The organism is Ureibacillus sp. GCM10028918, assembly GCF_042666115.1.
Lineage (GTDB): Bacteria > Bacillota > Bacilli > Bacillales_A > Planococcaceae > Ureibacillus.
In genome coordinates this window covers 403,700-461,370 of the sequence record NZ_JBHTFK010000005.1, presented here as the reverse complement: position 1 = coordinate 461,370, position 57,671 = coordinate 403,700, and the positions used below count along the sequence as shown (strand labels likewise).

The following is a 57,671-nucleotide window of genomic DNA, read 5'->3' as shown; positions in this document are numbered from 1 at the left end:
TTCAATTTTGCCTAAATTACTGGAACGAACAGGTACGAACCAACATGGCTCTATAACTGCTTTCTATACAGTATTGGTTGATGGGGATGATATGAATGAACCAATTGCCGATACAGTTCGAGGTATTCTAGATGGTCATATCGTGTTAGACCGAACTCTTGCAAACAAAGGGCAGTATCCAGCCATCAATGTACTAAAAAGTGTAAGTCGTTTAATGAATCATATCTCTTTACCTGAACATGTTAAGGCGTCAGAAAGACTTCGAGAGCTTTACTATACGTATGCAAAATCAGAAGACCTGATTAACATTGGTGCATATAAACGCGGCACATCCAAAGAAATTGATGAGGCTATTCAATATGAGCCGCTAATTACGAACTTTTTGAAACAAGGTTATAAAGATAAAGTGTCACTAGATAATACCGTAGACGAAATAATAGCATTATCAAATGGTGGAGGTAGGTAATGGTCCAATATACATATCGCTTTGAGAAAATATTGACGATTCGTGAGCAAGAAAAACAACAAACAGAACAAGCTTATAAAGAGTCAGTACGTTTTTTTGAAGAAGTAGCGACAAAACTATATGATCTTCTAAAGAAAAAAGAGGATTTAATTACCTATCAGAATGATCGATTAACAGTTGGTTCGTCAATAGATGAAATCCACCACTTTGCGACTTTTATTGGTAGTTTAGAACGTTCAATTACAGAAGTGCAGCAAAAAGTGGTTCAAGCCCGTGCAAAAATGAACTGGCACGAACAAAAACTGTTAGAAAAAAACTTGGAAATACGTAAGTTTGAAAAAATGCGTGAAAAAGATTTTGCAACATTCAAGAATGAGCAAGATAGAGCGGAAACACTTTATTTAGATGAACTTTCAGCTCTTATGTATACAAAGAAAGAATTTAGGTGATTTCATGGCAAAAGGTAAAGCGAAACAAGAAAATACAGTGTCCCATGAAGGTAATTCACCAGGGATTTTTCAAAAGCTTATTTTTTGGTTTATCATTCCGTTGCTATTTATAGTAGCTATTCTTCTAGTTGTTGCAACATTTACTAACTTTAATGTTTTTGAGAAGGCAGCAGAGCTAACCAATTTAAAGGGTTCAGAAGAAGAGGTATCTATCGAAGACACAACAAACCAATACAATGAAAAGATTGTCGGTTTGGAAGCAGAAGTGAAAGAAAAAGAAGCAGAAATTGAAAAATTGCAATCAGAATTAGAGAGTGCAAAAGCAGAGAATCAAGAAAGCCTTACTGTACAAGAGCAACTCCAATACGAGATTGAAAAATTGCAGCGAGATCAAACAGAAGCGAAGAAAGAATTCGAGGATTTATTAGATTCCTTTGAACAAATGTCGGCAAAATCAGCTGCACCTATATTGGTTGAAATGAGTGATGAAGAAGCAGTGAAAATTCTTGCAAGCATGCAGCCTGATATTTTATCAGCCGTATTGGCTAAAATGAGTCCTGCTGATGCCGCTCGTTACACAGAACTACTATCGCAATAATCATTGCTTTATAAAAGGAGGTGAAATAGTGAATATAGGCATAATGCAGTTTTCAAATTTGGGGATTAACACGAAACCTATTGCCAAAAACCAATCAACGGTAGCTTCAACTCAATCATCAGTAGCATCAAGGCAAACAACAGCCAAGTCGGAGAGCTTTGGAGATGTCCTAAATCAAGCTGTAGTGGCTTCATCCCAAAATGAACCTTCTATAACGAATGAAGGAACGAAAGAATCTATTGATCTCGAAGAATTAGGGGATCTATTATCCGCTAATTCTATGGAAGAAGTTATTGATTTATTAGGAATTCAACATGATGAAGGTTTATTAACAATACAAGTTGGTGAACATGGCCAAGCGTTATCTTTTGATGAAATGATGAACTTGAATAACTTGCTTTCAGTGCTAGGTATTGAGCCTACTCAATTGGCAGAGACAATAGAGCAACTGACTGGTGCTAAAGTAGAAGCGGCAAACGATGTATGGCAACTGATCAATTCTGTATTAGGTCAAGATACGGAAATCGTCCAGCAATTAATTACAGCCCTGCAAGGCGAACAAAAAGTAACACCTAGACAAGCAGAACAGCTAGTTCAATTCCTGAAGTTAGCTCAAGTATCGGGTAAAAATACGGATCTGTATATGAATCAATTATCAACTTTAGAACAAGTTGATCAGATGCTACAAAGTGTTGCAAAGCAGATGAGTCCACAGAGTAGCATTCTATCGACGCAACTACCTGAAAGCCTAACTGGGAAAGCTTCATTACAAGGCTTTGAACAGGTTGTACAGAAATTAGTGAAAAGTACCGAATCTGCTGAAAACACTGTGACAGAGACAACCGAGTCAACTAGATCAGCACAAAACACAGTTGCTCTAACATCTAATATCACAAACACGACAAAAACGATAACAATAACTCTTCCTACTGAAAAGGGAGGACAGTCTGAGGCTCTTGCAAAAGAAATTCAAAATCTACTAAATCGCACTCAAATATCAAGCACATCAGGAACAACAAAGCTTTTATTAAAGCTTTATCCTGAAAATCTAGGCTCGATTCGAATTGAAATTATGCAACAAGATGGTGTGCTATCCGCTAGGTTATTAACAACAACCACAATTGGAAAAGAACTTTTAGATAACCAATTACACCAATTAAAACAGGCATTTGCAAATGCAAATATCCAAATGGATCGAATTGATATCGCTCAGAGTCTCCAAGAAACAGACCGTAACTCAAAAGAACAAGGTCAGTTTGGTCAACAATTCAAACAACAGTTACAACAAAATGAACAGGAACAAGATGAACTGGAAGATGAATCTGAAAAATTGAGCTTTAGCGATTATTTAATAAATGAGGAGGTGTAGAGAATGGCAACGACAGGTATTTCAAATGATTATTATTTAGCTGCAACAAAAGGACCGAAAATCAGTAAAACCGGCGATAACTCCAGCCTTGGAAAAGATGCATTTCTAAACATCCTAATTACCCAATTACAAAACCAGGATCCGACGAAGCCGATGGACGATAAAGAATTTATTTCCCAAATGGCTCAATTCTCTTCGTTAGAACAAATGCAAAATATGACAACTGCAATGCAAAACTTACTTGCTTCTCAAAATGAAACGCAGTTGATGTCCTATACATCATTTATAGGAAAAGAAGTGAAATGGCTTGAGGTAACTGAAGAAGTTGGGGAAGACGGGAAAAATATTGTTAATGAGGGTACGGGTGTCATTAATGAATTGAAATTTGTAGAGGGTGAACCTGTTTTCGTTTTAGCAGACGGAAAAGAGATCTCGCCGGGACATATCTCATCGATTTTAAATAATGGAACAGCATCCGGTTCTTCCGAAGCTGCAGAAAATCCATTAGTAACAGCTAGTAGTTTAATTGGACAAATGGTTCGCTACCAATTAGATGGGGAAGAGCTATCAGCAAAAATTGAATCAGTAACTACGAATGGCAGTTTAATAGAATATATTCTAAATAATGGAACACGTTTGCAAAAGGATCAATTTGAATTAATAAGTGAATAGGGTTGGTGATCAGCATGAATCGAATTTCCATCCAGCACTTGCCATTACAACCTACCATACAGACTCAAAAGAAAACGACAACACCTGTTCAGGGCAAACAATCTTTTATTAATCATTTACAAGAAGTTACCAGTAACCAACAGCTAAAGATTAGTAAACATGCAAACGATAGAATAATAGAAAGAAATATCTCTATTACTGAACAAGAGTGGCAACGTGTGTCAGAAAAAGTAGTGGAAGCACGTGCTAAGGGTGTGAACCAACCACTAGTCTTGATGGATCAAGCAGCATTAATCGTAAGTGCTAAAAATGAAACGGTTATAACAGCGATGGAACGCTCCGAAACAAAAAATCAATTGTTTACAAATATCGATGGAACAATCGTCTTATAAAAGGCAGGACCAACACGAAGTCTAATAAAAGACTTTAAATGGATGCCTAAGTGCTGCTGACTGACAGACGCAGTGCAACACAAAGAACATAAAAAATAAACGGGATAAACGAGAGGAGAACGATTAACAATGTTACGTTCAATGTATTCAGGTATTTCTGGTTTAAAAAACTTCCAAACGAAGCTTGATGTAATCGGGAACAACATTTCAAATGTAAATACATACGGATTCAAAAAAGGGCGAGTGGTATTTAAGGATTTAATTTCACAAACAACTGCAGGGGCTACTGCTCCTTCAGATACTCGTGGTGGAGTTAACGCGAAACAAGTTGGTTTAGGGGCTCAAGTTGCTGCAATTGATACAATTTCGACAACAGGTTCACTACAAACTACAGGTCGTGTATTAGACTTAGCAGTTTCTGGTGATGGTTATTTCCGTGTTGCACCAGGAGACAACTTAGGTAATGTATCTTATACAAGAGCTGGTAATTTTTATATGGATGCTGAAGGAGATATTGTAACAGCAGATGGTATGTATCTATTAGATACTGCAGGAGCAAAAATTAATGTCCCGACTACTTCTCAAAGTATGTCAATTGGTCAAGATGGTACAGTAAATATAGTTGCTGCGGATGGAACATTAACTTCTAATCAGAAGATAAGTTTAGCAAAGTTTCCAAATAGCGAAGGATTAGAAAAAGTAGGATCTAACTATTACGTAGAATCACCAGCTTCAGGGGAACCTAATGCTGATGTAACAGCACAAGCAGCAGGTAAAGGCTCTGTCCAATCAGGTTTCCTAGAAATGTCCAACGTTGACCTTTCTGAAGAGTTCACAGACATGATTGTCGCGCAACGTGGTTTCCAAGCGAACTCTCGTATTATTACAACATCGGATGAAATCTTGCAAGAGCTAGTAAACTTAAAACGATAATCTATTAGTTTCATACTAATTTCATTGTAAAGGAGGGTCGGGCCGGCTTTCTATAATAGACCCGGCCCCATTTCAATGATCGAATTAACACGATTAAATGGTAAATCTTTTTCATTAAATGCGCTATACATAGAATTAGTAGAGTCATTTCCGGACACAACAATTACATTAACAAATGGTAAGAAATTTATTGTTAAGGAAAGCGAAGAAGAAGTTCAAAAAAAGGTAGTTCAATTTTATAAAAGTATCCAAGTATTATCCAACCCGCATTTACGAGGTGATGACGATGAAAAACAATAAATTATTAACAGTAATGCTTATCATATTAGTGTCCATTACATTAATTGGGGTTGTAATTTTTGTTCTATTAACACAATTTAATAAACAAACAACCGAAACACATGAGCCGTCAATAGATGAGATTATAGAAGCTTCTGTTGATGTAACCGAAATCACGACGAATTTAGCTGATAATAGCATTATCATGCTTTCGTTAAAAATACAAACAGGTAGTAAAGAAGCTGCAGAAGAGTTAACAAAACGTGATTTCCAAACAAAAAATCTTGTGATTACTCAGCTTTCTGAAATGACTGAAGAAGATTTAAAAGGGAAAGAAGGTAAAACAGCTTTTGAATCTACACTGAAATCACAATTAAATGAACTGATGCAAGAGGGAGAAATACAACAAGTGTACATTACCTCCTACATCATACAGTAAAAATGCGAAACATCTTGAAATGGAGGTGGGCAAATGGCAGGAGATGTATTATCCCAATCTGAAATTGATGCGCTACTTTCTGCAATTTCAACCGGTGAAATGTCAGCGGATGATATGAAAAAAGAAGAAGAAACCAAAAAAGTTAAGATATATGACTTCAAACGTGCCCTTCGTTTTTCAAAAGATCAAATCCGAAGTTTGACCCGAATACATGAAAACTTTGCAAGATTATTAACAACATTTTTCTCGGCACAATTAAGAACCTATGTTCAAATTACAGTAGCTTCGGTCGATCAAATACCCTTTGAAGAGTTTGTTCGTTCGATTCCTAATATGACATTAATAAATGTGTTTGAAGTGCCGCCTTTAGATGGTAATATCTTAATGGAGATCAATCCGAACATCGCGTACTCCATGCTAGATCGTTTGATGGGTGGCAGTGGTTCAAGCTATAGTAATGTGGCGAATTTAACCGAGATTGAACAGAAAATAATGACGAATCTATTCGAACGATCCTTCGACAATTTACGGGAAGCCTGGGATACAATCGCCGAAATTGACCCAATCTTAGTAGAATTGGAAGTGAATCCGCAATTTTTGCAAATGATTTCACCGAATGAAACAGTCATCGTTATTTCATTAAATACAATAATTGGCGAAACAACAGGAATGATCAATATTTGTATTCCGCATGTTGTATTAGAGCCAATAATTCAAAATTTATCTGTTCAATATTGGATGCAATCAAACACAAAAGAAGCTTCACCAGAACAAGCACAAATGCTAGAAAAACGAGTGAAGCAAGCAGAATTACCATTAATTGCAGAACTCGGTACAACCAATATTTCAATTGAAGATTTTCTTTATATGAATATTGGTGATGTGATTGAGTTGGACCAAAATATTGAGGAACCGCTACTTTTAAAAGTAGGTACGATACCGAAATTCATTGCACAGCCAGGAAAACGAAATAAAAAAATGGCAATCCAAATTATTGCACCATTAGAAGGAGGAGACGATGATGAGTGATGGTATGCTCTCCCAAGAAGAAATTGAAGCGTTATTAAGGGGCGAAACGTTAGACGATAAGCTTAACGACTTAGCATCTGAATCTTCTGCAAATAACGAACCACTACGTGTTGAAGATTATTTAGACGCGATGGAACAAGATGCCCTAGGTGAAGTAGGAAATATCTCATTTGGAAGCTCTGCAACAGCACTATCTACACTCCTGGGTCAGAAAGTAGATATTACGACACCAGTAGTTTCGATTCTTAACCGCAATCTTTTAGAAGAAGAATTTCCGCATCCTTATGTAGCCGTCCAAGTGGAATATACGACTGGCTTATCCGGAGCGAATTTATTGGTAATTAAACAAGAAGATGCTGCAATTATTGCTGACTTAATGCTTGGAGGAGATGGGTTAAATCCAAGTGCAGATTTAAGTGAAATTCAACTTAGTGCTGTTCAAGAAGCGATGAACCAAATGATGGGTTCAGCTGCTACGTCTATGTCTACAGTATTTAATAAAAAAGTAGATATTTCACCACCTTCCATTGACTTAATGAACATCTCGCAAAATGAAGGAACAGATAGAATTCCTGAAGATGATTTATTGGTGAAGGTTTCATTCCGCCTTAAAATTGGAACATTAATTGATTCAAATTTAATGCAATTATTCCCACTTCAATTCGGAAAGAAACTAGTAAGATCATTACTTGGTGAAGAAGAAGTTTCAAACCAAGTTGAAGTACAGCAGCCTGTAGTCAATCAACAACCCGCTGCACCAGCACAGCCGGTACAACAAACGGTTCAGCAGCAAATGCAGCAACCGGTACAACAGCAACCAATGCAGCAACAACCTGTTTACCAGCAGCCACCTGTCTACCAACAGCAAGCTGCTACCACTTATCAAGAAATGCCAACAAGCTATGCGATGCCTACATATCAACAACCGCAGCAGCCTGTAAATGTTCAGCAAGCTCAGTTTGCGTCATTTGAAAGTGCGCCGATTACTCAAGATGAAGCTCGTAATTTGAATATGCTGCTCGATATTCCTTTACAGGTAACGGTTGAACTGGGACGTACCAAACATTCAGTGAAAGAAATTTTACAACTAGCATCAGGATCCATTATCGAATTGGACAAGTTAGCTGGTGAACCGGTTGATATTTTAGTGAATAGCCGTTTAATCGCAAAAGGCGAAGTAGTCGTAATCGATGAAAACTTTGGTGTACGTATTACGGATATTATGAGTCGAGCAGAACGATTAAACAATTTGAAATAGGATTAATTGGAGGGAATTTACATGTCTAAAAAGATTTTGATAGTAGACGATGCAGCATTCATGCGCATGATGATTAAAGATATTTTAACTAAAAACGGTTATGAAGTAGTTGGAGAAGCTGCTGATGGACTTCAAGCTGTTGAAAAGTATAACGAATTAAACCCTGATTTAGTCACAATGGATATTACGATGCCTGAAATGGACGGAATAGCTGCTTTAAAAGCGATTAAATCAACACACCCAAATGCTACAGTCATCATGTGTTCTGCTATGGGACAACAAGCGATGGTAATCGATGCTATCCAAGCTGGAGCAAAAGATTTTATCGTAAAACCATTCCAGGCTGATCGTGTAATTGAAGCAATTCAAAAAGCATTAGGTTGATAAAATGAACGGAAAACGTTTTGCAATTGTTCGGCTATGTATTGCAATCGTAATCGCACTAACTTTTCTGGCACCAACGAATTTTGCCCATGCAGCACAGGGGAATCAATCAGTTAAAGATTGTTGGCAAAATCCTGAAGCAGAAGGCTGTGAAGATACAGACACGTCTGTCGAAGAAGAGAATTCAACTTCGACAGACGTGGGTTTAGGTATTTGGGATTACATGAAAATGTTATTTTCCCTAGTATTCGTACTAGCACTTTTACTATTTGTTCTTAAATTTTTAAATAAAAAAAGTGCAAACTATCAACAAAATAGTGTTGTACGGAATATTGGCGGCATATCCGTTGGTGCTCAAAAATCCGTTCAATTGCTTCATATCGGCGATAAATTGTATATTGTCGGTGTTGGAGATGATGTTCAACTTATTAGAGAAATCAATGATCCAGAAGAAGTAGAACGGTTACTAGAAATGTATAATGATAAACAAACGATTGCAGGCAGCACAACACCCTATATATTGGAGTTAGTTAAAAAATTCAGAGGCAATACTTCACAGGATGAAACAGAAGTTAAACAAACTAATCAAAACTTTGGCGAAATGTTCAATAAACGACTTACAGAACTGACAAAAACACGTAAAAGTGAATTGGATAAATGGAAGGAAAAGGAGAAGGATAAATAATGGAAGATTTTATCTCACTCTTTTCTGAAAATGATCCGACCAATGTTTCAACTTCTGTGCAATTACTTCTATTATTAACGGTTTTATCTTTAGCGCCTAGTATTTTAATTTTGATGACATCCTTTGCACGTATTATGATTGTGCTTTCCTTTACAAGAACAGCTTTAGCCACAAATACATCTCCGCCAAACCAAGTACTTATTGGATTAGCTTTATTTTTGACATTCTTCATCATGGCTCCAACATTCCAAGAAGTGAATGAACAAGCGCTTCAGCCATTATTTAATGAAGAAATCGGCTTGGAGGAGGCGTATGATCGTGCTGCTTTACCTTTTAAGGAATTTATGGCACAGCATACAAGACAAAAGGATTTAGAGCTTTTCTTAGAGTACAATCAAGCAGAAAGACCAGCTTCGGTGGAAGAAATTCCATTAACTATGCTTGTTCCAGCTTTTGCCTTAAGTGAAATAAAAACAGCATTTCAAATTGGATTTATGATTTTTATTCCATTCTTGGTAATTGATATGGTTGTAGCCAGTGTCCTTATGTCCATGGGGATGATGATGCTTCCGCCAGTTATGATTTCACTGCCATTTAAAATCTTATTATTTATCTTAGTAGACGGATGGTACTTAGTAATAAAATCTTTACTTCAAAGTTTTTAGGGGATGATATAAATGACGCAGGAAATGGTCATTGCAATTGCAGAAAGAGCGATATGGATTGTCCTCATTGTTTCAGGACCTCTGCTGCTAATCGCTCTTATAGTGGGTTTACTTGTAAGTATCTTTCAAGCAACCACGTCAATTCAAGAGCAAACTTTAGCATTTGTACCGAAAATAGTTGCCGTTTTAGTGGGAATTATCTTTTTTGGTCCATGGATGATTTCGCAGATGACTACCTATGTTACTGACATTTTAGATAATCTGACAAGGTATATAGGGTGATGAAATGACAGACATCATTCCTGAAATTTCCGTTTTATTATTAATAATAGTCAGAGTTTCTGCTTTTTTTGTATCAGTCCCTTTTTTTTCATACAGTAGAATTCCCCCTCAATTACGAATTGCTTTGTCTGTTATTTTTGCATGGATGATGTATTACACATTTGATATAGAAGCGATTCCGATTGACGGGAATTACATATTACTTGTCTTAAAAGAAGCAATCGTCGGCGTTTCAATAGGTCTTGTTGCCTATATGATTATGACCGCTGTTCAAATAGCAGGTGGATTTATTGACTTTGAAATGGGTTTTGCAATGGCAAATGTGATTGACCCGCAAACAGGTACGCAGACCCCTTTAATGGGTCAGTTTTTTAACTTTTTAATCCTATTTGTATTGTTGGCAATCAATGGCCATCATCTCATTCTAGATGGAATCTATTATAGTTATCAATTTTTGCCCATCGATCAGGTTTTTCCTAATTTCGGAGACGACAATACGATAGAGTTTGTTATTAAAACCTTTAGCTCAGTCTTTGTCATTGCTTTTCAAATGTCGGCACCGGTTGTTGCTACATTATTTTTAGTTACCATGGCTTTGGGTATTACAGCGAAAACTGTACCTCAGCTCAATATATTTGTTGTTGGTTTCCCTATAAAGATAGCTGTCGGGTTCCTTGTTTTGATTATTTCGATGGGTGTAATGATTGAAGTAATGGAAAAAGTAATAGAAATGATGATACTTTCAATGCGAGATTTCATGCAATTGTTAGGTGGTGCATAAAGCTTGAAGCTACTACTCCCATTAGATTTACAGTTTTTTGCCGGGGATAAAACAGAAAAAGCAACACCGAAAAAGAGACAGGATGCCAGAAAAAAAGGACAAGTATTAAAAAGTCAGGATGTAACGGCTGCAATTGTTCTATTGTTATTGTTTTTATTTTTGTATTTTACTGGACCAATGATGATTGAAGGTATATTTGGCTTTTTACATCAGGCCTTTGAAAAAAATATCCTGATTGAAACAGTTACAGCCGATACAGTAATGCAAATGTATACGGATTCTTTAAAAGAAATGGCACTTATTATTTTGCCGTTTATGGCAATTGCTGTTGTTGCCGGTATAGCAGCAAACTTTATGCAGTTCGGGTTTCTTTTTACGATGGAACCTATGAAATTAGATTTAAAAAAGATGGATCCCATTAAAGGGATTAAAAAAATTATCTCTGTTCGAGCAATTGTAAACTTAATTAAATCTTTATTGAAAATATCATTTATTGGAACTGTAACAGTCGTCATTGTGTGGATGAACCTGGAGGAAGTTTTGTCTTTATCATTTCAAAGTCCTTGGGATACATTAACTACAGTAGCAAAACTAACAGGGTTAATGGGAATAGCAGCTTCATTAACCCTTGTTGTTATTGCGCTGATCGATTACATATATGAAAAATATGAGTATGAAAAACAATTGAAAATGTCCAAACAAGACATTAAAGATGAATACAAAAATGCTGAAGGTGACCCGAAAATCAAATCGAAAATTAAGCAACGTCAAAGGGAAATGGCCATGCGTAGAATGATGCAGGAAATACCGAATGCGGATGTGGTCATTACCAATCCAACACACTATGCCATTGCCCTGAAATATGATGATCAAAATATGGAAGCCCCCAAGGTTGTTGCAAAAGGAACAGACTATGTGGCGCAAAAGATTAAATTGATTGCCAAAGAGAATGACGTTGTGATGGTGGAAAATCGCCCGTTGGCCCGTGCGATGTACGATCAAGTGGAAATCGGTCAACAGGTACCGGAAGAGTTTTTTAAAGCGATAGCAGAAATTTTAGCGTATGTATATCGTATAAAGCGTAAAATTTAGACCATAGTAGGAGGGAAAAACATGAAAATTCGTGACCTAGGTGTTTTAGCTGCAGTAATTATGATTGTAGCGATGCTCATAATCCCTCTGCCGACATGGTTATTAAGCTTTTTAATCATTATTAATATCACATTGTCATTATTGGTGTTGTTAGTGGCGATGAATATGAAGGAAGCATTAGATTTCGCCATTTTCCCTTCAGTCATTTTGTTATTGACATTATTCCGGCTGGGGTTAAGTATATCTACCACTCGTGCAATCTTGGCGCAGGGTGATGCTGGTGATGTTGTTCATACATTTGGTGAATTTGTAACTGGCGGGAATATTTTAGTCGGTTTAGTAATTTTCATGTTATTAGTTATTATTAACTTCATAGTTATTACAAAAGGTTCGGAACGTGTAGCTGAAGTGGCTGCTCGTTTCACATTAGATGCAATGCCCGGGAAACAAATGAGTATAGATGCTGATTTGAATGCTGGGATGATCTCGGAAAAAGAAGCAAGAGAACGACGCGAAAAAGTATCAAGTGAATCAGATTTTTATGGAGCTATGGACGGGGCGACTAAATTCGTAAAGGGTGATGCCATTGCTTCGATTATCATAGTTTTTATCAACTTGCTTTTTGGTATTGTTATTGGAATGCTTCAGCTTGGTTATACAATGGCCGATGCTGCAACCCACTTCTCAACACTTACAGTTGGGGATGGATTAGTATCACAAATTCCTGCATTGCTTGTATCAACAGCAACAGGTATCGTTGTAACACGTGCAGCATCTGAGGGGAACCTAGGCGAAGATATTGCCAATCAATTGTTTGCACAATCAAAATTACTTTACATTGCAGGTGGAACAATTCTCTTATTAGGGTTATTTACCCCGCTTCCTGAATGGATTACAATGCCGATTGCTGCTGTATTAATTGGTGGAGCATACATGATTAATAGCAGACAAAAGATAGCAGAAAATCCCGAGGAATTACTTGAGATTGAAGAAGAAGTGGCAGCTGATACGATGAAAAGTCCTGAGAATGTTGTCAATCTTTTGAATGTAGACCCTATCGAATTTGAGTTTGGTTATGGGTTAATTCCATTAGTTGATGCCAGTCAAGGTGGAGATTTATTAGATCGCGTTGTAATGATTCGAAGACAATTGGCTCTGGAACTTGGGGTTGTTATTCCAGTGGTCCGAATTCGCGATAATATTCAATTACAACCTAATGAGTACCGTATCAAAGTAAAGGGTAATGAAATGGCAAGAGGAGAGCTTCTTCTCGATCACTACCTATCGATGAGTCCAGGAGATGACGATTCAATAGAAGGAATTGATACAATCGAACCTTCCTTTGGGTTGCCTGCAAAATGGATTACAGAAAAAGTAAAAGAAGATGCGGAGATGCTGGGGTATACCGTGGTTGATCCACCAAGCGTCGTTTCAACTCACTTGACAGAAATTATCCGTGCCAATGCGCATGATCTACTTGGTCGTCAGGAAACAAAACAATTAATTGACCATCTACGAGAAAATTACCCAATTCTAGTGGAAGAATTAACTCCTACACCTTTATCCATTGGTGAAATTCAAAAAGTCTTGGCAAAACTTTTAAAAGAGAATGTTTCAATACGTAATTTGCCTATTATCTTCGAAACATTAGCGGATTATGCGAAATTGACAAGTGATACAGATGTTCTAGCAGAATACGTGCGTCAAGGCTTAGCAAGACAAATTACTTCCCAATATGTTTCAGGTGGAACTAGTCTAAAAGTAATTACGATTCCAGCCAAATTAGAGAAGCTTATTGCCGATAGTATCCAGCAAACAGATCACGGGAACTATTTAGCAATGAATCCTCAAGATTCACAAAACGTATTAGAGGCAATTGCAAAGGAAGTAGAGAAAGTATCCTTTATGGAACAATCTCCAATTATTCTATGTTCACCGGGAATACGAATGTATTTAAGACAATTAACTGAGAGATACTTCTCACAAATCCCTATTTTGTCCTATAACGAATTGGATGCAAATGTTGAAATTCAAAGTGTTGGAGTGGTGAATGTAGAATGAAAATGAAAAAATATACAGCACCTTCGATTTCAGAAGCGATGAAACTAGTTCGAGCAGAATTAGGTGAAGATGCTGTTATTATTAATTCTAAAGTAATCGTTACAAAAAAGCTGTTCGGTCTAATAAAACAAAAGAATTTTGAAGTACTTGCCGGCGTTGACCAAGTGGAGACAAAAACGATGTCTCCACGTCTCCCAGATTTACAAACAAACACAATTCAATATAATGAACCTGAAGAACAGCTGAAATTACATATTGACGAAACATTATCAAATGAGTTGAAAAGTGAAATTGCTGACTTGAAGTTGATGATGAAATCAATGCAAAAGCATACAATTCAATCAGAATTGCCAGAGAATTTCTTGCCTTATATTGACTTCTTGAAGCGTCAAGAACTTAGTGAAGAGCTCATCACGGCAATAAGTGATGAGCTTTTTGTGCATCAAAAACAAAAGGAAGCTCCTTTAACTAAGGAAGAGCTGAAGGAAATAACGAAGACGGTGCTGCGGAAATTGTTGCAGGACCTACCTATGGGTGGACTTTCCTATGAGAAGAAATATATTAATGTTTTTGGCCCTACAGGAGTGGGGAAAACGACAACAATTGCAAAAATGGCCGCAAGATCTGTATTAGAAAAAAAGAAAAAAGTTGGATTTATTACAACAGATACGTATCGAATAGCAGCAATTGAACAGTTAAAAACCTATGCGAATCTTTTACAAGCGCCTGTAGAAATAGTCTATAACGCGAATGATTATAAGAAAGCGATTGAAAATTTTGCACATTTAGATTTAGTTTTTATCGATACTGCCGGTCGTAATTACAAAGAAGCTAAATATGTAGATGACCTTATGCAAATGATTAACTTCGATGAAGAAGTAGAATCGTATTTAGTATTGGCATTAACTGCAAAAGAACAGGATATGGAATCGATAATTCAACAATTTAGTGAAATTCCAATAGGTAAATATATCTTTACAAAAATTGATGAAACAAATTCTATTGGCACTATGTATAATTTAATGATTAAATATAATAAAGGACTTGCTTACTATACGAATGGACAAGAAGTACCAGAAGATATTGAAGAAGCAAATTTGGATGCAGTACTTGAACTGTTCTTTCAAGGAGAATTTTAATGAGAGACCAAGCTGAAAACTTAAGAATGAAGATGCTGGAAAGTCAAGGTGCTTTAGGGAGATCAATAGCAATTGTGAGTGGAAAAGGTGGAGTCGGCAAAAGCAATTTTTCTACGAATTTTGCCATTAACCTTACGCAATTAGGGAAGAAAGTCGTTGTTTTAGATATGGATATTGGGATGGGAAATGTTAATATCCTAATAGGAAAAACGGCTCAGTTCAATTTGAAGCATTATTTACTTGGTGAAGCCTCATTAGATGAAGTGATTTATGAGGGTCCACATAACCTAAAATACATTTCGGGTGGTTCAGGCATGTCGTCTGTGATGGAATGGTCTGAAGATATGATCGATGCACTATTTTATGCATTTGAACAATTACAAAAGACTTTTGACTATATCCTTTTTGATATGGGGGCTGGTGCTACGAACTGGTCATTGGACTTAATAAGCGCTATTGATGAAATTATTGTCATTACAACAGAAGAGCCAACAGCCATAACAGATGCCTATTCCATGATGAAGTATATTCATGTAAGAGACCAAAATAAAACAATCTACTTATTATGTAATCGAGCTTATTCAAAAGAAGAAGGACAAGATACATTAAATCGATTGGAAAGTACGATGAATCACTTTCTAAAAAAAGATGTAATCATTCTAGGATCATTACCGGAAGATCCTGTGGTAAGAAAAGCTGTTCGTGAGCAAGTACCATTTTCAATCGCCTATCCAGACAGTAATATATCGAAAACCTTGAAAGTAATGGTTCAGCAATTTGTGGAGCGCAACCAAGTTGAAGTTCATGGTCGTTATAAGCAAAGTACGTTTTTATCCAAACTAAGAAGCATTTTTTCGAAAGGGCGTGATTAATTGGAATTCTCAAGTAAAAGCAAACTTTTAGTGGTAGATGACTCTGCTTTTATGAGAAAGCTGATTAGTGACTTTTTTGTAGACAACCCGAGAGTGGAAGTTGTTGGCACTGCCCGAAATGGAAAAGATGCGATTAAGAAAGTACAAAGTCTGCAACCAGATGTTGTAACAATGGATGTCGAGATGCCGGAGCTAAATGGTTTGGATGCATTAAAGGAAATTATGAACCTATATCCAGTTCCTGTGATCATGCTGTCCAGTACGACACTTCAAGGAGCAGAAAATGCACTGATCGCGATGGAAAACGGTGCAGTTGACTTTGTTGCAAAGCCAAGTGGGACAATTTCGCTGGATTTACACAAAATCAAAGAAGAATTAGTACATAAAGTGGAGCATGCTGCACATGTCTCTATAACTAAGTTAAAAAAACCTAATATAGTACCAATGCAAGTCTCGAAAAACAGTACCTTAACTGAAGAAAGACCTTTTAACAAAAATCAGTATACTCAAGTCTCTCATACTGAGAAAAATAATTTGTTTAATAAGACTCGCTGGAATCAAGCAACAAAAAAGATTGTATTAATCGGTACATCCACTGGGGGACCTCGAGCTTTACAAGAGGTCATAAGTAAACTGCCAGGTACGATAAAAGCACCTATCCTAATAGTTCAACATATGCCCGCTGGTTTTACTAAATCTCTTGCGGATCGGTTAAATCAATTGAGCCAATTACAGGTGAAAGAAGCTGAACAAGGAGATAGATTACAAAACGGGGTAGCCTATATAGCCCCAGGCGGTTATCACTTGAAGCTAGAGAAGCGTGGAGCTTCCTATGAAATCGTTTTAGATCAAACAGAGCCTCCAAGATCAGGGCATCGTCCAAGTGTAGATGTCATGTTTGAAAGTGTAAGTAAAATTAAAGAATTTGATAAAGTAGCAGTCATTATGACTGGAATGGGATCTGATGGGACAAAAGGTCTTATTGATTTAAAACAAAATGGAAATATAATGGCGATTGCCGAAGCAGAAAAAACGTGCATTGTCTACGGAATGCCAAAAGCAGCTGTAGAAACACAGCTTGTCAATGAAGTTGTAGACGTTGACAATATTGCCGAAGCAATTATGAAATATTTGCCCTAAAAGGAGTGCTTTCTAGTGGAACTTAATCAATATTTAGAAATGTTCATTGAAGAAAGTAAAGAACATTTACAAGCATGCAGCGACAATTTGCTAGAACTTGAAAAAAATCCAACTGACTTGGCGATTGTAAATGAAATATTCCGTTCAGCACATACATTAAAAGGTATGTCTGCAACAATGGGATATGAGGATCTAGCAGATTTAACTCATAAAATGGAAAATGTACTGGATGCCATTCGTAACGAAAAAATTCAGGTGAATGCAGAAATTTTGGATGTAGTTTTTGAATCCGTGGATCATTTAGAAGAAATGGTTATGGATATAGCGGATGGTGGCGATGGAAAAAAAGATGTTTCTCTAACAGTGGAGAAATTAAAACGCATTGAGTCTGCTGAACCAATTCAACAAGAAACAGCAGGCATCGACTTGCGCGAAACTGCAGCTGCAGAGGTTGCAGCCACGACAGCAATTTTAGAGAACGCCCCTCAACTAGAATATGACGATTTTGAAAAAACAGTCTTGCTTCAATCTACAGAGCAAGGGTTTAATGCTTTTGAAATTGCCGTGACGCTTAATGATAGTTGTCTTTTAAAGGCTGCACGTGTCTATATGGTTTTTGATATCTTAGAAAAAAATGGAGATGTTGTGAAATCTTCACCAACAGTAGACAAACTTGAAGATGAACAATTTGACCAAGACTTCAAAGTGGCTTTAATTTCTCAAACGGATGCTGAAGAATTGCGCAGTAAAATTCTAAAAGTTTCTGAGGTTGAAAGAGTTACGATTACACAATTATCGAAAGAGTTATTTATTCAATCAGCAGGTGTCGAATCAGAACCAGTTGTTGAACCAGTAACTGAAGAAGTGACGGTTGTTTCAGCAGTAGAAGTGAAAAAAGAAGAAACAACTCAAAAAACTTCTGGAGCAAAACATGCGGCTAGTAAAACAATCCGTGTAAGTATCGAGCGATTAGATATTTTAATGAATTTATTTGAAGAATTAGTAATCGATAGAGGGCGACTTCAATCGATTGCAACAGAAGTGAATCATTCAGAGCTGAATGAAACAGTGGAACGTATGAGTCGAACGATGGGAGACTTGCAAAATATTGTATTAACAATGCGTATGATTCCAATTGAAACAGTATTTAACCGTTTCCCTAAAATGGTCCGTACTTTATCCCGTGATTTAAAGAAGAAGATTAATCTAGAAATCATTGGTGCTGAAACCGAGTTGGATCGTACAGTAATTGATGAAATTGGAGACCCTCTTGTTCATTTAATTCGTAATTCAGTTGACCATGGTATTGAAAGTCCAGAAATACGTCGTGCAAATGGTAAACCTGAAGAAGGAAATGTCACATTGCGTGCATATCACAGTGGTAACTATGTATTTATTGAAATTGAAGACGATGGTGCAGGTATTAATCGTGAAAGAGTACTGAAAAAAGCGATCTCTAAAGGGATTGTCACAAAAGAATCTGTACTTTCAATGTCCGATAAACAAATCAATGAGCTGATTTTAGCATCTGGCTTCTCAACAGCAGAAGTTATTTCAGATATTTCAGGACGTGGAGTAGGTCTTGATGTTGTGAAAACAACAATTGAATCATTAGGTGGGAATATTTCAATAGAATCAACAGAAGGTGTAGGGTCTATCTTCTCTATCCAACTTCCATTGACACTATCCATTATCTCCGTAATGTTAGTTGAAATTGAACAAGAAACCTATGCTATCCCTTTATCATCCATTATTGAAACATCAATTATTAAAAATAGCGATATTCTCAATGCACATAATCAAAAAGTAATTGATTTCCGAGGTAAAGTAGTTCCACTTATCTTCTTGGACGAAATCTTTGATGTACCAAGAACTGAGCAAGCGGAAGATGAATATCACTCAGTTGTCATTGTACGTAAGGGTGACAAGCTTGCTGGCTTAGTAGTTGATACATTTATTGGTCAACAAGAAATTGTATTGAAATCATTGGGTAATTACTTAACAAACATCTTTGCGATTTCTGGAGCTACGATTTTAGGAAATGGAAAAGTTGCTTTAATTGTGGATTGCAATGCTTTAATGAAGTAATGAATGGAATGAAAGAGGTGTAGTTTATGACTGCTGTAGAACAAGAGTATTTGAAAGTAATTGTTTTTCAACTTGCCGATAAAGAATATGCCATTCCGGTATCAAATGTACAAGGTATCGAAAAACTAATGCATATTACGCGTGTGCCAAAAACGACAAGCTTTGTTAAGGGTGTTATTAATTTACGCGGAGTCGTAACACCACTAATTGATTTACGTGAACGCTTCGGGATACCAGTATCAAATAATGAAGAGACAACGAGAATTATTATAATCACACTGGAAGAAATGGAAGTCGGCTTTATCGTTGACTCTGCAAATGATGTGATTGATATTCCGGTAACTGCTATTGAAGCACAACCGGAAGTAGTTGGATCGAATGAAGAAGATTTTATATCTGGTGTGGCAAAATTAGAGAATCGTTTATTAATATTATTGCATCTGGACAAAGTGTTAAATCCTTAGATTCGTTTTGGTCATTCTTTCAAAAAGTAGGGATCTTTAAATTATGAGCGAAATTCAGAAGATTACATCATTGCATTTAGACGTCCTAAAAGAGATTGGAAATATAGGTGCTGCCCATGCTGCGACAGCACTTTCCAGTTTGTTAACCAGGAAAATTGATATGCATGTCCCCAAGGTTGAAATGGTTTCATTTAATGACATGATGGAACTCGCTGGGGGAGCTGAAACGGTTGTTGTAGGAATCTTTCTTCGTATTGAAGGGGATTCTGAAGGCAGCATGTTTTTTATCTTGCCAATCAAACAGGCGAACCGATTTATACAAAGTTTGATCGGCGATGACCAATTTAGCTTTAGTGATGGGAAACCTACAGAACTCGGAGTATCCGCAATGCAAGAATTAGGAAATATCCTTTCCGGTTCTTACTTATCGGCCTTGTCAGATTTTACTGGAATGAAGCTATATCCAACTGTACCTGGATTAAGCGTTGATATGTTTGGCGCCATCATTAGTACCGGACTAATCGAAATTTCAGAGGTTAGTGATCAGGTGATTGTCATTAATACATCCATTTTTGAAGAAGGTTTCGATAATCGTAATGAAGTTCATGGGCATTTCTTCTTACTACCAGATCCTGATTCTTTCGCGAATATTTTTAAGGCTTTGGGTGTTGCATAATATGATTCAGTCACGTACAACGCAAGTCATTAAAGTTGGAATTGCACAATTGGATATAGTTAAAATGCCGGATACCATTCGTACTTCAGGATTAGGTTCCTGTGTAGGTGTAGTATTATACGATGAAACAAAAAATATAGCTGGATTAGTTCACATTATGTTGCCTGACTCAAGTTTAGCGAGAACAGAAACAATAAATGAAGCGAAATTTGCTAATACTGGCATAAATGCACTCATTCAAAAACTAAGATTAGCTGGGGTTCAACCATTACGCTTAAAAGCTAAAATTGCTGGTGGTGCACAAATGTTCAAATTTTCATCTGACAATGATTCAATGCGAATCGGGCCGCGAAACGTAGAAGCGGTGAAAAAGGAGCTTAATAAAAACGGCATACCACTGATCGCTGAAGATACGGGTGGCAGTAGTGGGAGAACCATTGAATTTAACCCTGTCACTTGTCAATTGAGTATTCGTACAGTAAACCAGGGAGTGAATGAAATATAATGTTTGGATCAATATTTTACAACTTTTGGGCTGCTCTCATCGGTTTTTCAATCTATTTTTTTAGTACATTATCGGATTCTTCTATTCCGTTTAATAGTCTAGTAAGCTCTTCGATTGCCGCAGCAGTTTCATTTCTTTTCATGTATGGTATTCGCTTATTTTTGGGCTATGTACTTTATACTCCGGATGATGAGTTATTTACTAGTTTGGACATAGAAAATGAACAACTACGTGAGCAACTGGAAGGTCGTATGAGTGGTGCTTCCGATTCTGGAGTTCGTCATTCTACCGTGGAATTTACTGATCAAAGTTCAGAAGAAATTGCAAAAGTGGTTCAAACGATGATGCTTCAGGATGATTCTGCTAAAAAATAATTATTTAAGGCTAAAAACCTAGTTCCATAGAGGCTAATTAATATGAAAAGAGTCGAAAAACGGCTCTTTTTTTGTTGGGTAGAATAGCTATATCAGATAGGAAAAAAATTTAGTTTAATAGAAATGTGTGCTTTTTTATTATCATTTGATATAATATTGAATAGTAAGGAACGTACACTGAATTCCCAAATAGCAAGTAAAAAATACCTAATGTAAAATGAAGAAGTCGTTATTGATAATGCAAATGAATTTGATATAGATAGGAATAAAGTCTTATATTGTTGTTTGTTTCATGAATGAACTGCAATATACCTTATAAGTTAGAGGCAGATGACAGATGGATTGAGCAGGATCAAAGCAAAGGCAAGATGATTGCTTATCCAAATAAACGATTTTTAGTGTGAGGTGGATGTATGGTACAGCTTCAAGCAGATAATGAACAAACTCTCTGGAATTGCTGGATCAATGACCGAGATCCAGATGCAGGCAACATGCTTATAAAAAAATATCAATCCTTAGTGTCCTACCATGTACAGCGAATTGGTGCGAGTGTGCCTAAAAATGTATCACGTGATGATTTAATGAGTCTAGGAATGATGGGACTATTTGATGCACTTAATAAATTTGATATAAATAGAGATTTAAAATTTGATACATATGCTTCCTTCCGTGTCCGAGGAGCTATTATAGATGGGTTAAGGAAAGAAGATTGGCTTCCTCGCTCAGCACGAGAAAAAGCAAAGAAGATGGAAGTGCAAATAGAAAAGTTGGAGCAACAGTTAATGCGTAGTGTTACGCCAGATGAGCTAGCTCAGCATATGGAATTATCCGTTGAAGAGGTTTATCAAACGGTACAAGAACATTTTTTCTCTAGTGTGTTGTCTATTAATGAACAACAAGATCAGGAAGAAGCAGAAGGTAAGGCTTTTGTTATTAGAGATGATCGAACAAAAACTCCTGAGCAAGAAGCTATACACTTGGAATTAATCAATGACCTTTCCGAAAATATTAAAAACTTAAGCGAGAAGGAACAACTTGTTTTAAGCTTATTTTATACTGAGGAATTGACATTGACTGAAATTGGTGAAATGCTCAGTTTATCGACTTCAAGAATATCGCAAATCCATTCTAAAGCACTATTCAAATTAAGAAAGCTCCTTTCAAATGAAATGTTAAGCTAATGGATTAAAAGTTGAGGTGAGAAGTATTGAGTTTAAAAGCGCTTGAACTTCAGATTGCCATTCCGAAGACCTTTGATGCGGGTAAACTGGCAGATCAGCATCATCAAAATGTTATTGGGCAGCAAGTAGATGCACATGAAGCGTTAAAAAAAGAGATTAAGAAAAAACAACTGCAAGTTAGCGACACGGAAGAAACAGAGAAAATTACTGATCATAATCAACAGCAAAAAGAGCACGAAGAGAATTTATCAAAAGAAAGACACCAAGAAAAAGACGAAAAGGAAGCACAACATCCTTTCAAAGGTAATTTTATTGATTTTAGTGGATAGGAGAACGGTATGGTCGTAAGTCTGGTTATCATATTGGTTATTTCGCAGCTCATTTGTTTCTACTTCATCGTTATTTTAAATACAAGAATATCAAAATTTAAAAATCTAGAAATACGACAAGATCAGCTAATCAGAGAAATGGATGACGCTATCAGCTTATATCTAGTAGAAATGAAGGAAGAAAATGATCGTCTCATTAGTGAGCTTTCATCTATAAAACAAAATGAGTTCAGTAATAAAGAAATAAAAAAACAAAAAATGGCAATGATTAATTTGGATGATGCACAGGCAAGGTCTGGAGAAATCCAAGAACAATCTTCAAGAAAATTAGATCCAGTAGAAAACAATGCACCGAAAGTGATTGTTCCTAAAAAAATGGCAACAGATGCCTATAAACAACAAAGATTAGCAAGTGAAATTCCACCTTTACAACAAGTTGAAGCAAGGGGAAAAGATATTTCGACTCTACCTTCCTTTGAACAAAAGGTTTTAAACCTTCATAGTCATGGAAAAACGGTTGATGAAATTGCGAAAATAATGCAAAAAGGGAAAACAGAAATCGAACTGTTAATTAAGTTCCATGCATAAAATTGTTGCATGATAAAAGTTAGTGTGATATATTATCAATTGGTGTTAATTACACACGCATTTTGATGTAGTAAGTGGTGCTTTTTGAATAAAAAGTTGCTTGTTATAGATGAAAAATGCGGAGGGAAAAAACCAAAATATTAGGAGGAAACACACATGTCAGTAATTTCAATGAAACAATTACTTGAAGCTGGTGTACATTTCGGTCACCAAACTCGCCGTTGGAACCCAAAAATGAAAAAATACATTTTTGTTGAACGTAACGGTATCTACATTATCGATCTACAAAAAACGGTTAAAAAATTAGAAGAAGCTTACGACTTCATGCGCCAAGTTGGCCAAGATGGCGGTAAAGTACTTTTCGTAGGTACTAAAAAACAAGCTCAAGAAGCAATCAAAGACGAAGCTGAACGTTCTGGAAACTACTACATCAACCAACGTTGGTTAGGTGGTACTTTAACTAACTTCGGTACAATCCAAAAACGTGTTGCTCGTATGAAAGCAATCGAAAAAATGGAAGAAGACGGTACTTTCGAAGTTCTTCCTAAAAAAGAAGTTATCCAACTTAAAAAAGAACACGAGCGTCTTGTTAAATTCCTAGGCGGTATCCGTGATATGGCTGGCATTCCAGACGTTATGTTCGTGGTTGACCCACGTAAAGAGCGTATCGCTGTTGCTGAAGCTCGTAAATTAAATATTCCTATCGTAGGGATTGTTGATACAAACTGTGATCCAGATGAAATCGACTACGTAATCCCTGCTAACGATGACGCTATCCGCGCTGTTAAATTATTAACTGCTAAAATGGCTGATGCTCTAATCGAGTCTAAACAAGGTGAATCTGAAGCTCCAGCTGAAGAAGTAGTAGCTGCTGAGTAATTCACTATTAGAAAACTTGGCTCAAGTAGTCAGTTTTCTGATGATTAAAAGGTGATAAGTGGATGAACCCTCTTATCACCTTTTTTTAAGAGGAAAAGGTGAGGGTGCTGTTCAGCTCCGACAACAACTGGAAAAATTGACAAAAGGACGCTTTTTGCCCTTGAAGGCAATTTTGAAGTTGTCGAGGAGCTAGCACCCGAAGCTGGACAAGAAGAAAAGCTGAGGCGGTTCGCCCAGCTCTGACAGAAACTGGAGACTTTCGACGAGCATGCTTGCATGCGTGGGAGGAAGTTGAAGTTTCAGAAGAGCTAACCGCCGGAACTGGACAAGAAGAAAAGTGGAGGCGGTTCGCCCAGCTCTGACAGAAACTGGAGACTTTCGACGAGCATGCTTGCATGCGTGGGAGGAAGTTGAAGTTTCAGAAGAGCTAACCGCCGGAACTGGACATTATATCTAATGATACTTTATTCTTTCTAAAGACATACTAAAAAATTAAATAATTGAGAACTCAAGGAGGAAACTTCAAATGGCAATTACTGCACAATTAGTAAAAGAACTTCGCGAAAAAACTGGCGCAGGTATGATGGATTGTAAAAAAGCTCTAGTAGAAACAAATGGTGATATCGACGCTGCTGTTGACTTCTTACGTGAAAAAGGTCTTTCTTCAGCTGCTAAAAAAGCTGACCGTATCGCTGCAGAGGGGACAACTTATATCCTATCTGAAGGAAACGAAGCTGTAATCTTAGAAGTTAACGCTGAAACTGACTTCGTAGCAAAAAATGAAAAATTCCAAGTACTTGTTTCTGAATTAGCTCAGTTAATTTTAGCTGCAAAACCAGAATCAGTAGAAGCTGCATTAGAGCTTACAAATGCAGAAGGTGTTAAAGTTGCTGACTTAATTTCAACAGCTGTTGCTACAATCGGAGAAAAAATCACTCTTCGCCGTTTCGAAGTTAAAACTAAAACTGACGCAGATGCTTTCGGTTCTTACCTGCACATGGGTGGACGTATTGGAGTATTAGTAGTTCTTGAAGGTTCTACTGATGAGTCTGCAGCTAAAGATGTAGCTATGCACATCGCTGCTATCAATCCTCAATATGTATCACGTGACGAAGTTTCTGAAGAAGAAGTTGACCGTGAACGTAAAGTGTTAACTGAACAAGCTCTAAACGAAGGTAAACCAGAAAATATCGTTGCTAAAATGGTAGAAGGTCGCCTTGGTAAATTCTTCGAAGATGTTTGCTTACTTGATCAAACTTTCGTTAAAAACTCTGATCAAAAAGTACGTGATTTCGTAAAATCAACAGGTGGTAACGTTACTTCATTCGTACGCTTCGCTGTTGGTGAAGGTATCGAAAAACGTGAAGATAACTTCGCTGAAGAAGTTATGAACCAAGTTAAAGGTAACTAATTTAAATAATAAGTATAATTAGGGGACACAAATCAGTGTTCCCTATTTTTCAAGGAAGAAAAGCGAAGAATGCCCGTAAAGCCCCGACAATCGTTGGAGGATCCTGACAAGTGTGTTTGCACACGCAAAGAAGGAGTCGAATCGACCTCGAGGGGCTGGGCAATCGCAGCTGGACAAAAAAACTAATACAATAGTTAGTAATGTTTTAGTAGTATAAAAATGAATTACGGAGGTTTACTATGAGTGTGCCACAATATGAACGAGTTGTTATTAAAATTAGCGGTGAGGCATTAGCAGGAGAAGCTGGTTACGGTTTATCGCCAAAAATTATAAAGTCAGTTGCTGAAGATATTAAAGAAGTAGTAGAGCTTGGTGTAGAAGTTGCTGTAGTAGTAGGCGGCGGAAACATCTGGCGTGGAAAAATAGGTAGCGAAATGGGCATGGACCGTGCCTCTGCCGATTACATGGGAATGCTAGCTACAGTTATGAATTCATTGGCACTTCAAGATGCTCTTGAAAAGTTAGAAATTGAAACACGTGTTCAATCTTCTATTGTTATGACACAAGTAGCAGAGCCGTACATACGTCGAAAAGCAGTGCGTCATCTTGAAAAGAAACGTGTTGTAATTTTTGCGGCCGGTACAGGTAACCCATTCTTCTCTACAGATACGACTGCTGCTCTACGTGCTGCGGAAATTGATGCAGATGCAATTTTAATGGCAAAAAATAATGTAGATGGTGTATACTCTGCTGATCCGAAAACTGATTCAACTGCTGTTAAATATGACACACTCACATATTTAGACGTAATTCAACAAGGATTACAGGTAATGGATTCAACTGCTTCCACTTTATGTATGGACAACGATATCCCATTAATAGTATTCTCTATTATGAATAAAGGAAATATTAAACGAGCAGTACTCGGTGATAAAATCGGTACAGTTGTTAGGAGGAACTTTTAATGCCTAAACAAGTATTAGCACAAGCAAAAGAAAGAATGGACAAATCAATTTCTGCATTTTCTCGCGAATTAGCTTCAATTCGTGCAGGACGTGCAAATGCGTCACTTTTAGACAGAATTTCAGTTGATTATTACGGTGCTCCAACACCTGTGAATCAATTAGCTGGTATTTCTGTGCCTGAAGCGCGACTTTTAGTGATTCAACCTTATGACAGATCAATCTTGGGTGAAATTGAAAAAGCGATTATGAAATCAGATATCGGAATCACTCCGACAAACGATGGAAATGTAATTCGTTTAACAATTCCAGCTTTAACGGAAGAACGTCGCAAAGAGCTTGTAAAAGTTGTAAACAAAGAAGCGGAAAGCGCAAAAGTAGCAGTCCGTAACGTACGCCGTGATGCTAACGATGATTTGAAGAAATTAGAGAAAAGCGGCGACATCACAGAAGATGATTTACGCGGATTTACAGATGACATTCAAAAATTAACAGATGATTACATTGTTAAAGTTGACCAATTAGCAAAAGATAAAGAAAAAGAAATCTTGTCTGTATAAGAAACGTGCTTGAGTTGTGTTTATATTTATCATTTGCAAAACTTTTGTAAAGCTAAATGAATGATGAACTAATTCAAGAGTAGGGCGTCCTATTAATTGGGACGTCTTTTTTCAATGTATAGATAGTCACTGACATTATGAAAATGAATTTTGTAGAATGATAAATAATTGTACATGTACTAATACATAATGCTCATAAGCGAAATGAAAAATATTAGGAATTATACGATAGAACGTAAGACACAATCATTTGTTTTTGATATGATTATAAAAATACGGTTATAGCTAAATTATGGGAAAATCGATTTTTTTCATATACCTAAGAAGATTGGGATCGTATCTTGAAGAAGAAAAACGTCCAAAAAGTTGTCAGGTGGGGGAATTGCTGATGTTAAAAAAACTATTTAGTAAGTCAAGTAAAGGAAAGCACTCTTTGGAGGTTAAAGAATCTCTTGTTAATAATGAATGTTTACCTTCCCATATCGCAATCATTATGGATGGCAACGGACGTTGGGCGAAAAAAAGAGCAATGCCAAGAATTGCTGGGCATCATGAAGGGATGCAAACTGTACGTAAAGTTGCTCGCCTAGCCGATGACATAGGTATTAAAGTATTAACGCTCTATGCATTCTCGACAGAAAACTGGAAAAGACCAAAATCAGAGGTGGACTATTTAATGAGCCTTCCTCAAATGTTCTTAAACTCCTTTATGCCAGAGTTAATGGAACGAAATATTCGAGTTGAAATGATCGGTGATAAGGAAGGACTGCCTTCTAATACTAAAACGGCTTTAAATGAAGCAATGGAAAAAACCAAAGATAATACAGGGCTTATTTTAAATTTTGCTATGAATTATGGAAGTCGCGCTGAAATAGTTAGTGCAATGAAGGACATAATGAAAGAAGTGAATCAAGGAAAACTGACTTTGGATGATGTGGATGAACAAATGATTGATCAATATCTATTAACATCAAAACTTCCAGAGCCTGATTTACTTATTCGTACAAGCGGCGAAGTCCGCCTAAGCAACTTTATGCTATGGCAACTCGCATATACTGAGTTTTGGTTTACAGATATCCTATGGCCAGATTTCAACAAAGAAACCTTCATGGAAGCTATAGAAGCCTATCAACGACGCAACAGGCGTTTTGGTGGACTGAAAGGAGAATAATTACATTGAAGCAAAGAATTATAACGGGGGTTGTTGCAGGGGCATTATTTATACTATTTCTGCTGTTAGGCAAACAGCCCTTTACGTTATTGGTATATGCACTCGGGGCAGTTGCAATATACGAACTCTTAAAGATGAAGCAGATACGAATATTTTCAATACCAGGCATTCTCGGGGTTCTGATTACATTTAGCTTATTGTTGCCAGAATCAGTAACAGAGGATTTACTAGAATATACAATTTATTCGAAATTGGATTTTTTAATAATTGGCGCAATCCTCCTGTTAATCTATTCAGTTCTCGTTAAAAATCATTTTACATTCGATGATGTAGGATTTATTTTACTTAGTACGTTATATGTAGGGGCAGGCTTCCATTATCTAATCGAAACGCGTAATGGAGGTTTAGAATTCCTGATTTTTGCTTTACTCATTGTTTGGTCGACTGATTCAGGAGCATATTTTATTGGTAGAAAATTCGGGAAGAAAAAATTATGGCCTGAAATTTCACCGAATAAAACAGTTGAAGGATTTGTAGGAGGAGTACTTACCGCTGTAGTGTTTGCATGTATTATGCAAATAATCTACCCAATCTCTTCTTCATGGATTTCATTAATCGCCATTTCTGTAATCGCTTCAATTTTTGGGCAAATGGGCGATTTAGTTGAATCAGCCATTAAACGTCACTATGGCGTGAAAGATTCCGGCCGATTATTACCAGGACACGGTGGTATTTTAGATCGATTTGATAGTCTTTTATTTGTATTGCCGCTACTGCACTTCTTGCACTTTATCTAATTGTGCTCTATGATTATTTACTCTTGGTTCAAGGAGATGAGGATGCTCCTTGAACACCTATATACATATAAAGTTTTTGAAGGGAAGATAAACTGTGAAGAAAATTAGCTTATTAGGAGCAACAGGTTCAATTGGGTTGCAAACAGTGGATATTTTGCTTAACAATCCAGAAAGTTTTCACCTTGTTGCAATGTCTTCGGGAAGAAATATCGAAAAAACACGTGAGATTATTTCTAGGCTCAATCCTGAACTTGTCTCCGTACAAGAGGAAAAAGATGCCATTGAACTGTCAAAAGAATTTCCGCGCACTTCTTTTACTTTCGGAGAAAAAGGGCTAGTTGAAGTCGCTACACACCCCGATTCAACAATTCTTGTAAATGCTGTTTTAGGCAGTGTAGGGTTAGAATCCACTTTAGCTGCCATACGCATGAAAAAAACAATTGCAATTGCTAATAAAGAAACATTAGTAACAGCTGGACATTTAGTGATGGCAGAAGCAAAAAAATACAACGCTACTATTTTACCTGTTGATAGTGAACACTCCGCTATTTTCCAATCTATGAATGGTGAAAATCCAAAACAAATTGAACGATTAATCTTAACCGCATCAGGTGGATCATTCCGTGATAAAACACGTGAAGAATTAATAAATGTAACTGTCAAAGATGCGTTGAATCATCCAAATTGGTCGATGGGCGCAAAAATTACGATAGATTCTGCTACGATGATGAATAAAGGGTTGGAAGTAATTGAAGCTCATTTTTTATTCGATATGCCCTATGAAAAAATTGATGTTTTATTACATAAAGAAAGTATTATTCACTCTTTAGTTGAGTATCATGATACAAGTGTCATCGCACAGCTAGGCACGCCAGATATGCGGGTGCCCATACAATATGCATTGAGCTATCCAGATCGGTTCCCTTTAACGGGAGGCACTAGATTAGATTTAGCTAAAATTGGACAACTAGCGTTTAAAGAAGTAGATTTTGACCGATTCCGTGCTTTAAAACTAGCTTACGATGCAGGCCAAGCCGGTGGTACCATGTTAACTGCCATGAATGCAGCAAATGAGGCGGCAGTTGGTTTGTTCTTGCAAGAAAAAATTAATTTCCTACAAATTGAAGAAGTGATTGAACAAATTATGAACAATCATAATAATATTCTAGTTCCAGATTTAGAAACTATATTACATGTAGATAGTGAAACAAGAAAATCAGTAGAGAGCATGGTAAAATAGAGAGAGCAAGCATAGAATATGTAAACAGGCTCTTTTAAGGTGGGATGATATGCAAACTGTTATAGCATTTATCGTGGTTTTTGGTTCTCTGGTATTCTTCCATGAACTTGGGCATTTTATCTTTGCAAAGCGAGCAGGTATTTTAGTTCGTGAATTTGCAATTGGTATGGGACCGAAAATTTTTGGAATGATGAAAGGTGAAACGTTATATACACTTCGATTATTGCCTATCGGTGGTTATGTACGTATGGCGGGAGAAGATACGGATTCAGTAGAACTTCAGCCTGGATTCCGAGTAGGATTAGTATTGAATCGAGATAACGTAGCCGAAAAAATTTATTTGAATCAAAATGTGCAAAATCCGAATGTTCTTTTTATGGAAGTGGAACGAGCAGACCTTGAAAAAGGATTGTGGATTGAAGGATACGACGAAGACGATCAGTTTACAAGAATAAATGTATCGAGAACAGCTACTCTTGTTGAAAATGGAACTGAAACAATGATTGCGCCATATGATCGTCAGTTTAATTCTAAAACTGTTGGACAGCGGGCAATGGCTATTTTTGCTGGGCCGCTTTTTAATTTCATTTTAGCATTCTTCGTTTTTGCGTTTATCGCCATTATGCAAGGTGTTCCTACCTACGAACCAATTATTCATGGTGTCGTAGAGGATGGACCTGCAGCTGCTGCGGGTATGGAAGCGGGAGATTATGTTAAGGCAATTGATGGACAACCTGTTGAAAAATGGCAAGATTTATCGACAACTGTTCAGGAAAAACCCGGTGAAGCGTTAACACTTTTAGTAGAACGTGATGGACAGAATATTGAACTTAAGATGACGCCGGATACCCTTGTGGAAAGCGGGAAAGAATATGGACAAATTGGTGTTATGTACCAAAGTCCGGTTGAAAAAAATCCTTTAAAAGCCATTGTCTTCGGTGTCACGCAAACTTATGATTATACAGTTCTGATACTAGGTCTATTAGGTGACTTAATTACTGGCCAATTCACAATCGACGCCCTATCTGGTCCAGTAGGCATATACAAAGCAACGGAAACAGTCGCTCAATATGGTGTATATAATTTAATGAACTGGGCAGCAGTTTTAAGTATTAACCTTGGAATCATGAACCTACTGCCTTTACCTGCCCTCGACGGAGGAAGATTATTATTCTTCGGTATCGAAGCATTGCGCGGAAAACCAGTGGACCGTCAAAAAGAGGGTATGGTTCATTTTGTAGGAATCGTATTATTAATGATTTTAATGGTAATCGTAACATGGAATGATATACAAAGGTTCTTCTTTTAAGAAAAGTCGAGGACAATTGTTCAGCTTCTACAACAACTGGATTAGCCGCCTGCAAGGATGCATTTGTCCTTGTGGGCGGATGTGAAGTTGTCGAGGAGCTATCGTTCGCAACTAGACAGTAATGAAGGCTGCCAAAGAACGCCATCTCGTGTGGCAAAGGCTGACTGTCCCACATCATGTGGGCCTAAGTGGACAATATCAATTACCTTAACCTTATTCATTTGTGGTAAAATCCATAGTGAATAAGGTTAACTTTTTTTGCGGATAGTAAAAATAGTATTAATGTTGTTGGGATTTCTTATGAAAGCCCCTTCTGAAGAAAAACTCGATGAAAATGTCCTTCATATCGGGGATGAGAGCCCTTTTTGAAGAAAAACAGGATGAAACTGTCCTTCATAACAAGGATGAAAGCATCTTTTGAAGAAAAACGGTATGAAAATGTCCTTCATAGCGAGGATGAAAGCCACTTTCGCAGAACAACGTGGTGAAAATGTCCTTCATAGCAAAGATGAAAGCCCTTTTTGAAGAAAAACAGGATGAAACTGTCCTTCATAGCGGGGATGAAACCCTTTTTGAAGAAAAACAGGATGAAAATGTCTTTCATAGCAAGGATGAAAGCCACTTTCGCAGAACAACGTGGTGAAAATGTCCTTCATAGCGGGGATGAAAGCCATTTTCGCAGATAAACGGTATGAAAATGTCCTTCATAGCAAGGATGAACGCCTCTTTTAAAGAAAAACGGTATGAAAATGTCCTTCATAGCGGGGATGAAAGCCATTTTTGAAGAAAAACTGAATAAAAATGTCCTTCATAGCGAGGATGAAAGCTACTTTCGCAGAACAACGTGGTGAAAATGTCCTTCATAGCAAGGATGAACGCCTCTTTTAAAGAAAAACGGTATGAAAATGTCCTTCATAGCGGGGATGAAAGCCATTTTTGAAGAATAACTGAGTAAAAACGTCCTTCATAGCGAGGATGAAACCCACTTTCGCAGAACAACGGGGTGAAAATGTCCTTCATAGCAAGGATGAAAGCCATTTCAGAAGAAAATCTCAATGCAAATGTTCGTTTGCTTGAAGAATTTAATAAAATTACAAGTAGTTTCAGTCTTATATAAACTTTAAATCCAACTTTAAATTATAGTGGTTTAATAATGAATTTTTGATATAAATTGCAGTTGTACGTACGAGGAAACCTTGTAGTATGATATGCTAAGTACGTATTTATAAGAGAAAAGGTGGAGCAGATGAAACAAAGTTCTACGTTTATTCCAAGGCTACGCGATGTACCTGCAGAAATTGAAGTCAAATCTCACAAAATGCTGCTTCGTGCTGGGTTCATCCGTGAAACCACAAGTGGGGCTTATTCGTATTTACCATTAGCGAAACGAGTATTAATTAAATTAGAAACATTAATTCGGCAAGAAATGGAAACTTTTGGCGCAGTAGAAATTGGTTTGCCAATCTTGCAAGTGCAAGAAACTACATCAAACTTCAAAAGTGTTCAAGAAGATGATACAAATAATAACCAACAAAACGTTATTCTTGTACCCTCATATGAGGAAGTAATTGCTTCGTTAGTAGCTGAGGAAAACCATTCTTATAAAAACTTACCCCTCACTTTTTATCAAATACAATCTAAATATCGTGATGAGCTGCGCAAGACAAACGGTTTATTGCGAAGCAGAGAGTTTTTGGTGAAGGAAGCTTACTCCTTTCATGCTGATAAAGGGAGTCTAGAAAACGCCTATCATCAAATGATTCAAATATACTCTAATTTATTCAGCAAGTTGGGACTGCATTATGAAATAATTGATGCAAATCCAGGACCGGGTAAAGAAGTATTTGCAAAGGAATTTATCATTGCATCAGAGGCTGGGGATACAACCGTAGCCTATTCCAACGAATCGAGATTTGCTGCGAATATTGAAGTGGCGCAAGTTATAAATGATTCCGTCCCTTCAGACATACCAGCTAAACCATTGGAAAAGGTGGCGGCACCTAACGTAAAAACGCTCGAAGATGTATGTGCATTTTTTAATATAGAAGAATCAAGTTTCATTAATTCATTCGTATATAAGATAGACGGTGAATTTGTCGTGGTATTAACACGAGGAGATCATCAAGTAAATCCTTATAAATTGCAAAATCTATTACAGACAACATCCATTCAACCAGCCACAGAGCATGAGGTTCAACAACTGTTAGACTGCTCAATAGAATCGATTGGACCTATCAAGTTACCTATAGATGTGAAGGTTATTGCAGATAACGCAATTCAATCTATTGGAAATGGAGTCGCTGGGGCTAATGAGGATGGCTATTATTATACGAATGTATCACCAGAAAGTGATTTTGCAATCAGTTTTTATGAAGATATACGATATATTAAAGAAGGGGATCCATCCCCTGATGGACAAGGAACTATTCTCTTCAAAAAAGGAATAGAAGTAGGCAAGATTTGTAGTCTGGGTGTTAAGGTCTCTGAAAAATCGAATGCTAATTTTACTGATGAGTCTGGGCAGTCCAAGCCTCTGCTTATGAATTATTTTCACTTAGGAATTTCTAGTATCTTGGCTGTAATGGCTGAAGTGTATCAAGATGAAAATGGGTTTTATTGGCCAAAGAAATTTTCACCTTATGAGCTACACCTTTTACCGATAGATAGAGAAGATGAAGTTCAATTTAAATTGGCGGAAGAGCTATATAATATTTTAACCTTCTACCAATTTGAGGTTTTATTTGATGATCGAGAAGAGCTGGCAGAAGTTAAATTTACGGATGCTGACTTAATCGGTCTACCCGTTCGTATTAAAATCGGAAACCGTGCAAGCGAAGGCATCGTCGAAGTTAAAATCAGAAGCACTGGTGAAACCTTTGAATGGGCAAAAGAAGAACTAATCGACCATTTAAACGAAATATTCAGGTCTAATTAAAAGGCAGATTCCATGAAAAAACCATCGATTTTCGCTAACAGGCGAAAATCGTTTCTTTCTGATATAGCTACATTTTTGAAGTTCAAAAGAACAAAAATTATAAAATCCAAAACAGGTGGTGAGTAAAATGGTAGACAATCAAGAAGCGAGAGAAAGATTTTTAACGCTTTTACAACAGTTGCAGCTAACGGAAGATGTCTACATGTCATTTTTTGAAAAAGGTGAGCTTACTCGACTAACCGTTCATAAAAAAAATCGAGTCTGGTGTTTTGCCATTCAATTAGAAAACATATTGCCCTTCCAATTGTACCAATTATTCCGTACAAGAATGGCCGAGCAGTTTTCTCATATTGCGCAAGCTTCAATTACAATAGAAGCAAGAAATCCGGTAGTGACCGAACAGTTGATTACAGATTATTGGTTATCGGCTGTTGAACAATTAGATGCATCACCTCCCGTTAAAAATCGATTGATGACGCAAATTCCAAAATGGACGGGAAATAAACTAAATGTTTCTTGTATGGCCGAAATGGAACAACTGACATTAAAGTCCAAATACGCATCAAAAATTGTTGAGGCCTATGAAAGCCTGGGATTCCCACAGTTTTCTGTAGACTTCCAATTAATCGAAGCAACAGACGAGATGAAAGAAGCTCAGCAGCAATATATTGAACAGCGTCAATTAGAGGAAGCCGAGCTTGCACGTAAAGCGATGGAAGATTTCCAAAGCAGTGAAAAAGCGAAAACAGATAACCCAGAGTCTGTTGCTGGCAGTGGTCCATTCCAGCTGGGAAATCACATCAAAGATACAGAAATCATGGAAATTCGTCGTGTTGTAGAAGAAGAACGACGAGTTGTTCTCGAGGGATTTGTATTTGCTGTAGAAATCAAGGAGCTGCGAAGTGGACGATCACTTTTAGAATTAAAAATGACCGACTATACCGACTCCATCCTGGTGAAAATGTTCTCTCGCGATAAAGAAGATGCCGAACGTATGGCACAATTGAAAAAAGGTATGTGGGTAAAAGTACGGGGTGCAGTTCAAAATGACACCTTCGTTCGTGATTTAGTCGTTATGGCTCAAGATATAAATGAGGTGTTTAAGGAATCGCGTAAGGATACAGCACCAGAAGGACAAAAACGAGTAGAGCTACATTTACATACACCAATGAGTCAAATGGACGCCGTGACTCCGATTGAACAGTTGGTTGGACAAGCTGCAAAATGGGGACACCCTGCAATTGCCATTACGGACCATGCTGTAGCACAAGGGTTCCCGGATGCGTATGCAGCAGGAAAAAAACATGGCATCAAGATTATCTATGGAATAGAAGCGAACTTGGTTGATGATGGTTCGCCAATCGCCTACGCCGAACAACATATTGGACTCGATGATGCAACATTTGTAGTGTTTGACGTCGAAACAACAGGTCTGTCCACTGCATACGATACAATCATTGAGCTTGCCGCTGTCAAAATCAAGGAAGGTAAAGTAATCGAGAAATTTGAACGCTTTGCCAATCCACATAAACCGTTGACAGCCAAGATTATAGAACTTACGCATATTACCGATGATATGCTTCAAAATGCACCGGAAGTCGATCAAGTCGTAACGGAATTTAAAGACTTTATTGGAGATTCAATCGTTGTTGCCCATAACGCTTCCTTCGATATGGGATTCTTATATACTGCCTACGAAAAAGCAGGTATACAAGGTGTTACTCACCCGGTAATTGATACACTAGAATTGTCCAGGTTCTTAAATCCTACTTTAAAGAGCCATCGTTTAAATACATTATGTAAACGTTATGGGATTGAATTAACACAACATCACCGTGCCATCTACGATACAGAAGCAACAGGTGAATTAATGCTCCATTTATTAAAAGACGCAAAAGAGGAGCATGGCATAAATTATCACGATGAATTTAATGAACAAATTAATCGAGATGAAAGCTATAAGCAGTCTCGCCCATATCACTGTACTATTCTAGCAGTAGACAATGATGGGTTGAAAAACCTGTTTAAGTTAATCACTATTGGTCATACAAAAACATATTATCGTGTGCCTCGTATCCGCAGATCGGATTTAATAAAGCATCGACAAGGACTTATAGTTGGGTCTGGATGTAATAATGGCGAATTATTTGAAACGATGATGAATAAATCAAGTGACGCCGCTGAAAAGGTAGCGAGATTCTATGATTATATCGAAGTTCAACCAAAGCCTGTATATGCACATCTAATAGAAGGTGGCGTTATTCACGATGAATGGAATTTGGAGGATATCATTCGCAAATTAGTGAAGCTTGGTAAACGTATGGACAAACCGGTTGTCGCTACAGGGAATGTTCATTATTTAAATGAAAACGATGCTGTTTTCCGTCAAATTTTAGTCGGTTCACAGGGTGGGGCAAATCCTTTGAATCGTTACAAACTACCAGCTGTTCATTTCCGTACAACAAATGAGATGTTGGCAGAATTTGACTTCTTGGGGCCGGATCTTGCAAAAGAAATTGTAGTGACCAACTCACAAAAAATTGCTGATATGATAGGTGAAGTAAAACCAATCAAGGATGACCTTTATACACCAAAGATTGAAGGTTCGGATGAGGAAGTGACGAATTTAACTTATGAGATGGCCCATCAAATATATGGGGAAGAGCTTCCTGAAATCGTAAAGGCTCGAATTGAAAAAGAACTAACATCGATCTTAGGAAACGGATTCGGAGTTATTTACTTAATTTCCGCAAAGCTCGTGAAAAAGTCCCTTGCAGATGGATATTTGGTAGGTTCTCGTGGATCGGTAGGGTCTTCTCTTGTTGCGACGTTCATGGAAATTACGGAAGTAAATCCATTACCGCCACATTACATTTGTCCAAACTGTAAAAATGTTGAATTCTTTGATGATGGTTCCGTTGGTAGTGGTTTCGACTTACCAAACAAGGAATGTCCTAAATGTGGGACCGGGTACAAAAAAGATGGTCAAGATATTCCCTTTGAAACCTTCCTTGGATTCAAAGGAGATAAAGTACCCGATATCGATTTAAACTTCTCGGGAGAATATCAGCCACAAGCCCATAACTATACAAAAGAACTTTTCGGAGAAGACTATGTATATCGTGCGGGGACGATCGGTACTGTTGCGGAGAAAACGGCATATGGATATGTCAAAGGGTATTCGAATGATAATAATCTTACATTCCGCGGAGCAGAAGTGGATCGTCTTGTGCAAGGATGTACTGGGGTTAAACGTACGACCGGTCAACATCCTGGTGGGATTATCGTAGTTCCGGATTATATGGATATTTATGATTTTACGCCGGTTCAATTCCCGGCAGATGCACAGGATTCTGAATGGAAAACAACCCACTTCGACTTCCACTCAATTCACGATAACGTGCTAAAGCTCGATATACTGGGGCACGATGATCCGACTGTGATCAGGATGCTGCAGGATTTATCTGGAATTGATCCAAAAACAGTCCCGACAGATGACCCGGAAGTAATGAAGATTTTCTCTACACCAGAATCCCTTGGGGTAACGGTAGAACAAATTGGCACGAAAACGGGTACTCTTGGGATTCCCGAGTTTGGTACGCGATTTGTTCGACAAATGCTGGAAGATACGAAACCTTCAACGTTTAGTGAACTTGTGCAAATATCAGGTTTATCCCATGGGACAGACGTTTGGTTAGGTAACGCCCAGGAATTAATTCATAACGGAACTTGTGTACTTTCTGAAGTAATTGGTTGTCGTGATGACATTATGGTTTACTTAATCTACCAAGGATTGGAACCAAGCTTTGCCTTTAAGATCATGGAGTCTGTTCGTAAAGGGAAGGGCTTATCAGAAGAGATGGAAGCGGAGATGCGTGCTCAAAGTGTTCCTGAATGGTATATCGATTCCTGTAAGAAGATTAAGTACATGTTCCCGAAAGCCCATGCAGCTGCATATGTTTTAATGGCAGTGCGTATCGCTTGGTTCAAAGTACATCATCCAATTTTATATTACGCAGCTTATTTTACTGTCCGTGCAAGTGACTTCGATTTAATCGCGATGACTCAGGGCTCGGCAATCATTCGCTCTCGTATCGATGATATCAATGCAAAAGGTTTAGATGCTTCAAAAAAGGAAAAAGATTTAATGACCGTTCTAGAGCTTGCATTAGAAATGTGTGAGCGTGGGATGAGCTTCCAAAAGGTAGACTTATATCGCTCACAAGCAAGTGAGTTTATCATTGAAGGCAATACGTTAATTCCTCCATTTGATGCGATTCCTGGTCTAGGTACTAACGTAGCCAAAGCAATTGTTGCGGCAAGACAGAATGGTGAATTCTTATCAAAAGAGGATTTACAGCAACGTGGGAGAGTCTCGAAATCTCTAATTGAGTATATGGATACTTTAGGTTGTTTGGAAGGCCTGCCTGACGCAAATCAGCTATCATTGTTCTAAATTACGATTATGTAAGTTACCAATTAGATAACACATTTGAGTAAATTTGCATTAAGTTAAAAATTGTGCTATTGTTATGGTAATAATTTGTTGATAGTTTTGCAGCAAAAGAGTGGGGCTTTTCCCGCTCTTTTCTGTTGTTACGCTTATTCAAATTTTTCTTACAGACACATTCGGTCCGTATTTGAATTTCACCATGCCCTGGTGGAATTTCTGTTTTTATACTGATTAAGCTTTGAAAGCTGTACAATTATTAGTATAAAAAAGGCATAAAACCTAGCGTTTTAGTGAAATTCTAATTTATATAAACCGATTATTTGTGAAAAAAGGCAAGAGACAATTACGTTGGGAGGATACTATGAGCAAAGTAACGTCAGTAATTGAAGAACTTGTTACGCCAATTGTAGAAGAGTTGAACCTTGAACTTGTCGAAGTTGAGTTTTTAAAAGAGGGACGCAATTGGTTCCTTCGTGTATATATTGATACACCAGAAGGCGGCATCGATATCGAACAATGTGCACTCGTAAGTGAGCGAATAAGTGAGATTCTGGATGAAAAAGACCCAATCGAGCAAAACTACTATTTAGAAGTTTCTTCACCAGGTGCTGAACGACCATTGAAAAAAGAATCAGATTTTGAAAAATCAGTAGGCAAATTTATCTATGTGAAAACATATGAGCCAATAAAAGATATGAAAGAATTCCAAGGCTATCTTAAATCATATACTGAAGAAGGATTAGAACTTGAAGTTCGCATTAAAACACGTAAACTAACTGTTTTTATTGAAAAGGAAAAAATCGCAAAAGCACGACTTGCTATCGATTTTTCATCATAACTGAATATTAGGAGTGAACAAAAAAATGAGTAGTGATTTACTAGATGCTTTAACTGCTCTGGAGCAACAAAAAGGTATTTCAAGAGAAGTAATAGTTGAAGCGATCGAAGCGGCATTAGTAACTGCATATAAACGTAATTTTAATCAAGCACAAAATGTGCGTATTGATTTAAATTTAGAAAATGGAACAATGTTAGTCTATTCACGCAAAGATGTAGTAGATGAAGTGGAAGATGATCGTCTTCAAATCGCTCTTGAGGATGCGAAAGACATTAATCCAGCCTATGAAATCGGTGACGTATTAGAACAAGAGGTCACGCCTCGCAACTTTGGACGTATTGCTGCTCAAACAGCAAAACAAGTCGTAACGCAAAGAGTACGTGAAGCTGAGCGCGGTATTATATTTGAAGAATACGTAGATCGTACAGACGATATTGTGAATGGTACAATTGAACGTCAAGACGCCCGCAATATTTATGTAAGTTTAGGTAAAGTCGAAGCTGCATTACCAACAAACGAACAAATCCAAGGTGAAGTATATAAACCACAAAGCCGCATTCGTGTTTATATTACGAAAGTGGAGCGTACTACACGCGGACCTCAAGTTATTGTTTCTCGCACACATCCAGGATTGCTTCGCAGACTTTTCGAGATGGAAGTTCCAGAAATTTTCGAAGGTATCGTAGAGATTAAATCCATCGCTCGTGAAGCTGGTGACCGTTCAAAAATTTCAGTTTATGCCCACAATCCAGAAATCGATGCAGTAGGTGCTTGTGTAGGTGCAAAAGGTGCTCGTGTACAAAATATTGTCAACGAGTTAAATGGAGAAAAAATTGACATTGTAGAATGGTCAGAGGATCCAATTGTCTTTGTTGCAAATGCCTTAAGCCCATCAAAAGTGCTTGATGTAATCGTTAACGAAGAAGAAAAATCAACTACAGTCGTTGTTCCAGACTATCAATTATCACTAGCGATTGGTAAACGTGGACAAAATGCTCGTCTTGCAGCGAAATTAACTGGCTGGAAAATTGATATCAAGAGTGAAACGGATGCGCGTGATGCGGGAATTTATCCAAACGAATCAAGTCGTTTCATTCCAGCTGACGAAGCTGAAAAAGATAGTGATTTTTATGATGAAGATGTCGCATACGATCTTTATGCAGATGACGAAGAATAAGCTATAGTTGCATGAGCAGGGCACTTGCGCTTTTCTAAAAATGATCAGTAAGTATAAGGTTATTGATATTGATCAATGTCTAGCTCCAGTGCCCAGCCCCTCGAGGTCGCTTCATTTCCTCGGTCGAAAGCGGAAAAGATGCTTTCGATTCGGAACTTCCAGCGCTTGTCGGGGCTAAGCAGGGCACTTGCGCTTTTCTAAAAGGAAGGTGAATTCTTATGGCAACACAAAGAAAGGTTCCTTTACGCAAATGTGTCGTAACAGGAGAGAGCTTGCCTAAAAAATCGATGATACGAATTGTTCGCTCGAAAGAAGGCGAAGTATCTGTTGATATAACGGGAAAGAAATCTGGACGTGGAGCTTATATTTCTAAGTCGGAAGAGGCAGTTGAAACTGCTCGGAAGAAAAATATATTAGAACGCCAACTGGAAGTGAAAATCCCTGAAGAGGTTTATGAGGAATTGATTAAACTCATTCGCCGGGAGTCCATTTTATGAGTGAAAGACTACTCCAATTACTAGGTTTAGCAGCTAGAGCTAGGAAAATAGTTACTGGGGAAGAGTTAGTAGTGAATTCAATACGTACAAATAAAGCTAAGCTGGTACTACTAGCATCAGACGCCTCAAAAAATTCTAGCAAGAAGATTCAAGATAAATGTACGTATTATAACGTTGAGTATCATGTGTTTGGTGATCGCTACCAGCTAGGGTCTGCAATTGGTAAAGAAGCACGTGTCGCAATAGCTATTGTAGATAGTGGATTTGCGAAGAAGATGTCTAGTCTACTCAACGAAAATTAATCGGGGGTGAGCAGATGACCAAATTAAGAGTTCATGAATATGCGAAAAAAGTAAATAAATCAAGTAAAGAAGTAATTGAAGAGCTGAAAAAGCTGAACGTTACGGTTTCAAACCATATGTCGATGCTTGAAAGTGAATCAGTTACAAAATTAGATTCTGTGTTTACAGGGTCTGCAACAAAAAATAATCAAGTACGACAAGAGAACAAACAGGCTTCACCAAGTGGTCAAAGGTCACAAACAAATGACCAATCCAATCGTCCGAACCGCCCAGCGAATGGTTCTTCGAATAGACCGTCAAATGGCCAAACAAATCGCCCATCAAATGGTTCATCGAATAGACCGTCAAATGGCCAAGCAAATCGCCCATCAAATGGTTCAACAAATCGACCGTCAAACGGCCAAGCAAATCGACCATCAAATGGCTCACAAAACAGACCATCAAATGGTTCATCAAACAGACCGGCTAACAGTAATTCACCGAATCGACCATCAAACAATTCGTCTAACGAACAAAGAACGACGTCACAAAACAGTGGCGAAAAATTTAAGAATGCAAAAGGTAACCAAAATAGAAATATGGCCCAAAATAATAATAACAACTCAAACAACAACAAAAATAAAGGCGGCTTTAACAACCAACAACGTAAAAAGCCGGGTATTCACGGAGGCAAACGTCGCCATCCAAAAACACATCAACCAACAATTCCACAAGCTCCAAAAGAGTTGCCGGAAAAAATTACATTCTATGAATCGCTATCAGTTGCAGAATTAGCGAAAAAGCTTCACCGTGAACCATCTGAAATTATCAAAAAATTATTCATGCTTGGCGTTATGGCAACGATCAACCAAGAATTAGATAAAGATGCAATCGAGCTAATCTGTGCGGATTACGGCGTAGAAGTAGAAGAAGAAGTACGTATTGATAAAACAGACTTAGATGTTTACTTCGATCAAGCAGAGGTTGTTGAAGAAGAACAAGTAATACGTCCACCAGTTGTAACAATCATGGGGCACGTTGACCATGGTAAAACGACATTACTTGACTCAATTCGTAATTCAAAAGTAACTGCTGGAGAAGCAGGCGGGATTACACAACATATTGGTGCATACCAAGTAAATATCGATGACAAAAAAATTACATTCCTGGATACTCCTGGACATGCTGCGTTTACAACAATGCGTGCTCGTGGTGCAAGTATTACGGATTTAGCAATCATCGTTGTTGCTGCCGATGATGGTGTAATGCCACAAACAGTTGAAGCAATCAACCATGCAAAAGCGGCAGAAGTGCCAATTATAGTTGCAGTGAACAAAATGGATAAGCCATCAGCGAATCCAGATCGTGTAATGCAGGAATTAACTGAACACGGCTTAGTACCTGAAGATTGGGGCGGCGATACAATTTTCGTTCCAATATCTGCCTTGAAAGGTGAGGGTATTGATACGCTTTTAGAGATGATACTATTAGTGTCTGAAGTAGCTGAATTGAAAGCAAACCCAAGTCGTTCAGCTATCGGTACAGTTATTGAAGCTCAGCTGGATAAAGGCCGTGGTTCTGTTGCAACATTATTAGTTCAAGATGGAACATTACGTGTTGGTGACCCAATTGTAGTAGGTCATGCTTATGGGCGTGTACGTGCGATGGTAAATGATCTTGGCCGCCGGGTGAAAGAAGCAGGTCCTTCAACACCGGTTGAGATTACTGGTATTAACGAAGTACCACAAGCGGGTGACCGTTTCGTAGTCTTTGATGATGAGAAAACTGCCCGCCAAGTGGGTGAATCTCGTGCAATGACTGCAATCCAAGCAAACCGTTCTGAAAAACAACGCGTAACTTTAGATAACCTATTTGAACAAATGTCTCATGGCGAAGTTAAGGAATTAAACTTAATCGTAAAAGCTGACGTACAAGGTACAGTAGAAGCAATGGCTGCATCGTTAATGAAAATCGATGTAGAAGGCGTAAACGTGAAAATCATTCACACTGGCGCTGGTGCGATTACAGAATCAGATATTTCATTAGCTGCAGCTTCAAACGCTATCGTGATTGGATTCAACGTTCGTCCGGACGTAAATGCAAAACGTGCTGCCGATGAAGAAGGCGTTGATATTCGTTTACACCGTATTATCTACAAAGTAATCGAAGAAATCGAAGCGGCGATGAAAGGAATGCTTGATCCAGAATTTGAAGAAAAAATTATTGGTCAAGCAGAAGTTCGTCAGACGATTAAAGTTTCAAAAGTTGGTACAATCGCTGGTTCTTATGTAACTGAAGGTAAAGTAACCCGTGATTCAGGCGTACGTATCATTCGCGAAGGAATCGTTGTTTTCGAAGGGGAATTAGATACGCTGAAACGCTTCAAAGACGATGCTAAAGAAGTAGCGAGAGGCTACGAATGTGGTATCACGATTAAAAACTTCAATGACATCAAAGAAGGCGACATTATTGAAGCCTATGTTATGGAAGAAATTAAACGATAATGATCGTTTACGCGGAAGTTGAGTTTATCATTTCTGATTCACATTCGTTAAAAGAAAAGCGAGCAGTACTCCAGCGAATGATTACCCGAACAAAGCAGAAATTTAATGTTTCTGTTGCAGAAATAGATCATCAAAATGTGTGGCAACGGACAAGAATCGCTCTTGTCTGTGTGTCCTCATCTAAGATGAGTGCAGAGCGAGAAATCAATCATGCACTTCACTTCCTACAGTCTAACCCATCCTGGGAGCAACTCGAGGTTTGGACAGACTACTTATAACAAATTAGCGTTATGAAAATTTTTAAGATAATAAATTGACCTCTTACATTCACAAATCGTTTGCTTTTTCCGAGCATTGGGTAAGTGACATTGGAGGCAATTTTTTAGCGGGTAAGAAAGTATAAAACTTTCTTATCCGCATAAGTGCAACTAAGGCTAATTGCCAAAGAGTCGGCAATTAGCCTAGTTTTCTAATCTTTATAAAGAGGTGTCACTATATGTCATTACGTTCAAATCGAATAGCAGAACAGATGAAAAAAGAGCTTGGTGATATCATCACTCGTAAATTAAAAGACCCGCGCGTTGGGTTTGTTACAATTACTGATGTAGCTGTTACTGGTGACCTACAACAAGCAACAGTCTATATTTCATCTCTAGGCAATGACCGTGAACGTGAAGAAACACTAAAGGCTTTAGGAAAAGCTGCAGGTTTCATCCGTACTGAGATTGGTCATCGCATCCGCCTGCGTCGTACACCAGAAATTGCATTTGAATTCGATTCATCTGTAGAATATGGCAACAAAATCGATGCATTATTACGTTCACTAAATGATGAATAACCGATCGATTAAAGGTATAAAGCCTACATCTGCATAATCTTGTGCAATGTAGGCTTTTATTGTTGATTTTTATTTGACGAGCTATTTTCAAGTGACGGGATTATTGGAAAAAGTGGCTAGTTTACTACAGTTGATTTCAACTGGCAAACGCAAAACAAACACTAAAGGAGAACACAAAAATGAACGGCATTTTACCTCTCTGGAAAGAACGAGGCATGACAAGCCACGATTGCGTCTTTAAATTACGCAAAATTTTAAAAACGAAAAAGGTGGGCCACACGGGTACACTGGATCCAGCAGTCGAAGGTGTACTTCCAATTTGTATTGGACAAGCAACGCGAATTGCAGAATACCTGACCGATGCAGGTAAAACCTACGAAGCGGTAGTATCTATTGGTAGAACAACAACTACTGAAGATGCGGAAGGCGAAACGGTCGAAGAGAATTTATCACATAAATCAATCTCTCGTGAACAACTCTTCGAAGCTCTTAAGCAATTAACTGGGGAAATTGAACAAACTCCACCAATGTATTCAGCAGTTAAAGTCAATGGGAAAAGGCTTTATGAATATGCCCGTAAAGGTGAAATTGTGGAACGTCCAACCAGGAAAGTAACAATCTATGCTTTAGAACTACTTGATGATGAACAAAATTTTGTAGGTGAAGAAGTAACTTTCCGTATTCGCATTGCATGCAGTAAAGGAACGTATATCCGAACACTAGCTGTGCAAATTGGCGAGAAGCTGGGTTATCCAGCTCATATGGCTTCACTTGTCCGCATTGCATCAGGGACCTTTACTGAAAAAGAATGTGTTACTCTACAGCAGGTGGAGGAAATCATGAACGAAGGAAAGATTAACGAAGTATTACTACCAGTGGAATATGCACTGACAACTTATCCATTTATCGAAATCGACGAATCCAATGAAAAGCAAATTTTGAATGGACAAGTGCTTCCAGTTCATGCATTATTGAAAGAAAATGATAAAATTGTTTATAGCTTTCAACAGAAAGCGTATGCAGTCTATATAAAACATCCAACAAAAGAAGGGTTCATGAAGCCAGAGAAAATGTTCCCGAACGAATAGAGTGAATAGGAGGCTAACCCTGTAATGAAGGTCGTTCATTTAAAATATCCGCATCAATTAAATATGTCCCAGGAATTTACTGCTGCCTATTCTTTAGCAGTAGGTTTCTTTGATGGTGTACATAAGGGGCATCAAGCTGTTATTCAAAATGCAAAGGAAATGGCAAAACAACTCAATGTTGAAAGTGCAGTCATGACATTTGATCCGCATCCATCAATTGTTTTAGGCGGACGCAGAGAAAAGGTATTCTACATAACACCTCTGCAACAAAAACTTGGTGTTTTAGAAGATTTCGGTGTAGAGAATGTGTTTGTAGTTCATTTTACATCCGATTTTGCAAAGCTATCACCGGAAGATTTTATCCAATACTTTATAAAAGATCTAAATGTAAAGCATGTTTCTGCAGGCTTTGATTTCTCTTTCGGCCAATTTGGAAAAGGGAATATGGAGACGATGAAAGCGCTAAGTAACGGACAATACGGTGTAACTGTCATTGACAAACAAAGTGATCAAGAAGAAAAAATCAGTTCAACCAGAATCCGAAACTACTTGCAAGATGGCGACATGGAAAGTGCTGCAAAGCTTTTGGGCCGTGCATTTGAAGTGCCGGGGATTGTAATCCATGGAGATAAGCGGGGACGCACAATCGGTTTCCCTACTGCCAATATCCAATCGTTGGAAGGAAGCTTCATTCCAGCCACAGGTGTGTATGCAGTCAAAATTCTTGTACAAAATAAATGGTATGATGGCGTTTGTAATGTAGGTTATAAACCGACATTTAAAAACCCCGAGGACAAACAACTATCCATCGAAGTGCATATTTTGGACTTCAATAAAAATATCTACGGTGAGGAAGTAAAAGTAGGTTGGTATAAACGAATCCGCAGCGAGCAAAAATTTGATGGTATTGAATCTTTAAAAACGCAAATAGAAAAAGATAAAAACGAAGCCATCGAATACTTCGCAGTACATTCGTAATAGTTGATTGTAAAACGGAAGTATGGTACTATTCATTAAGTGCCAAAGCACAAACCTTGGCTCGGCTTTTCGATTCTCCAACGATTGCTGTGCTGAAGGTGTAAAATAATAACTATTATTAGGAGGTCCATTCAACATGGCAATTACAAAAGAACGCAAAAATGAAATTATCGCTGAGTACCAAACTCACGAAGGAGATACAGGTTCTCCAGAAGTACAAATCGCAGTATTAACTGCTGATATCAACGCTCTAAACGCTCACTTAAGCACTCACAAAAAAGACTACCACTCTCAACGTGGTCTTCTTAAAAAAATCGGTCGTCGTCGTCACTTATTAAAATATCTTCGTGAAAATGACGTTCAACGCTACCGTGAATTAATCCAACGTTTAGGCTTACGTCGATAATAAATATGCGAAGCAGCTTCTTCGGCTTGAAATTAAGTAGCTACTCTTTATGAGAACTGAAAGTGTTGAGAGCCTAGCTGCTAAGCTAGACATAAGGAAGCGGGAACGTTCCTGAGTTTAACGAAAGCGGGAACCTTCCCGCTTTTTATTTATGTAAAAAGTGTTTGGTCAAATATAACAATATCACCGATTTACAGTATCTAATTGTAAAATTTGGACAAGTTAAAACAAACAAATTTACATAAAATAAAGACAACATATTCAATCGTTCATTGAAAAATGAACTGATTTTAAGATAAAAGATAAATATCTCCTAAAAGAATTGTAAAAAATATACGAATTAGACATAATTAGATTGAAAATATTTAGCATATAAATTGGTTTTTTGATACACTTACTATGATTATAGTCGTGAAGTAGTGTGTTTCAAGAGAAAGGGGTTCATTAAATGACCGAAAAGAAAGTCTATTCATATGAATGGGCTGGCCGACAACTAGTAGTAGAAGTAGGACAGCTAGCAAAACAAGCAAATGGTGCTGCATTAGTTCGATATGAAGAATCAGCGGTACTATCAACAGCAACAATGTCAAAATCACCAAAACCCTTAGATTTCTTCCCATTAACAGTGAACTATGAAGAACGTCTTTATGCAGCAGGTAAAATTCCTGGAGGATTCATTAAACGTGAAGGACGTCCATCAGAGCATGCGATTCTAGTTTCACGCCTTATTGACCGTCCAATTCGCCCAATGTTCCCAGATGGCTTCCGTAATGAAGTACAAGTTATTTCAATGGTCATGTCTTCAGATCCAAACTGCCCAACAGATGTAGCTGCAATGTTCGGTTCCTCTTTAGCTTTGGCTGTTTCGGACATTCCATTTGATGGCCCTATCGCAGGTGTACACGTTGGTTATATAGATGGCGAATTCGTTTTAAACCCAACAACAGAACAATCAGAAAAAAGTACTGTTCACTTGACTGTGGCGGGAAATAAAGATGCCATCAACATGGTAGAAGCTGGTGCATTAGAAGTGCCGGAAGAAATCATGCTTGAAGCAATTATGTTCGGTCATGAAGAAATTAAGAAATTAATTGCCTTCCAAGAACAAATTGTGGCTGAAGTAGGGAAAGAAAAAATTGCGGTTTCATTATATGAAATCAACGAAGAGCTTCAAGCACAAGTAAAGGCGATGTGTGAAGAAGAGATGATTGCTGCAATCCAAACAGTAGAGAAGCATGCTCGTGAAGAAGCAATCGGTGTCGTGAAAGAACGCGTGATGGCTAGCTACGAAGAACAAGAAGCAGATGATGAAACATTAAAACAAGTAAAAACAATTTTAGATAAAATGGTGAAAGAAGAAGTTCGCCGTCTAATTACAGAAGAAAAAGTCCGTCCAGATGGCCGTAAACCGGATGAAATCCGTCCATTATCTTCTGAAGTAGGATTATTAGTGCGTACTCATGGTTCAGGTCTGTTCACACGTGGACAAACTCAAGCTTTATCAATTTGTACATTAGGACCACTTGGCGATGTTCAGATTATTGATGGCTTAGGACTTGAAGAGTCAAAACGCTTCATGCATCACTATAACTTCCCACAATTCTCAGTTGGGGAAACAGGACCAATTCGTGGACCAGGCCGTCGTGAAATCGGTCACGGTGCATTAGGCGAACGTGCTTTATTAGCGGTCATTCCTGATGAAGCGGACTTCCCATACGCGATTCGTTGTGTATCAGAAGTTTTAGAATCGAACGGTTCAACTTCTCAGGCTTCGATTTGTGCATCGACTCTTGCAATGATGGACGCAGGTGTTCCACTTAAAGCACCAGTAGCCGGGATTGCGATGGGTCTTGTGAAAAAAGGCGAGCACTACACAATTTTAACGGATATCCAAGGCATGGAAGACCACCTAGGAGACATGGACTTTAAAGTTGCAGGTACTGCTAAAGGTGTTACGGCACTTCAAATGGACATTAAAATCGATGGTCTATCACGCAACATCCTGGAAGAAGCTTTACTACAAGCAAAAGCGGGTCGTATGATCATCCTTGATTCTATGCTTGCAACACTTGCTGAATCTCGTTCAAGCTTATCGAAATACGCACCAAAAATCGAAGTGATTAAAATTAATCCGGACAAAATCCGTGATGTAATCGGATCTGGCGGTAAAACAATCAACAAAATCATCGATGAAACAGGTGTAAAGATCGATACAGAACAAGACGGTACAATCTACATCTCATCCGCAAATGAAGAAATGAATAAACGTGCGAAAGAAATTATCGAATCAATCGTTCGTGAAGCTAAAGTAGGCGAGTACTACATGGCAACAGTAAGACGTATCGAAAAATTCGGTGCATTCTGTGAAATCTTCCCAGGAAAAGACGGCTTGCTGCACATTTCTGAAATCCAAGAGGAACGTACGAGCAAAGTAGAAGACGTACTAAAACTTGGCGATGAATTACTAGTAAAAGTTATCGAAATCGATAACCAAGGCCGCGTCAACCTATCACGCAAAATCGTGTTAAAAGAAGAAAAAGAACGCGCTGAACAAGCTGAATAATAGAGAGTCTGAGCAGAGGAAAATAGTTTCCTCTGCTTTTTTTATATGGAGAAAAGGCGAGTAAACCCAGTGCTAAAGCAAAACACATAGGAAGTGTCGTAAAGCCGGTGCTAATAATACAAAACAAAGGCGAAATAAATTCGAAGTGTCGCAATCCAATTGCTAATAAGACAAACGAAAGAAAAAGAAATACCAAGTGTCGCAATCCAATTGCTAATAAGACAAAACGAAGGCCAAACAAATACGAAGTGTCGCAATTCAGTTGCTAATGAGACAAAACGAAAGCAAAACAAATAGGAAGTGTCGCAAACCCGGTGCCAATGAGACAAAACGAAGGCGAAACAAATACGAAGTGTCGCAAACCCGGTGCTAATGAGTCAAAACCAAGGCGAAACAAATACGAAGTGTCGCCAAGCCGGTGTTAAAGACAAAATAAAAGCAAAATAAATACGAAGTGTCGCCAACCTAGTGATAATGAGACAACTCGAAGGCCAAACAAATACGAAGTGTCGCAAACCCAGTGCTAATGAGACAAAACGAAGGCGAAACAAATAGGAAGTGTCGCCAACCTAGTGCTAATGAGACAAAACGAAGGCTTAACAACTACGAAGTGTCGCAATTCAGGTGCTAATAAGACAAAACAAAGCAAACAAATAGGAAGTGTCGCAAACTCGATGCTAGTAAGATAAAACGGAAGCGAGAACAATTAGAACTGTACCGGACTTTAAATTCAAACAAGCATTAACTAGTAAAAAAAAGAGTTACCTCAAAATCGGTTTGCACCAACTTCGTAGGTAACCCTCAAATTTCAAATTTATAGCTCCTGTCTCAAAGCCTGAATCACTTCAATTTTTGTAGCATTTCGCGCTGGTCGCAAACCGGATAGAATTGCAACCGCTAGGCTGATGCCTCCTGCAATCACCACTAAACTCCAGGGGATTAAAGAAAACGTAAGCTCATAATTCGATAAATCTTCATCAGATAAAGCAAAAGAGACGACATAAGGCAAAATTGCATTTGCTGCGAAGCTAATGGCATAGGAGACAATGATCGCTAAAAGAGTCCCTAAGATTCCGATAAATGTACTTTCCATTAAAAATAAACGTTGGATTAATGAAGGGGAAGCACCGATCGCCTTTAAAACACCAATTTCGCGTGTCCGTTCCGTCACCGCCATCGTCATTGTATTAAAAATACCGATAGAAGCAATGAGAATTGCAATGGTTCCAATAAAGATTAGTCCAATTTTAAAGATTAAGAAAAACATATCCAGTTCTTCTAATTGTTCTACTTGTGAATAGACTTGATAGTTTTGTTCTTTTAAAAGTTCCAAAACAGGCATTACATTTTCAATTGAATCCACATAAATTGTTGTTGCAGGATAAGTGATTAAATTAGGATACGAATCTAACAGTGAATCGCTAAATAAAATAGTTGAATCTACATACCAGTCATAGGAAGGGCTGCTTAATATCCCGACAATCTTAAAAGGAGCCGGTTCCATATATTCCTGTGTGTTGTCATCGTAAAACTGTAAGGTTACTTCTTTATTTAATAGCTCACCTTTGTAGCCTTCCTCTGAGCCGTCATAATAAGAACCCGCTTCTTCTGCCTTTTTTGACTTTTGTTCAATTGCGGCCATATCTGCGTCATTCAATAAAATTTGAGCATAATGATAGCCGACAACAATTTCATTCGGTTCCTCGGGTAATCGTCCTTCACTTAAAGTAGAGGGAAGTTGTTGCTGAGCTTCCATATCAACGATGGATGCATTGGATTCGCCTTCACGGTCCTCCAATGACGATTTAACCATACCACTGAGATCTGCCTGATTCATCACAACATTGACATGATCAATGCCCTCGATATATTGTTGATCCTCTTCAGAAAGGGTTTCATCTCCCCAAAGTTCAATTTGTGTAATTGCTTCATCACTTAAGATTTCATTTTTCATCGTTTGCTGGATACCAAACCCAATTGAAGCCAATACGATTAAAAATGCACAGCCAATCATGGCAGCTAATACGGTCATGGTAACTCTAAGTTTATTTTTCTTCATATGTTGTAAAACAAATTGTAATTGATCTTTAAATAACATGCAGCATTCCTCCAACCAATACGCCATCTGTCATGCGAAATTCACGATCTGCTATAGAAGCCACTTCTTCGTCATGGGTAATGATGACAAACGTTAAATTTTCATTCTTGTTCAGCACTTGGATAAGGGTAAGGATTTCTTGCTCTGTTTGGGAGTCAAGACTTCCTGTAGGCTCGTCCGCTAAAATAATCGGTGGATTTGTAATCATCGCTCTGGCAATGGAAACACGCTGCTGTTGTCCACCAGAAAGTTCATTTGGATAATGATCGGCAACTTCTATCAATCCGACCTTCTTAAGTAACTCGGCTACTTTCTTTTCCCGAATGGCACGACTCACACCTTTCAATTTCAAAGGAAGCTCAATGTTTTCGAATACTGTTTGAGCCGGCAGCAATTGAAAATTTTGAAAGATAAAACCGAAATGATCGAGACGAAATGCCGCACTTTGCTTTTCAGTAAAACCAGCGATTTCAGTATTGTTGACAAGGATAGAACCAGAATCAGGTTTCATAAATCCTGCGATCGTTTGTAATAGCGTTGATTTTCCTGATCCGCTTTTTCCGACAATGGCCGCAATTTCTCCTCGTTGTATGTGAAAGTTGATGCCTTTTAAGACTTCTACCTTTTTTTCGCTTCCCTTTTTACCGATGGAGAAGGTATGGTGTAAAGATTTAACTGTAATCATATCAATTCATTCCTTTAGTTAATGTGATAATTTTATTGTAGATGGTGATTCTGAAGAAAGAGGAAGGACAATTCTTAAGAAATTCTTAAAACAAAGTATAAATATGAATAAAAAATTAAAAGTTTCTAAGTTGAAGGTTCGAAGAGTTTAGCATATGATTAATCAAATGAGCTTTAATGAATGTGCGACTGACGCTAGGCTAACGTCGCATTAAAAGAAAAGTAGATAGGTGATGGGGAAATTTGGTAACAGTTTATACATGTCAGAACGGTGTTCGGATTGTTTCGGAGGAAATCCCGCATGTACGATCCATTTCGGTTGGTATTTGGGTAGGGGCAGGCTCCCGATTTGAACTGCCAGAAGAAAACGGAATTACACATTTTATTGAACATATGTTGTTTAAAGGTACGAAAACTCGAACGGCTAGACAAATTGCAGAAGAGTTTGATCGCATTGGTGGGGAAATTAACGCTTTCACGTCAAAGGAAAACACATGCTATTATGCAAAAGTATTAGATCATCATGGGGAATTGGCCGTCTCGATTTTAGCGGATATGTTTTTCAATTCTAACTTTGATGCAAACGAATTGGACAAAGAGCGTCAAGTTGTATTAGAAGAAATCCTAATGAGTGAAGATGCACCAGATGATGATGTACATGAGCAATTATGGACTGTCATGTATCCGACAGATGCTTTGGGTCTCCCTATTTTAGGGACGAATAAGACTCTTTCTACTTTTACAGCAGAAACGATCCGTCATTATATAGAGAAATATTATTACCCAGAAAATATTGTGATTTCAGTTGCCGGTAATGTAACAAAGGAATTGCTTCTACATATCGAAGAGCTTTTTGGTCGTTACAAACGTTCATCCAAAGCTGTTGATCCGACACTGACACATCCAGTATTTCATTCAGGGAAATTTGTAAAAGAACGAGATGTGGAGCAATCTCATCTTGCTATTTCTTATCCTGCTATAGGAGTAAAGGATCCGAATTTAAATAGTTTCATTGCCTTAAACAATATTGTTGGGGGCAATATGTCCTCTCGACTCTTCCAGGAAGTGAGGGAAGAGCAAGGCTTAGCCTATTCAATTTATTCTTATCAATCCTGCTATGCTGATGTAGGGGCATTTACCATTTATGGAAGTACGAACAATCAGCAATTATCGGTTATGCACGATACGATTAATGCAACATTACAAAAAGTGCGAACTGATGGAATATCTGAAACGGAGCTGATGAATGCAAAAGAGCAGCTTAAAGGAAGTTTTGTTCTAGGGCTGGAAAGCACCAACTCGCGAATGAGTCGAAATGGACGCAATGAGCTCATTCATGGTCGACATAAATCAGTCGATGAAATCATCTCGGAGATTGATGAAGTTTCAATGGATAAAGTAAATGATCTCATTAATGCAATTTTATCAGTAGACCCTGCCATCTCCAAAATCGGGCAAGGGGTAAAGTAAACCAGAATGGCTGTCTTCTATCTAAATGGGAGATAGCCATTTTTTTATATTGCATCTTCTAGCACTTATTGACGAAATTTATATTTTTGTTAGTGGAATCAGTAATAATATGAAGGTGTCATTCAGTAAATTAATTAATATATCTGATATACCTTTTACATTAAATCAACCGGATCTAATTCAACCAAAAACTACCCCAAAATCGTAATTTGTTAAGTAAATTGCCCTTTACGAAATACATCTCTTCAAAATTTCATATGGAAGTCTACCAGCGGATGAAACGCTACTGTTTGAGGGAGATACGAAAAAAAGGCACCAACAATTCTTGGGTTGCATATAGTAACAATAAGCTCATGGAGGAGGGAAAACATGCTGCTATCGGAGCTTGCGGAGAAGGAATTAATTGAAATGGAAAATGGTGTGAGATACGGCTATTTATCTGAAACGGAATGTCTATTTGATCCAAAATCAGGAAAGATTTTTGGTTTTGAGCTACATGAACAATCTTCCAAAATGCCATTCCAGAAGAAAAAAGCAACATCACCGTTATTTATTCCTTGGGAAGAAATTCACCTCATTGGCGAGGATCGAATTTTATTCCACCGAACATCATCAAAAAGAAGGCAGTTTGACTAAATGACTGAAGAGAAGTGGCTCGTTGTAGGTACAGATATGCGCATGAAAGTATTGGCGAAAAATCTAAGCAAGTCTAATCGAACAGTATATTATAAAAATTTAGCAGTATGGGATGAAGAGCTTAACAGAACAGTTCTTGGGTTTCATCCTGATTTTGTTGTGCTGCCCATTCATCCACTTGAAGTAGATGTGCCTAATGTTCTGGGGCTTTCAAAAGAAGTAATTTTTACTGGAAAGCTAAATGAGAAATGGCATGAGATCTTAAAAGAAAATGAAACACATTTTTATTTAGAAGATGAAGGGTTTATATGGCACAATGCAGTATTAACTGCAGAAGCATTTGTATCTAGCTTCTATAATACAAAAAGAGCGATTATGGGGAAAAAGTTCATTATTACCGGATTTGGGCGAGTGGCGAAAATGGTTGCACATATTTTAAAAAGCATCGGGGCGGAAGTTTGCATCGCGGTGCGTTCCAATGTGCAGCTGAACGAAGCCAGAGCATTCCGGTATGAAGCAGTAGATTTAGAAGAAGTTGGAGAAATCGAGGGGGATTTCTTTATTAACACAATTCCTGCAAAATGGCTGGATGAACAATTTAACACGAAAATCACGATGCCAATTTTTGATTTAGCCTCCTATCCTGGCTGTTTACAAGATGGAATTAGTAGAAAGCAGTATGAGCTGTTGCCTGCATTGCCGGGAAAATTTTTCCCTGAAGATGCTGGAAATGTACTATATGAATCAATTGTTGAACAATTAAGGAGGAGACACACTTGCTAGAAGGTAAACGAATAGGACTAGGTATAACAGCATCCCATTGTACGTACGAAGATGTAATTCCGAAGATTGAGAACTTCACAAAAGTGGGAGCAATCGTAGTTCCTATTATTACACATTCCGTGTTAACAGCTGCAACGCGATTTGGAACAGGGGAAGAATGGATTCAAAAAATCGAGGCACTGACAGGAGAAAAAGTCGTTTCTTCTATTGTAGAGGCTGAACCATTCGGACCGAAAAATCCATTGGATTGTATGGTTATTGCACCGATGACAGGAAATTCCATTAGCAAATTTGCAAATGCTTCGACTGATAGCCCTGTTTTAATGGCTGCAAAAGCAACTCTTCGTAATGGATCGCCCGTTGTATTGGGGATTTCAACAAATGATGCCCTTGGATTAAACGGGGTCAACATCATGAAGCTGATGAACTCCAAAAATATTTACTTTATTCCGTTCGGTCAAGACGATCCACAGAACAAACCAAACTCATTAATCTCCGATTTCACCAAAATGGTAGATACCGTTGAATATGCCATCAACCATAAAAAACAATTGCAACCCCTACTAATCCAATATTGAAATAACTAAAAATTCTAACACACAGAGTCCTTTTTATGATACAATTTTCAACATTATGTTACTTGTATTTGAGGAGAGATGAGAAATGGCGAAAGAATTGACAGTTGCAATTGTAGGTGCAACAGGTGCAGTAGGAACAAAAATGAAAGAACAACTTTTAAAACGAAACTTTCCGATTAAACATATAAAATTTTTGGCTTCAGCTCGTTCTGCTGGAACAGAAATTGAATTCGGCGGCAAAAATTACACAATCGAAGAAGCAACACCAGAGGCCTTTGAAGGAGTAGACGTAGCGTTATTCTCAGCTGGTGGTTCAGTTTCGGCGAAATTAGCTCCGGAAGCAGCAAAACGTGGGGCAGTGGTAATTGACAATACAAGTCACTTCCGTATGCACCCAGATGTACCTTTAGTGGTACCGGAAGTAAACAGAGAAGATTTAAAAAGTCATAACGGAATTATTGCTAACCCAAACTGTTCAACAATCCAGATGGTTGCGGCTTTACAACCAATTCGCGAGCAATTTGGCTTAACGAAAGTTATCGTTTCAACTTATCAAGCAGTATCAGGTTCAGGTGTTTCAGCGATTGAAGAACTTCGCACACAAAGTGAACAATGGGATGCTGGTAAAAACGTAGAAGCGAACATCCTTCCTGCAAAATCAGATAAAAAGCATTATCCGATCGCACGTAATGTCATTCCGCAAATTGACGTATTTACGGAAAATGGCTTTACATACGAAGAAATGAAAATGATCAACGAAACGAAGAAAATTATGCACATGCCTGACTTAGCGGTAGCTGCAACATGTGTACGTGTTCCGGTAGTTTCTGGACATTCAGAGTCTGTTTATATTGAAGTAGAAAAAGAGATTAGCGTTCAAGAGATGTTTGATGTGTTACGAAATGCTCCAGGCATTGTTCTACAAGATGATATTTCAGCACAAGACTATCCAATGCCTTTATTTGTTGAAGGGGAAGATCCAGTGTATGTTGGCCGTATCCGCCAAGACCTGTCTAACAAAAAAGGGTTCCATCTATGGATCGTATCAGATAACTTACTAAAAGGTGCTGCTTTAAACTCAATTCAAATTGCCGAAAGCATGTTAGAGGATAACTTACTCTAAGGGGTGTTTACTTGTGGATTTAGGTCGAGTTGCTACTGCCATGATTACCCCATTCGACGACAATGGAGCAATTAATTATGAAGTAGCAGAGCGAGTAATTGAGCACTTAATATCAAATGGTACAGATTCGATTGTGGTATGTGGGACGACAGGTGAGACCCCGACATTGTCAATACCGGAAAAACGAGCTTTTATCGACTTTACGATCCGAAAGGTCAATAA

General features: G+C 37.9%; 59 protein-coding genes (2 of these 59 running past the window's edge). 56 read left to right on the top strand and 3 right to left on the bottom strand.

The window, feature by feature from the left end; genetic code table 11:
* The 37 genes from fliI to rseP form a co-directional block, all read left to right on the top strand.
* On the top strand, window positions 1-466 hold the end of the coding sequence (gene fliI, locus ACFQU5_RS05475; protein WP_390285548.1) for a flagellar protein export ATPase FliI. 860 nt of this gene lie to the left of the window's left edge; 466 of the gene's 1,326 nt are visible here — the last part of the coding sequence; the start codon falls outside the window, past its left edge; it ends in the stop codon at window positions 464-466.
* The gene (fliJ, locus tag ACFQU5_RS05470) at window positions 466-915 is read left to right on the top strand and encodes a flagellar export protein FliJ (protein ID WP_390285546.1); all 450 of its coding nucleotides are present in this window, start codon (window positions 466-468) and stop codon (window positions 913-915) included. Before fliI ends, fliJ begins: the two co-directional genes overlap by 1 nt.
* 4 nt (window positions 916-919) lie before the next feature.
* Window positions 920-1,513 carry a MotE family protein gene (locus ACFQU5_RS05465; protein ID WP_390285544.1) on the top strand — a complete coding sequence of 198 codons (594 nt, stop codon included), beginning with the start codon at window positions 920-922 and terminating at the stop codon, window positions 1,511-1,513.
* A 28-nt stretch (window positions 1,514-1,541) separates the two neighbouring features.
* Window positions 1,542-2,882 (top strand): flagellar hook-length control protein FliK, encoded by a 1,341-nt coding sequence (locus tag ACFQU5_RS05460; RefSeq protein WP_390285542.1) that lies wholly within the window; start codon window positions 1,542-1,544, stop codon window positions 2,880-2,882.
* 3 nt (window positions 2,883-2,885) lie between these two features.
* A complete protein-coding gene (gene flgD, locus ACFQU5_RS05455; RefSeq protein WP_390285540.1) occupies window positions 2,886-3,554 on the top strand; it encodes a flagellar hook assembly protein FlgD in 669 nt (222 codons plus the stop codon).
* A 14-nt stretch (window positions 3,555-3,568) separates the two neighbouring features.
* Window positions 3,569-3,946, top strand: coding sequence for a TIGR02530 family flagellar biosynthesis protein (locus tag ACFQU5_RS05450; protein WP_390285538.1), 378 nt, complete (start codon window positions 3,569-3,571; stop codon window positions 3,944-3,946).
* Between the two features lie 129 nt (window positions 3,947-4,075).
* A complete protein-coding gene (gene flgG / locus ACFQU5_RS05445) occupies window positions 4,076-4,879 on the top strand; it encodes a flagellar basal body rod protein FlgG (RefSeq protein WP_390285536.1) in 804 nt (267 codons plus the stop codon).
* A 75-nt stretch (window positions 4,880-4,954) separates the two neighbouring features.
* Window positions 4,955-5,179: a flagellar FlbD family protein gene (locus tag ACFQU5_RS05440; RefSeq protein ID WP_390285534.1), complete on the top strand. Its 225-nt coding sequence runs from the start codon at window positions 4,955-4,957 to the stop codon at window positions 5,177-5,179.
* On the top strand, window positions 5,166-5,597 hold the full coding sequence (gene fliL, locus ACFQU5_RS05435) for a flagellar basal body-associated protein FliL (protein ID WP_390285532.1): 432 nt from the start codon (window positions 5,166-5,168) through the stop codon (window positions 5,595-5,597). Before ACFQU5_RS05440 ends, fliL begins: the two co-directional genes overlap by 14 nt.
* A gap of 33 nt (window positions 5,598-5,630) precedes the next feature.
* Window positions 5,631-6,626 (top strand): flagellar motor switch protein FliM, encoded by a 996-nt coding sequence (gene fliM / locus ACFQU5_RS05430; RefSeq protein WP_390285530.1) that lies wholly within the window; start codon window positions 5,631-5,633, stop codon window positions 6,624-6,626.
* The gene (gene fliY, locus ACFQU5_RS05425) at window positions 6,619-7,884 is read left to right on the top strand and encodes a flagellar motor switch phosphatase FliY (protein ID WP_390286519.1); all 1,266 of its coding nucleotides are present in this window, start codon (window positions 6,619-6,621) and stop codon (window positions 7,882-7,884) included. The genes fliM and fliY overlap by 8 nt, the downstream gene beginning before the upstream one ends.
* 21 nt (window positions 7,885-7,905) lie before the next feature.
* Window positions 7,906-8,268 carry a response regulator gene (locus ACFQU5_RS05420; RefSeq protein WP_137728025.1) on the top strand — a complete coding sequence of 121 codons (363 nt, stop codon included), beginning with the start codon at window positions 7,906-7,908 and terminating at the stop codon, window positions 8,266-8,268.
* 4 nt (window positions 8,269-8,272) lie between these two features.
* On the top strand, window positions 8,273-8,953 hold the full coding sequence (locus ACFQU5_RS05415) for a flagellar biosynthetic protein FliO (RefSeq protein ID WP_390285528.1): 681 nt from the start codon (window positions 8,273-8,275) through the stop codon (window positions 8,951-8,953).
* Window positions 8,953-9,618 (top strand): flagellar type III secretion system pore protein FliP, encoded by a 666-nt coding sequence (gene fliP, locus ACFQU5_RS05410; RefSeq protein WP_390285526.1) that lies wholly within the window; start codon window positions 8,953-8,955, stop codon window positions 9,616-9,618. Before ACFQU5_RS05415 ends, fliP begins: the two co-directional genes overlap by 1 nt.
* A 12-nt stretch (window positions 9,619-9,630) precedes the next feature.
* Complete coding sequence (fliQ, locus tag ACFQU5_RS05405; protein WP_390285524.1) at window positions 9,631-9,900, top strand: flagellar biosynthesis protein FliQ; 270 nt, start codon at window positions 9,631-9,633, stop codon at window positions 9,898-9,900.
* A gap of 4 nt (window positions 9,901-9,904) precedes the next feature.
* Window positions 9,905-10,681, top strand: coding sequence for a flagellar biosynthetic protein FliR (fliR, locus tag ACFQU5_RS05400; RefSeq protein WP_390285522.1), 777 nt, complete (start codon window positions 9,905-9,907; stop codon window positions 10,679-10,681).
* A 3-nt stretch (window positions 10,682-10,684) separates the two neighbouring features.
* Window positions 10,685-11,773, top strand: a complete 1,089-nt coding sequence (gene flhB, locus ACFQU5_RS05395) for a flagellar biosynthesis protein FlhB (protein WP_390285520.1) — start codon at window positions 10,685-10,687, stop codon at window positions 11,771-11,773.
* A 21-nt stretch (window positions 11,774-11,794) separates the two neighbouring features.
* Window positions 11,795-13,834 carry a flagellar biosynthesis protein FlhA gene (gene flhA, locus ACFQU5_RS05390; RefSeq protein WP_390285518.1) on the top strand — a complete coding sequence of 680 codons (2,040 nt, stop codon included), beginning with the start codon at window positions 11,795-11,797 and terminating at the stop codon, window positions 13,832-13,834.
* Window positions 13,831-14,973: a flagellar biosynthesis GTPase FlhF gene (gene flhF / locus ACFQU5_RS05385; protein ID WP_390285516.1), complete on the top strand. Its 1,143-nt coding sequence runs from the start codon at window positions 13,831-13,833 to the stop codon at window positions 14,971-14,973. The genes flhA and flhF overlap by 4 nt, the downstream gene beginning before the upstream one ends.
* Window positions 14,973-15,845 (top strand): MinD/ParA family protein, encoded by an 873-nt coding sequence (locus tag ACFQU5_RS05380; RefSeq protein WP_390285514.1) that lies wholly within the window; start codon window positions 14,973-14,975, stop codon window positions 15,843-15,845. The genes flhF and ACFQU5_RS05380 overlap by 1 nt, the downstream gene beginning before the upstream one ends.
* The gene (locus ACFQU5_RS05375; RefSeq protein ID WP_390285512.1) at window positions 15,846-16,985 is read left to right on the top strand and encodes a protein-glutamate methylesterase/protein-glutamine glutaminase; all 1,140 of its coding nucleotides are present in this window, start codon (window positions 15,846-15,848) and stop codon (window positions 16,983-16,985) included.
* A 15-nt stretch (window positions 16,986-17,000) separates the two neighbouring features.
* Window positions 17,001-19,073, top strand: a complete 2,073-nt coding sequence (locus tag ACFQU5_RS05370) for a chemotaxis protein CheW (protein ID WP_390285510.1) — start codon at window positions 17,001-17,003, stop codon at window positions 19,071-19,073.
* Between the two features lie 26 nt (window positions 19,074-19,099).
* A complete protein-coding gene (locus ACFQU5_RS05365) occupies window positions 19,100-19,537 on the top strand; it encodes a chemotaxis protein CheW (RefSeq protein ID WP_390285508.1) in 438 nt (145 codons plus the stop codon).
* A gap of 43 nt (window positions 19,538-19,580) precedes the next feature.
* Complete coding sequence (locus tag ACFQU5_RS05360) at window positions 19,581-20,213, top strand: chemotaxis protein CheC (RefSeq protein WP_390285506.1); 633 nt, start codon at window positions 19,581-19,583, stop codon at window positions 20,211-20,213.
* A gap of 1 nt (window position 20,214) precedes the next feature.
* A complete protein-coding gene (locus ACFQU5_RS05355) occupies window positions 20,215-20,718 on the top strand; it encodes a chemotaxis protein CheD (protein ID WP_390285504.1) in 504 nt (167 codons plus the stop codon).
* On the top strand, window positions 20,718-21,092 hold the full coding sequence (locus ACFQU5_RS05350) for a hypothetical protein (protein WP_390285502.1): 375 nt from the start codon (window positions 20,718-20,720) through the stop codon (window positions 21,090-21,092). Before ACFQU5_RS05355 ends, ACFQU5_RS05350 begins: the two co-directional genes overlap by 1 nt.
* Before the next feature lie 413 nt (window positions 21,093-21,505).
* Window positions 21,506-22,273 carry a FliA/WhiG family RNA polymerase sigma factor gene (locus tag ACFQU5_RS05345; protein ID WP_390285500.1) on the top strand — a complete coding sequence of 256 codons (768 nt, stop codon included), beginning with the start codon at window positions 21,506-21,508 and terminating at the stop codon, window positions 22,271-22,273.
* Between the two features lie 26 nt (window positions 22,274-22,299).
* Window positions 22,300-22,602, top strand: coding sequence for an RNA polymerase subunit sigma (locus ACFQU5_RS05340; RefSeq protein ID WP_390285498.1), 303 nt, complete (start codon window positions 22,300-22,302; stop codon window positions 22,600-22,602).
* Between the two features lie 9 nt (window positions 22,603-22,611).
* Complete coding sequence (locus ACFQU5_RS05335) at window positions 22,612-23,190, top strand: hypothetical protein (RefSeq protein ID WP_390285496.1); 579 nt, start codon at window positions 22,612-22,614, stop codon at window positions 23,188-23,190.
* 156 nt (window positions 23,191-23,346) lie between these two features.
* The gene (gene rpsB / locus ACFQU5_RS05330) at window positions 23,347-24,069 is read left to right on the top strand and encodes a 30S ribosomal protein S2 (protein ID WP_282989872.1); all 723 of its coding nucleotides are present in this window, start codon (window positions 23,347-23,349) and stop codon (window positions 24,067-24,069) included.
* A 526-nt stretch (window positions 24,070-24,595) separates the two neighbouring features.
* Window positions 24,596-25,480 carry a translation elongation factor Ts gene (gene tsf / locus ACFQU5_RS05325; protein ID WP_390285493.1) on the top strand — a complete coding sequence of 295 codons (885 nt, stop codon included), beginning with the start codon at window positions 24,596-24,598 and terminating at the stop codon, window positions 25,478-25,480.
* A 239-nt stretch (window positions 25,481-25,719) separates the two neighbouring features.
* Window positions 25,720-26,445, top strand: coding sequence for a UMP kinase (pyrH, locus tag ACFQU5_RS05320; RefSeq protein ID WP_036203065.1), 726 nt, complete (start codon window positions 25,720-25,722; stop codon window positions 26,443-26,445).
* Complete coding sequence (gene frr / locus ACFQU5_RS05315; protein WP_390285491.1) at window positions 26,445-27,002, top strand: ribosome recycling factor; 558 nt, start codon at window positions 26,445-26,447, stop codon at window positions 27,000-27,002. Before pyrH ends, frr begins: the two co-directional genes overlap by 1 nt.
* A 388-nt stretch (window positions 27,003-27,390) precedes the next feature.
* Window positions 27,391-28,173: an undecaprenyl pyrophosphate synthase gene (gene uppS, locus ACFQU5_RS05310; RefSeq protein WP_390285489.1), complete on the top strand. Its 783-nt coding sequence runs from the start codon at window positions 27,391-27,393 to the stop codon at window positions 28,171-28,173.
* Window positions 28,174-28,178: 5 nt separating this feature from the next.
* On the top strand, window positions 28,179-28,970 hold the full coding sequence (locus ACFQU5_RS05305; protein WP_390285487.1) for a phosphatidate cytidylyltransferase: 792 nt from the start codon (window positions 28,179-28,181) through the stop codon (window positions 28,968-28,970).
* A 94-nt stretch (window positions 28,971-29,064) separates the two neighbouring features.
* Complete coding sequence (gene dxr / locus ACFQU5_RS05300) at window positions 29,065-30,210, top strand: 1-deoxy-D-xylulose-5-phosphate reductoisomerase (protein ID WP_390285485.1); 1,146 nt, start codon at window positions 29,065-29,067, stop codon at window positions 30,208-30,210.
* A gap of 49 nt (window positions 30,211-30,259) precedes the next feature.
* Complete coding sequence (rseP, locus tag ACFQU5_RS05295) at window positions 30,260-31,519, top strand: RIP metalloprotease RseP (RefSeq protein WP_390285483.1); 1,260 nt, start codon at window positions 30,260-30,262, stop codon at window positions 31,517-31,519.
* 98 nt (window positions 31,520-31,617) lie between these two features.
* Here the strand turns inward: rseP and ACFQU5_RS05290 are convergent, their stop codons facing one another.
* Window positions 31,618-31,740, bottom strand: a complete 123-nt coding sequence (locus ACFQU5_RS05290) for a hypothetical protein (RefSeq protein WP_390285481.1) — start codon at window positions 31,738-31,740, stop codon at window positions 31,618-31,620.
* A gap of 1,025 nt (window positions 31,741-32,765) precedes the next feature.
* Between ACFQU5_RS05290 and proS the strand changes: the two genes are divergently transcribed.
* The 13 genes from proS to pnp all read left to right on the top strand — a co-directional run bounded on the left by proS (window position 32,766) and on the right by pnp (window position 50,077).
* Window positions 32,766-34,454: a proline--tRNA ligase gene (proS, locus tag ACFQU5_RS05285; RefSeq protein WP_390285479.1), complete on the top strand. Its 1,689-nt coding sequence runs from the start codon at window positions 32,766-32,768 to the stop codon at window positions 34,452-34,454.
* Window positions 34,455-34,581: 127 nt separating this feature from the next.
* Entirely contained in the window at window positions 34,582-38,910 is a 4,329-nt protein-coding gene (locus ACFQU5_RS05280; RefSeq protein ID WP_390285477.1) for a PolC-type DNA polymerase III, read from the top strand.
* A 358-nt stretch (window positions 38,911-39,268) separates the two neighbouring features.
* Entirely contained in the window at window positions 39,269-39,745 is a 477-nt protein-coding gene (gene rimP / locus ACFQU5_RS05275) for a ribosome maturation factor RimP (protein WP_390285474.1), read from the top strand.
* Window positions 39,746-39,770: 25 nt separating this feature from the next.
* Window positions 39,771-40,922 carry a transcription termination factor NusA gene (gene nusA, locus ACFQU5_RS05270; RefSeq protein WP_390285472.1) on the top strand — a complete coding sequence of 384 codons (1,152 nt, stop codon included), beginning with the start codon at window positions 39,771-39,773 and terminating at the stop codon, window positions 40,920-40,922.
* A gap of 218 nt (window positions 40,923-41,140) precedes the next feature.
* Window positions 41,141-41,419: an RNase P modulator RnpM gene (rnpM, locus tag ACFQU5_RS05265; RefSeq protein ID WP_390285470.1), complete on the top strand. Its 279-nt coding sequence runs from the start codon at window positions 41,141-41,143 to the stop codon at window positions 41,417-41,419.
* The gene (locus tag ACFQU5_RS05260) at window positions 41,416-41,721 is read left to right on the top strand and encodes a YlxQ family RNA-binding protein (RefSeq protein WP_390285468.1); all 306 of its coding nucleotides are present in this window, start codon (window positions 41,416-41,418) and stop codon (window positions 41,719-41,721) included. The genes rnpM and ACFQU5_RS05260 overlap by 4 nt, the downstream gene beginning before the upstream one ends.
* 14 nt (window positions 41,722-41,735) lie before the next feature.
* A complete protein-coding gene (gene infB, locus ACFQU5_RS05255) occupies window positions 41,736-44,204 on the top strand; it encodes a translation initiation factor IF-2 (protein WP_390285466.1) in 2,469 nt (822 codons plus the stop codon).
* Entirely contained in the window at window positions 44,204-44,482 is a 279-nt protein-coding gene (locus tag ACFQU5_RS05250) for a DUF503 domain-containing protein (RefSeq protein ID WP_390285464.1), read from the top strand. Before infB ends, ACFQU5_RS05250 begins: the two co-directional genes overlap by 1 nt.
* A gap of 218 nt (window positions 44,483-44,700) precedes the next feature.
* Window positions 44,701-45,042, top strand: coding sequence for a 30S ribosome-binding factor RbfA (gene rbfA / locus ACFQU5_RS05245; RefSeq protein ID WP_390285462.1), 342 nt, complete (start codon window positions 44,701-44,703; stop codon window positions 45,040-45,042).
* Between the two features lie 179 nt (window positions 45,043-45,221).
* Window positions 45,222-46,130: a tRNA pseudouridine(55) synthase TruB gene (truB, locus tag ACFQU5_RS05240; protein WP_390285460.1), complete on the top strand. Its 909-nt coding sequence runs from the start codon at window positions 45,222-45,224 to the stop codon at window positions 46,128-46,130.
* A 24-nt stretch (window positions 46,131-46,154) separates the two neighbouring features.
* A complete protein-coding gene (ribF, locus tag ACFQU5_RS05235) occupies window positions 46,155-47,108 on the top strand; it encodes a riboflavin biosynthesis protein RibF (protein WP_390285458.1) in 954 nt (317 codons plus the stop codon).
* A 136-nt stretch (window positions 47,109-47,244) separates the two neighbouring features.
* Window positions 47,245-47,514 (top strand): 30S ribosomal protein S15, encoded by a 270-nt coding sequence (gene rpsO / locus ACFQU5_RS05230; protein WP_390285456.1) that lies wholly within the window; start codon window positions 47,245-47,247, stop codon window positions 47,512-47,514.
* A 448-nt stretch (window positions 47,515-47,962) separates the two neighbouring features.
* Complete coding sequence (pnp, locus tag ACFQU5_RS05225; protein WP_390285453.1) at window positions 47,963-50,077, top strand: polyribonucleotide nucleotidyltransferase; 2,115 nt, start codon at window positions 47,963-47,965, stop codon at window positions 50,075-50,077.
* Between the two features lie 814 nt (window positions 50,078-50,891).
* Here pnp and ACFQU5_RS05220 read toward each other — a convergent pair.
* Together ACFQU5_RS05220 and ACFQU5_RS05215 are read right to left on the bottom strand one after the other, a co-directional pair.
* Window positions 50,892-52,175, bottom strand: a complete 1,284-nt coding sequence (locus ACFQU5_RS05220; RefSeq protein ID WP_390285451.1) for an ABC transporter permease — start codon at window positions 52,173-52,175, stop codon at window positions 50,892-50,894.
* The gene (locus tag ACFQU5_RS05215) at window positions 52,165-52,860 is read right to left on the bottom strand and encodes an ABC transporter ATP-binding protein (protein ID WP_390285449.1); all 696 of its coding nucleotides are present in this window, start codon (window positions 52,858-52,860) and stop codon (window positions 52,165-52,167) included. Before ACFQU5_RS05215 ends, ACFQU5_RS05220 begins: the two co-directional genes overlap by 11 nt.
* 242 nt (window positions 52,861-53,102) lie before the next feature.
* On the opposite strand from ACFQU5_RS05215, the gene ACFQU5_RS05210 reads away from it, so the two are divergent.
* From ACFQU5_RS05210 to dapA, 6 genes are all read left to right on the top strand, one after another.
* A complete protein-coding gene (locus ACFQU5_RS05210) occupies window positions 53,103-54,329 on the top strand; it encodes a M16 family metallopeptidase (protein WP_390285447.1) in 1,227 nt (408 codons plus the stop codon).
* 369 nt (window positions 54,330-54,698) lie between these two features.
* Window positions 54,699-54,965, top strand: coding sequence for a YlmC/YmxH family sporulation protein (locus ACFQU5_RS05205; protein ID WP_390285445.1), 267 nt, complete (start codon window positions 54,699-54,701; stop codon window positions 54,963-54,965).
* Window positions 54,966-55,748 (top strand): NAD(P)-dependent oxidoreductase, encoded by a 783-nt coding sequence (locus ACFQU5_RS05200; RefSeq protein ID WP_390285443.1) that lies wholly within the window; start codon window positions 54,966-54,968, stop codon window positions 55,746-55,748.
* Window positions 55,742-56,326: a dipicolinate synthase subunit B gene (locus ACFQU5_RS05195; protein WP_390285441.1), complete on the top strand. Its 585-nt coding sequence runs from the start codon at window positions 55,742-55,744 to the stop codon at window positions 56,324-56,326. Before ACFQU5_RS05200 ends, ACFQU5_RS05195 begins: the two co-directional genes overlap by 7 nt.
* 85 nt (window positions 56,327-56,411) lie before the next feature.
* Entirely contained in the window at window positions 56,412-57,449 is a 1,038-nt protein-coding gene (locus ACFQU5_RS05190) for an aspartate-semialdehyde dehydrogenase (protein WP_390285439.1), read from the top strand.
* Window positions 57,450-57,462: 13 nt separating this feature from the next.
* A protein-coding gene (gene dapA / locus ACFQU5_RS05185) for a 4-hydroxy-tetrahydrodipicolinate synthase (protein ID WP_390285437.1) crosses the window boundary here: on the top strand, window positions 57,463-57,671 show its beginning. Its footprint extends 694 nt past the window's final position; only the first 209 of its 903 coding nucleotides appear in the window; its start codon is at window positions 57,463-57,465; its stop codon lies beyond the right edge, outside the window.

Bases quoted from the DNA above. Each gene is read 5' to 3' on its own strand.
- ACFQU5_RS05450 (WP_390285538.1), top strand. From the start codon at position 3,569: ATGAATCGAATTTCCATCCAGCACTTGCCATTACAACCTACCATACAG.
- ACFQU5_RS05190 (WP_390285439.1), top strand. From the start codon at position 56,412: ATGGCGAAAGAATTGACAGTTGCAATTGTAGGTGCAACAGGTGCAGTA.
- ACFQU5_RS05205 (WP_390285445.1), top strand. From the start codon at position 54,699: ATGCTGCTATCGGAGCTTGCGGAGAAGGAATTAATTGAAATGGAAAAT.
- ACFQU5_RS05220 (WP_390285451.1), bottom strand. From the start codon at position 52,175: ATGTTATTTAAAGATCAATTACAATTTGTTTTACAACATATGAAGAAA.
- fliL (WP_390285532.1), top strand. From the start codon at position 5,166: ATGAAAAACAATAAATTATTAACAGTAATGCTTATCATATTAGTGTCC.
- uppS (WP_390285489.1), top strand. From the start codon at position 27,391: ATGTTAAAAAAACTATTTAGTAAGTCAAGTAAAGGAAAGCACTCTTTG.
- ACFQU5_RS05420 (WP_137728025.1), top strand. From the start codon at position 7,906: ATGTCTAAAAAGATTTTGATAGTAGACGATGCAGCATTCATGCGCATG.
- ACFQU5_RS05440 (WP_390285534.1), top strand. From the start codon at position 4,955: ATGATCGAATTAACACGATTAAATGGTAAATCTTTTTCATTAAATGCG.
- fliJ (WP_390285546.1), top strand. From the start codon at position 466: ATGGTCCAATATACATATCGCTTTGAGAAAATATTGACGATTCGTGAG.
- ACFQU5_RS05380 (WP_390285514.1), top strand. From the start codon at position 14,973: ATGAGAGACCAAGCTGAAAACTTAAGAATGAAGATGCTGGAAAGTCAA.
- flgD (WP_390285540.1), top strand. From the start codon at position 2,886: ATGGCAACGACAGGTATTTCAAATGATTATTATTTAGCTGCAACAAAA.
- rpsB (WP_282989872.1), top strand. From the start codon at position 23,347: ATGTCAGTAATTTCAATGAAACAATTACTTGAAGCTGGTGTACATTTC.
- flhA (WP_390285518.1), top strand. From the start codon at position 11,795: ATGAAAATTCGTGACCTAGGTGTTTTAGCTGCAGTAATTATGATTGTA.
- fliQ (WP_390285524.1), top strand. From the start codon at position 9,631: ATGACGCAGGAAATGGTCATTGCAATTGCAGAAAGAGCGATATGGATT.
- rpsO (WP_390285456.1), top strand. From the start codon at position 47,245: ATGGCAATTACAAAAGAACGCAAAAATGAAATTATCGCTGAGTACCAA.
- nusA (WP_390285472.1), top strand. From the start codon at position 39,771: ATGAGTAGTGATTTACTAGATGCTTTAACTGCTCTGGAGCAACAAAAA.
- fliY (WP_390286519.1), top strand. From the start codon at position 6,619: ATGAGTGATGGTATGCTCTCCCAAGAAGAAATTGAAGCGTTATTAAGG.
- proS (WP_390285479.1), top strand. From the start codon at position 32,766: ATGAAACAAAGTTCTACGTTTATTCCAAGGCTACGCGATGTACCTGCA.
- rseP (WP_390285483.1), top strand. From the start codon at position 30,260: ATGCAAACTGTTATAGCATTTATCGTGGTTTTTGGTTCTCTGGTATTC.
- ACFQU5_RS05360 (WP_390285506.1), top strand. From the start codon at position 19,581: ATGAGCGAAATTCAGAAGATTACATCATTGCATTTAGACGTCCTAAAA.
- ACFQU5_RS05335 (WP_390285496.1), top strand. From the start codon at position 22,612: ATGGTCGTAAGTCTGGTTATCATATTGGTTATTTCGCAGCTCATTTGT.
- pyrH (WP_036203065.1), top strand. From the start codon at position 25,720: ATGAGTGTGCCACAATATGAACGAGTTGTTATTAAAATTAGCGGTGAG.
- pnp (WP_390285453.1), top strand. From the start codon at position 47,963: ATGACCGAAAAGAAAGTCTATTCATATGAATGGGCTGGCCGACAACTA.
- ACFQU5_RS05415 (WP_390285528.1), top strand. From the start codon at position 8,273: ATGAACGGAAAACGTTTTGCAATTGTTCGGCTATGTATTGCAATCGTA.
- rbfA (WP_390285462.1), top strand. From the start codon at position 44,701: ATGTCATTACGTTCAAATCGAATAGCAGAACAGATGAAAAAAGAGCTT.
- rimP (WP_390285474.1), top strand. From the start codon at position 39,269: ATGAGCAAAGTAACGTCAGTAATTGAAGAACTTGTTACGCCAATTGTA.
- ACFQU5_RS05280 (WP_390285477.1), top strand. From the start codon at position 34,582: ATGGTAGACAATCAAGAAGCGAGAGAAAGATTTTTAACGCTTTTACAA.
- flhF (WP_390285516.1), top strand. From the start codon at position 13,831: ATGAAAATGAAAAAATATACAGCACCTTCGATTTCAGAAGCGATGAAA.
- ACFQU5_RS05250 (WP_390285464.1), top strand. From the start codon at position 44,204: ATGATCGTTTACGCGGAAGTTGAGTTTATCATTTCTGATTCACATTCG.
- ACFQU5_RS05215 (WP_390285449.1), bottom strand. From the start codon at position 52,860: ATGATTACAGTTAAATCTTTACACCATACCTTCTCCATCGGTAAAAAG.
- fliR (WP_390285522.1), top strand. From the start codon at position 9,905: ATGACAGACATCATTCCTGAAATTTCCGTTTTATTATTAATAATAGTC.
- ACFQU5_RS05290 (WP_390285481.1), bottom strand. From the start codon at position 31,740: ATGAATAAGGTTAAGGTAATTGATATTGTCCACTTAGGCCCACATGAT.
- ribF (WP_390285458.1), top strand. From the start codon at position 46,155: ATGAAGGTCGTTCATTTAAAATATCCGCATCAATTAAATATGTCCCAG.
- tsf (WP_390285493.1), top strand. From the start codon at position 24,596: ATGGCAATTACTGCACAATTAGTAAAAGAACTTCGCGAAAAAACTGGC.
- fliM (WP_390285530.1), top strand. From the start codon at position 5,631: ATGGCAGGAGATGTATTATCCCAATCTGAAATTGATGCGCTACTTTCT.
- fliP (WP_390285526.1), top strand. From the start codon at position 8,953: ATGGAAGATTTTATCTCACTCTTTTCTGAAAATGATCCGACCAATGTT.
- ACFQU5_RS05465 (WP_390285544.1), top strand. From the start codon at position 920: ATGGCAAAAGGTAAAGCGAAACAAGAAAATACAGTGTCCCATGAAGGT.
- infB (WP_390285466.1), top strand. From the start codon at position 41,736: ATGACCAAATTAAGAGTTCATGAATATGCGAAAAAAGTAAATAAATCA.
- rnpM (WP_390285470.1), top strand. From the start codon at position 41,141: ATGGCAACACAAAGAAAGGTTCCTTTACGCAAATGTGTCGTAACAGGA.
- frr (WP_390285491.1), top strand. From the start codon at position 26,445: ATGCCTAAACAAGTATTAGCACAAGCAAAAGAAAGAATGGACAAATCA.
- flgG (WP_390285536.1), top strand. From the start codon at position 4,076: ATGTTACGTTCAATGTATTCAGGTATTTCTGGTTTAAAAAACTTCCAA.
- ACFQU5_RS05200 (WP_390285443.1), top strand. From the start codon at position 54,966: ATGACTGAAGAGAAGTGGCTCGTTGTAGGTACAGATATGCGCATGAAA.
- ACFQU5_RS05350 (WP_390285502.1), top strand. From the start codon at position 20,718: ATGTTTGGATCAATATTTTACAACTTTTGGGCTGCTCTCATCGGTTTT.
- ACFQU5_RS05260 (WP_390285468.1), top strand. From the start codon at position 41,416: ATGAGTGAAAGACTACTCCAATTACTAGGTTTAGCAGCTAGAGCTAGG.
- truB (WP_390285460.1), top strand. From the start codon at position 45,222: ATGAACGGCATTTTACCTCTCTGGAAAGAACGAGGCATGACAAGCCAC.
- ACFQU5_RS05355 (WP_390285504.1), top strand. From the start codon at position 20,215: ATGATTCAGTCACGTACAACGCAAGTCATTAAAGTTGGAATTGCACAA.
- ACFQU5_RS05345 (WP_390285500.1), top strand. From the start codon at position 21,506: ATGGTACAGCTTCAAGCAGATAATGAACAAACTCTCTGGAATTGCTGG.
- ACFQU5_RS05365 (WP_390285508.1), top strand. From the start codon at position 19,100: ATGACTGCTGTAGAACAAGAGTATTTGAAAGTAATTGTTTTTCAACTT.